Consider the following 54,308-nt stretch of genomic DNA (forward strand, 5'->3'; position numbering starts at 1 on the left):
GCCTGAGCGCGACATTTCCGTACCGAAGATCCCGACCATGGCAATCCCGACAACGGCAGAGGCAGGCGACGGTGCCGTCGCCGCGGCACCGCCCGCGGTGGCGGCACCGTCGTGTTAACACCCGGCCGCTTGGTGAACGCCCGGCGCCCGGCAGGACTAGAGTCGGGCAGATCGAGGGCCGCCCAGGGGCAGCCGCCGACCCAGCCGGCCAGGGAGCCAATCGTGCTGATCAACCACGACACCCGGTGCTCGCTCGACGCCGTCGTCGATCTGGTGAACACCGCGCCCGAGGGCGCGGAGGGGGACGGCCTCGCGGATGTCGCCGCACTCCGCCGGTTCGTCGAGCGCAATGTGATCAGCGACATCGGCACGCTCGGGGAGCGTGACCTCATCGCCGTCCGGGCCGTACGGGCCCGGTTCGCCGAGGTCTTCGCCACGGCCGGGAGCGAAAGCGCCACCCGCCGCACCGCGGAACTGCTCAACACGATGATCGCCGCGGCCGGCACCACCCCCCGGCTCACCGACCACGACGGCTACGACTGGCATGTGCACTACTTCGCACCCGGTGCCTCGCTCGCCGACCACCTCACCGCCGACTGCGGCATGGCACTGGCGTTCCTGGTGGTGGGCGGCGAGCAGGAGCGGCTGCGCCGCTGTGAGGCCCCGGACTGCCGCCACGCCTTCGTGGACCTGTCCCGCAATCGCTCCCGGCGCTACTGCGACAGCCGCACCTGCGGCAACCGGCTGCATGTCGCCGCCTACCGCGCCCGGCGCCGCGAGGCCGCGAGCTGACCGCCCACGCCCGGGAGGCCGGGGCCGGGCGGTCGGGGAGCGGACGGGTCGCCGCCTCACCACCGGTAGAGGTCGTGAACGGCGGTGCCGACGAGCAGAGTGCCGATGAACGCCAGGAACAGCATCAGCGGGGGCTGCGAGAGGGCGAAGAGACAGCCACGGGTCTCGTCGCTCGGCGGAACTGGGGGTCCTTCGATGGGGGATTGCTCCCCGGGCGGTGATTGCAACATCTCGCGGAGATCATGACCTAGCCATGGCACCGCCTGCGACCAGTGATCGTTATTTGATCGGTCGCTTGTCAGATCCCGTGCTTTTTGAGTATCGCCTCGATGTCCGAGAAGTCATCTGTGCCAGAGCTCGTTCCGCCCTTGACCTTCGGCTTTCCGGCCCCCTTGGCACCGGTGGCCCCCCGGCCGGGCCCCAGGGCGGGCTCCGAGGCCCCCGCGGACACCCCGGCCCGTTCGGCCGCGGCCGCCGCGCGCCGCTCCTTACGGGTGCCGCCGGAGCGGCGCTCGACCGCCCGGCTGATCATGAACAGCGCCCAGGAGACGCCGAGCACACCGAAGCCCAGCCAGACGCTCGGCTTGAAGACCAGGTCGGCCACCCAGTCCAGGACGCCGGTCATCGCCAGGCCGAGCGGGATCAGGGCGTAGGCGGCGATCCGGGTCGCGGCCAGGAACCGCTTGCGGTAGGCGGTCAGCCCGGCGATGCCCAGACCGGCCGCGGAGAGCGCGGCACATACGGTGTCGGTCAGCATCGTTCCTCCCGCGACTGGGTTTCCGGTATGTCCATCGTGCACCCCGTAAGGCGAACCGGGCCATGGCCAGGGCCCGGGATCAGGGACATCTCCGGGTACGGACCAGGGTCCAGGGGCTGGAAGACTGGCCCCATGAGCCACACCGACCCCGCCCCTCGCCCCGTGCTCGACGTCTGGTGCGAATTGCAGTGCCCCGACTGCCGTACCGCACTGGGCGATCTGCGCGCGCTGCGCGACCGGTTCCAGGACACCCTGGAGATCCGGCTGCGCCACTTCCCGCTGGAGCGCCACCAGCACGCCCACGCGGCGGCCCAGGCGGCCGAGGAGGCCATCGCACAGGGGCGCGGCTGGCCGTTCGTCGAGGCTGTCCTGGAGCGCACCGAGGAGCTCGGGAAGCGCGGTGAGCCGCTGCTGGTGGAGGTGGCCCGGGAACTGGGGCTGGACGCCGAGGAGATGGACACCGCGCTGGTGGACGGGCGGCACATCCTGATCGTGGACGCGGACCAGGCCGAGGGCAAAGCGATCGGGGTCACCGGCACCCCCACGTATGTGATCGGCGGCGAACGGCTCGACGGCGGCAAGAGCCAGGAGGGGCTGCGGGAGCGCGTCGAGGAGATCGCCGCCCGCCTCATCGCCGAGCGCCCGTAAGGCCGCCGGGAAACCGGAAAAGCCGGCGCCCGTAAGAACGCCGGGAAGTACGAGCGGTCCCAAGGGCCTCCGGAAGGGCCTCGGGCCGGGACCCGCCGGGCCCTCAGAGCAGCGGCTTGTAGAACTCGTACTGGGTCGGCTCGTAGCCCAGCGACTCGTACAGCCGCAGCGCCGGGGTGTTGCCGCCGAAGACCCGCAGGCCCAGGCTGTGCGCCCCGTGCGCAAGGCTCTCGCGCTCGGCGGCCAGCATCAGGGTGCGGCCGTGTCCATGGCCGCGGTGCTCCGCGGCGACCTCGACGGCGAAGACGTACGCCTCCCCGTCCTCGGCCGCCTCCGGCTCCCCCAGGCGCAGCGCGAGCCAGAGGGTGCCCAGGTCCGTACCGCCGTGGGCGAGGATGCGCAGCAGGGTCCCGGGGGTGTCCGGGCCCTGCGGCAGCAGCCTGGCGTAGTCGGTGTCCGCCTTGGTCTCGGCCTGCTCCCGGCTGAGTCCGCGCTCCAGCAGATCGGCGATGTACCCGGTCCGCTCCTTGGCGCGCCACGCCGGGTACTCGGCCGCCGCCATGGGACGGATCGCGCTGTCCCCGGGCAGCTCGGGCGGCTCGGTGAGCCGCTTGAGCATGTTGCGTCCGCGCTCGCGGTAGCCGAGCGCGGACGCGAGCCCGAGGGCGGTCGTGGCCCGCGCGGGGACGTTCACCACCAGCTGGGTGCAGCCCCAGCCGCGCAGCACCTCCTCGGCGGCGAGCGCGGCCACCGTGCCGCGGCCCCGGTGCCGCTCGGCCTCGTCGATGTGGAGCCGCTCGATGCACCCGGCCGCCCTGCCCAGGCGGGCGTCGGTGGCAAGGCGGACGGAGCCGACGGGACGGCTGTTGACGCACACCTCGTACGAGCGGGCACGCCCGCCGCCGTCGGTCCGCTGTTCGGGCACGGTGGGCCGCAAAGTGGTGGTCACGAAGGTGTTCTACCTGCCCGTCGGGCGATCGTCACCCGGTTTGTTCGTACGGATCCGCCGCGACCGGCTGGTACGGGGCCGCCGCTGGTACGGGTCCGCCGCCGCACGGGGTCCGCCGGGCGGATCCGCGGCGACCGGCCCGGTCAGGGGTCGATGTCGGCGGCCGCCCGCTCGATGAAGATCCGCAGGGCCTCGGCGGTGACCGGGCCGGGGGCGCCGCGCAGGGTGTGCTCGTCCACCCGGTGCACGGCCTGTACATCGCGGGTCGTGGAGGTCAGGAAGACCTCCTCGGCCCCGCGCAGCGCCTCCAGCGGCAGATCGGTCTCCTTGGCGCCCACCCACTCCAGCACCAGGGCGCGGGTGATCCCGGCGAGGCAGCCGGAGGAGAGCGGCGGGGTGTGCAGCTGGCCGTCGAGGACCACGAAGACATTGGTGCCGGTGCCCTCGCAGAGCGCGCCGACCGTGTTGCCGAAGAGGGCCTCGGTGGCACCGTGCTCATGGGCGCGGGCGAGCGCGATCACGTTCTCGCCGTACGAGGTGGTCTTCAGGCCGGTGAGCGCCCCACGCTCGTTGCGCGCCCAGGGGACGGTGATCACGGCCGTGGCGTCGGGCCGGCGGGCCGCCTCGACCAGCGCCACCACCAGGGTGGGCCCGGCCGTGCCCCGGTCGGAGCCGAGTGGCGAGATCCCTCCGGTGTAGGTGATCCTCAGCCGTCCGAACGGCACGGGGTGGGCCTTGAGGACCTCCTCGCAGCCCCGCCGCACCTCGTCCAGGTCCGGCTCGGGAAGCCCCAGGCCCCGGGCCGAGCGGGCCAGCCGCCGCAGATGGCGGGTGAGGGCGAAGGGCTGTCCCTCGGTGGCCTTGACGGTCTCGAAGACACCGTCGCCGACCGTGAGCCCATGGTCGAACACGGACACCATGGCGCTGTCCGCGTCGCGGAGGGATCCATCGAGCCAGATGGCCGGTTTCATCGTGTCGCCCTTCCCGTCGGCTGCTGTACACCCGACGCTACCGCGAGCAGCCGGGCGGCCTTCAGTTCCGTTTCGTCCCATTCGCGCTCCGGCTCCGAGCCCCAGGTGATGCCCGCTCCGGTGCCGAACCGCAGCACGGCCCCGGCCGGGCCGCGGTCGATCCAGAAGGTCCGTATCCCGACCGCCAGCTCACCGGTGCCGCGGTCGGCGTCGACCCAGCCGATACCGCCGCAGTACGGGCCGCGGGGTGCGGTCTCCAGCTCCCCGATGACGCGCAGCGCACTGGACTTGGGCGCACCGGTGACCGATCCGGGCGGGAAGGTGGCCGCGAACAGCTCCGCCCAGCCGGTGCCGGGGGCGAGTTCGCCCCGCACCGTGGAGACGAGGTGGACCAGACCGGGGTGCGGTTCGACGGCGCAGAGCGCCGGGACGGTCACCGAGCCGGTGGCGCAGACCCGGCCCAGGTCGTTGCGGACCAGGTCCACGATCATCACGTTCTCGGCGTGGTCCTTCTCCAGCAGGTCCCCGGGGACGCGGCCGGTGCCCTTGATGGGGCCGGACTCCACGGTGCGCCCGGAGCGCCGCAGGAACAGCTCGGGCGAGGCCGTGGCCACCTCCACCCCATGGGCGGGCAGCCTTACGGTGCCCGCGTACGGGGCCGGGTTGCCCAGGGCCAGCAGCGCGGTCAGCGCGTCCACATCTGCCGCGGCCGGATCGGGCAGCGGCGCGGACAGCACCCGGCAGAGGTTGGCCTGGTAGACCTCGCCGGTCGCGATGCGCCGCCGGATGTCGCGCACGCCCGCGGTGTAGGCGGCCCGGTCCAGTGACGAGGTCCACTCCCCGGCCGAGGGGCCGCGCCAGCCGCCGGGCACGGGAGGCGGTACGGGCTCGGTCCGTACATCCCCGAAGCGGGCACAGGTCAGCCGGCCCTCGAAGTCGGCGACAACGGCCCAGAAACCCTGGGTGTCCAGGGCCGACGGGTCGCTGGTCACCTCGCGCAGATCGGTGGCGAGCAGGTCGCCGAAGCGGGCGAGCGGGGGCAGGTCGGGCACGTTCGCGAGTCTATGGTGGCCAGGTCAGGGCGGCCTCGGCAGGGAGCGCGGCGGGCGAGCAGCGCAGCACGCTGCGGAAACGGAATTTGAGCTGGCCCCGGAATCCGCTAGAGTTCAACACGTCGCCGGGACGCGGAAGCGCCCCGGAGAAACGACACCTGCGGACGTGGCTCAGTTGGTAGAGCATCACCTTGCCAAGGTGAGGGTCGCGAGTTCGAATCTCGTCGTCCGCTCGGTGTGGGGGTTTCGATCCCCACGGCTGGTGGAGTGGCCGAGAGGCGAGGCAACGGCCTGCAAAGCCGTCTACACGGGTTCAAATCCCGTCTCCACCTCGGACGATTAGCTCAGCGGGAGAGCGCTTCCCTGACACGGAAGAGGTCACTGGTTCAATCCCAGTATCGTCCACTCGGGTCTGCCCCTTCCGGGATCGGATCCACCCCGCGCGATTAGCTCAGCGGGAGAGCGCTTCCCTGACACGGAAGAGGTCACTGGTTCAATCCCAGTATCGCGCACGCGGTCCCGCGGACGATTAGCTCAGCGGGAGAGCGCTTCCCTGACACGGAAGAGGTCACTGGTTCAATCCCAGTATCGTCCACACCGATCGCCGGAGGGCCGGAGCGAAAAGCTCCGGCCCTCCGGCGTTTCCCACGTTTCCCGGGGCGGCGTCGCGCGGGTCGCTCAGGGCGCCGCGCGGGTCGCTCGGGGAGTCGCTCAGGACGAGAAGAGCATGTGCCCGAAGCCCCGCTTGTGGTGTCCGTGGTGACCGCCGTAGTGCCCGTGCTGCGGGGCGCCCCACGCGGGTGCGGCCGGGTACGCCTGTGGGGCGCCGGGCGGGGCGGGCGGCGCCGCTTGCGTCCACTGCGACTCAAGGCGAGTCAGCGCCTCCAGCTCCCCGTAGTCCAGAAAGATCCCCCGGCAGCCGCTGCACTGCTCTATCTGCACGCCGTTGCGGTTGTACGTGTGCATCGGCGCATGGCACTTGGGACACTGCATGGTCCGCTCAACTCCTCATGCTTCGGGCAAGCACGCCGGAACGTCCGTCCGTGCGTGTGGACTTCACCCTACGGCCTCCATGAAGCGGGCGATGCGGACCGACGCCTCCACCATCGCCTCCTCCGCCTCGTCCAACGCACGCCCGGCGGCCGCAGCCTTGGCGAGCGCGAGCGCGGCCGTCTGGACGGTGAGGGCGCGGGCCGGCACATCCAGCCGCGGCCAGGGGTCGCGCCGCCCCGCGGCGGAACCGCCCGCGGCCCGGTACGCCCCCAGGAACCGCTCCCAGTCCTCGGGGGCGAGCAGCCCGGCCGCGTACCAGGCGGCGGGCCGCGCGAGGTCCCAGGCCGGGTCGCCGAGGCCGAGGTCGTCGATGTCGATCAGCCGCCAGTCGGTGGCGCGGGGGCGGATGAGCTGGCCGAGGTGGAGATCGCCGTGACACAGGCCCTGGGCTTCGGGCCGCTCGCCGCGGTCCGCGCGGTCCGTATGGTGCGCGCGATCCGTATGGTTCGCGCCGTCCGCGCGGTCCACGCCCCGCGCCCAGCCGGGCAGACCGGCCCAGGCCCGCAGTACGGCCCTGGTGGCCGTGGTGTCGGGGAGCGCCGCCGCCCGCAGCCGGGCGATGGCGCGGGCCACCTTGGCCGGGCCGCCCATCGCCGGGAGCGGGCCCGGCAGTTCGCCGACCGGCACCGCGTGCAGCCGGGCCAGCAGGCTCCCCGCCTCGGCCCATGGGGCGGCGTCCGGCGCGTCGGGCGCCACGGGTTCGCCGTACGGCCAGAGGGTGACCATCCGGCCGTCGGGCAGCGGGGCCATGCCATCGACCGGCGGCAGCAGTATCCCCGCGCACCGGGGGTGCGCCGCGACGCCGAGCCGGACGGCCAGCTCGGCCGGGTCCGTACCGGGCGGATGCGCCTTGGCGACGACGTGGCCGCACCGGACGACGGTGGCGTCGGGGCGGTCGGCCAGCACGGTCACCTCGGCGGTGGCGTCACGCCTGGCTCGGCGGACGGCGGTGGCGAGCTGCGTCGCGGTTCGGCTCACGGCTCCCCCCTGTCATCGGCTGCCCCGGGATCGTAGCCGCTGCCGGGCGGGGCGCCGGGGGTCCGGGCCCCCTGGCGCCGGGCGGTCACCCGAGTGCGGGGCCGCGGCCGTCTTCAACGGCGCCGAAGTCCCTGCGCGTTCACCGCAACGCGCCGATCCGGAAACACGTCGGCCCTCACCGGAGTGAGGGCCGAACGAGGGCCCCCGGAGCCGACCAGGGGTACCGTCTGAATGTGGAGTTCAGAACGGAGTTCTGTATGCCCGAAGAAACCGACATTGGCTCCAGCCTCCGCAAGGTCCGCAAGCGCCGCGGGTTGACGCAGCGGGGACTGGCCGACATATCAGGTGTATCGCTCTCGCTGATCCGGAAGCTGGAGCAGGGCGAGATCGCCGACACGCGTATGGAGACCGCCCACCGGCTCGCCTCCGCGCTACGCGTCCCCACCAGCTGCCTCCTGGAGCGCGACGACGAGGAGCCCGCCGCCGAGGCCGCCGAGCCCTGGCGCCCGCTGGAGCGAGCCGTGCAGGTCGCGACGGTCCGCACAGGCCAGGCCCCAACGGTCGAGGGCGTGCGCGCGATGCTCCCCGAGGTGCGCTCCGCCTACTTCGACAACCGGCTCGGTGAGTTGACCGTGCTCCTCGCCCCGCTCCTCGCGGACGCCGACGCGCTCGGTGACTCGGCCGAGGCCCGGGACGTCCGCTCCCACCTGCTCCAGATCGCCGGATCGGTGCTGACCCAGGTGCGTCAGTTCGACGCGGCGGAGACCGCACTGCGCCGCGCCCTCGACGCCGCGCCGGACCGGCTGCGCGCTGCCGGGATCATCACCACCTGGAGCTGGCTTCTCGTCCGGCAGGGCAAGTTGGCCGCGTCCCGGGAGTTGGCCACCAAGTGGGCGGACGACGCCGAGCCGAAGATGTCCAGAGCGACACCAGAGGAGCTCGCCGCCTTCGGCTGGCTGCTGACGCAGGCGAGCGCCGCGGCCCTGCGCGACAACCGGCTGGGAGAGGCGGACGACACGATGCGCCTCGCCCAGTCGGTCTCCGTACTGCTGGGGCGTGAGCTGCCCCGCGGCACTGAGCGCCTGGCGACATGGGGTCCGACCACTGTGCGGTACAAGGCATGCGAACGGCACATCGTGCTGGACCAGCCGGACAAGGTACTGCGCGCGGTGAAGCCGAAGCGATCCGGTCGTGCCGCGCCCGGAACGCAGGGCGGATTGACGGTGAGCACCGAGTACCACCGGCACCGGCTGGACGTCGCGAAGGCCCACACCATGATGCGGCAATACCCGGAGGCTGTGGACGTGCTGACCGGCGTGCACGTCGAAGCGCCGGAGTGGCTGGCCAGCCAGCGGTACGCGCGCGACATCCTCGGCGATGTGGTGGAGAGGCGGCGGACGTTGACGCCGGAGATGCGGACGCTGGCGGACGCGGTCGGCGTGCCGCTGTAACGCTCGCCTGGCACTTCCTTCGGCAGTCCGAAGGAAGTGCCATTGAGTGACCCAGGTCACCACACTTAGCGTCACGACACGGATACATACCGGCCACGAGGAGCCGTGTCGTGATCACAGACCCACAGTCGGCTTTGCCATGGGCACCACCGACCGAAGACATCGAGGCGTTACCGGTGGGCGAATGGTGGGACGCCGTCTCGGCGCCCACCCCTGTCGCCGACCGCGCGCTATCGCTGCTCGGCGACCGCTCCGGCGCCGTCATACAGGATCGCACCCACGGCAAGGCGTACTGGCTGATCGAAGTGGACACCGCCCAGAGCTGGTGCGTGCGTCAGGTCCACGTCCTCACCCGGCTGGTGGACGAAAAGACGCTCATCGGCATTCCTCCGGCGACATGGACTCGCGACCACGACACCTACTGGCGGGTGCCGTACCGCATCGACCGCTATCTCACCGACACCCGGCAGCTCCATGAGGCCCTGGCCCAGGCGTCCTGGGAGGTCCTCGGCCCGAAGCCGAACGGCCGTCAGCTCTGCCATCGGTGCCAGTTGCCCACGGACGAGCCGATCCCCGTGCCCGTCGAGCACACCGGCAGTGTCGCCGCGGCGACCCGCTACGTCTGCCCCATGCACGCCCGCAACTACCCCCACACCGACGACGCCGTGCTACGGGCCGCCGCCCGGCGCCGCGCCCTCGACCAGGGCAGGTCGCGATGACGGGCCCCGAGCACACCACCGAAGCAGCGCACACCACCGAAGACGCGCGCACCGCCGAAGAGCCCAAGGACCCGTTCGCCGACGAGGCGTGGCGTGCGGCCATCGAGCACGCCGCGGGCTGCCCGGCCTGCCGGACGCCCGGCGCCGGGTGCGAGACCGGGGAGCGGCTGTTGCGCACCTACGAGGAGGCCGCGCGGAAGGCCCGGTCGGAGGAGGGCGTATGAAGCGGGCCCGGCCCGGACCCCGTCGATACGCCGTCTACGCGCTCCGGGCCTCCCCTTCGCGCTGGTCGTATTCGGCGCGGGCGGCGGCGATCTTGTCCTGGTGGTCCTCGGTCCAGGCGACGAGCGCCTGGATGGTGTGGTGCAGCGTCGCTCCCATCGGGGTGAGCCGGTAGTCCACGCGCGGCGGGACGACCGGGTGCACCGTGCGGTGCACCAGCCCGTCGCGCTCCAGTTGGCGCAGTGTCACCGTCAGCATGCGCTGGCTGACCCCGTCGATCTCGCGCCGCAGTTCGGTGAAGCGCAGGGTACGGCGGTCGAGCAGGGCGATGACGAGCAGCGACCACTTGTCGGCCACGCGGTCGAGGATCTGCCGGACCTCGCAGCCTTCCCGGGTGTCCCACTGACGGGCCTGGTCGTCATCGGTTCCCGTGCAGTGACTGGGTGACTTCAAAGTGCCTTCTTCCACGGTCGTTCAGGGTGCCCCAGGATCGAGGCGGTAACAAGAGGGAACCGACCGGCGGTTCGGTAACCGCCGCCCGGGACGCCTTCGTTCTCCCTTGCCTCCCCCTGCCTTCCCTTCCTTCCCTTATCGCTTCGAGGAGCCGTCCTGTGTCCACGCCATCCATGTCACCACCGCCGGAGCCCGACGGAGCCCGCCTGAGCGGGCGCGCCTGGGGAGTGCTCTTCGTACTGTGTGGAGCGATCTTCCTGGAGGGCATCGATGTGGCCATGCTCAATGTGGCCCTGCCGTCGATCCGTGCCGACCTGGGCATGTCCACCGGTGAACTCCAGTGGGTGATGAGCGCGTACGTCGTGGGTTACGGCGGGTTCATGCTGCTGGGCGGACGAGCGGCGGACCTCTTCGGCCGCCGGCGGATGTTTCTGCTCTGGCTCACCGTGTTCCTGCTCTTCTCCGGTCTGGGCGGCTTCGCCGAGGATGGAAGCACGCTGATCATCGCCCGGTTTGTGACGGGGGTCGCCGCCGCGTTCATGACTCCGGCCGGGCTGTCCATCATCACGACCGGCTTCGCGGAGGGGCCACAGCGCGACAGGGCCCTCCTGGTCTACTCCGGAACCGCGGCCGGGGGCTTCTCCATTGGCCTGGTCGTCGGAGGGCTGCTGACCTCGGCCGACTGGCGCTGGGTGTTCTTCGCCCCGGTGGTCCTGTCGTTCCTCATCCTGGTGGCCGCCCTCGCCCTCATCCCCAAGTCCGAGCGGCCCGACCGCACCGGGCAGCGTGTCGATGTGCTGGGGGCGCTCACCGTGACCGGCGCGATCGTGCTCCTCGTCTTCGCCGTCGAACGCGCCGCCCACACCGGTGTGGGCCAGACGCTGGGCACCCTCGGCGCAGGCTTCGCGCTCCTCATCGTCTTCGTACTGACCGAACGCCGGGCTGCCGCCCCGCTCGTACGGCTGGGGATCTTCCGCAGCGGCCCCTTGGTGCGCGCCAACCTCGCCGCGCTGCTCTTCTCCGGCGGCTTCTTCGGCTTCCAGTTCATCGCCGTGCTGTATCTACAGGAGCTGCGCGACTGGTCCACGGTCCAGACCAGCCTCGCGCTGCTGGTGATCGGCATCGACGCCGCGCTCTCCCCCACCCTCACCCCCAGACTCGTCAACCGCTTCGGCAACGCCCGGGTCATCTTCGGCGGCCTGGTGCTGGCCGTGCTGTCGTACGCCCTGTTCCTGCCGGTCGGCGACGACTGGACGTACGCGGCGATGTTCCCCAGCCTCATCACCCTCGGCCTGGCGTTCTCCCTGGCCTACGGCCCGCTCACCATCGTCGCCACCGAGGGGATCGACGAGGAGGAGCAGGGACTCGCGGGCGGTCTCCTCTACACCTCCTTCCAATTCGGCGCCGCCCTCGGCCTGTCCACCGTCACCGCCGTCAACGTCGCGGCCACCGCTGAGGGCGGATCCCCCAAGGCCCTGCTCGACGGCTACCACGCCGCCCTGCTCGTCCCACTCATCGCGGCCGCCCTCGCCGCGCTCATCAGCGCGTTCGGCCTCCGGGATCGCCTCGGTGCGACTGCTGACGATGCCCAGCGGCCCGCGCCGGGCGCCGCTGAAGGCGCCGAGACGGCGGAGGCGGCACGGTGAAGCCCCGCGGAGAAGAAGGTGGCGCCATGACGCTGACGGAGCGCTCCTTCTCCGCTGTGGAGAGCGAGTTCTTCCAGTACATCAGCGACATCGCATACGCGACCATGATCACCGTCGATAAGAAGGGCCGCCCCCGGGCGCGCATACTGCTCCCCATCTGGGAGGTCGTCGACGGCCGCCCCGTCGGCTGGCTCGCCGCCTACAAGACACCGGTGAAGTCGGCACACCTGGCGAACAATCCGCACACCACCTACTCCTACTGGAACCCACGGCAGAACGCCGTGTTCATCGACAGCGTCTCCAGGTGGGTCGAGGACGAGCCCACCAAACGCCACGCGTGGGAGCTCTACCGCAAGGGCAGCCCACCCGGGGTCGGCTACGACCCCCGCGGCTACTGGCGCGGCGGACCGACGGACCCGGAATACCACGTGTTGCGCATCGAACCGTGGCGGGTGCAGGTGCTGCGCGGAAGGGATTTGCGCAGCCGGATCTGGACCGCCGAAGACGGGGCATAGGGCCCCTCAGCGCCCTCGGCCACGGCCGGGGGCGCACCCCGTGTTTCGACTCTGTGTTTCGACTCTGTCCGACGGATCATGTACAGGCCGAGGTGACGGCGATCCTCGCCGAGATCGAAGCAGGCGCACCCGACCCCGTCGGGGGAATCCCGCTCAGCCGGCGATCCAATCTTTCGCCTGGCCATCCCACTGGTACATCGGCCGGCGCGTGCCCCTCACAGAGCATTCGGAGACGGCCGAGCTCGCCGACGATGACCTGCCACGCCGAGCCGGGCTCGTCGGATATGGCGGCGCCGACACGCCGAGAGCTACCGCGGAGCTGCGCGCCGACCGCTGACCGGTCGGCGCGGGCCCGGTCTACCGGTTCGCGGCTTCGCGAGAGGCGATCCGGTTCGTGCGACCGACCGCGCGGCCCACGGCGTTGCGCACCGCGAGGCCCGGCCGGGTGCGGGGCACCATGAGCCTGGAGAGCAGACCGACGCGTCGCTGCCGCGGGCCTACCTCACGGCGGAGCCGCGACTCGTAGGCGGCGAAGGCGCGGGCGTGATCACCGGGATGGGCGGCGAGCTCTTCCGCGAGGGCGTACGCGCCCGCCATCGCCATGCTGGACCCGTCGCCCAGCAGGGCTGTCGCCGCCGCCGCGTCCCCGAGCAGTACGACCCGTCCACGGGACCACGAGGGCATCCGGACGGTGGTCAGGGGGTCGAAGAACGGAGCCGGGTGGTCGAGGAACGCCGCCACGAGTTCCGGTGCCCGCCACCGCACATCGGCGTAGGCGTCGGCCACGGTCTGCTTGTGAAGGGCGATGTTCTTGCGGTCGTGGGGCGCCGGCTGTGCGGCCCGGAAGGTGAAGATCGCGAGCGGAGTGGTCCGCGAGGGGTGGAGGACCAGCATCCGGTTCGGCGCGGTCAGCATCGTCATCTCACTCGGGTCCTCGATGGCGTCGGGTTCCAGCGGGACGGTCGCGCCGTACAGGCCCAGGTCGCTCACGAACTGCCGCTCGGGTCCGAATACCAGGCGCCGTACGGTGGAGTGCATCCCGTCGGCACCGACTATCAAGTCGAAGCGCCGTGGCGCGGATCGCCGGAAGGTGACGTCCACCCCGCCTTCGTCCTGGTCGAGAGCGGTGACCGTGTCGTCGAACAAGAACTCGGCCTCGGTCTGCGCCGAGCGGTGGAGCACCTCGGACAGGTCGGCTCGGGTCACCTCGACCGTCGGAGCCTTGTCCGAGGTGAGCGGGAGTTGCAGGATCCGCCTGCCGCCGGGGTCGAGCAGGGTCAGTGACCGATTGCGGGTGGCGAGCCCGCGGAGCTGCGGAAGGATGCCCATGCGGTCGGCGACCGGGATCGCGGGCCCTTTCACGACGATCGCGCTACCACCGGAGCGCAGCTGCCGGGCGTGTTCGACGACCGTCGGCCGGTATCCATTCCGGGAGAGCCAGTATGCGAGTGCGGGCCCTGCGATTCCGGCACCGACTATCAGCACCTCGGGCTTCTTCATGACGATGACCTCGTGGAGTGTCGATGACCAGGTCCCCGGCGAGTGCCGGGCCGGGTCTCAGGGGGATGGCGGCACCGGGCAGCGCAACCGGGCCAAGGTACGATCAATTTCGTACCTCAGTGGAGCACATCCTTGAGGTACGATGCAAGTCGTACCTGAAGGGAGTACCGCGTGGCCGGGATGAACCTGGTCGGCCCCGAGGCCGATGCGCTCGATCTGGGGGCGGTATTTCGCGCCCTCGCCGATGAGCACCGTCGTTCGGTGATGACGGAGTTGGCCGCCGACCGCAGCGACAGCGAGCGGGGCTGCAACTCGTTCAATCTTCCGATCTCGAAGCAGACCCAGACCCACCACTTCCGGGTCCTGCGCGAGGCAGGTCTCATTGACGAGATCGACTACGGCAACCGCAAGGGCATCCGGCTACGACGCGCGGACATCGAGAAGAGATTCCCCGGGCTGCTCAAGCTCCTGGGCGCAGAGTCCCCGGGCGGTACTGCTCCTCGCTGAACACAGCTGAGCACACCGGAAGGAGTCCGAGTCGGCCCTGAGCCGCGAGCTCGACCGGACCCAGCTCGCGCCCGGCTCGCAGGTGTGGGCACCACCACCGCCTACCGGTACATCGCCGAGAGCGTCGTACGACAGGCCGTGCAGACAGCCGGATACGACGCGCAGGCGTTCGGCCTCGACGGCGACGGACAGCCCGTCACCGCGGCCGAGGGCGATCTCATCCTCGCCGAGACCCGAGCAGTGGCGCCCGATCCTGTCGGGACGTTCCCGTTCAGCTCGGCTGCCTAGGAGTCCAGCACTTCCCTTCGGGCTCCCACCGGTAGTGGGTGAACTCTCCGTCGACGCCGCCCCATCCTTCCCAACCACCCCGCCCGTAATTGATCAGGAAGGACCCCAGCTCCGGGTGTGGCGGGTCGGCATTGCAGAGGTCAGATAGCTGCTGTAGAGCCTCTGCGGGCACGTCAGGCGTGAACGAGACCCGCCACCCTCGGTCTGTCCGAAGTTCGATTTCGGCCGCAAGGCTGCCTGCTTGGAGATTTTGGCGTCGCAAGAAGCGGCGCACGGCGGCGCGTGTGCCGTCGTCGATAGTGCCAAGCAACCGATTACCGAAATGCTGAGTGACGGTTTGAAGGAACGTCGTCGCCGCAATCACCACGCTCGCCTGCGCGATTACGTGAGTGAGGCTGTGGGCAAGCCAGGGCCCATCCTCGGGGTCTACGCGGAGCTGGAGCTCGCTCCATTCCTCGTTGTCTTCTGCCTGGTCCGTCACTGGAGCCCCTCCCACCCCTCCGAGCATGGCGCTGCTCGTGTCACGCAATCTTAGATTCGGGGTGTCTGATGGCGATTCACCCCGGCATGGTTGAGCCCCTCGCCGAGCGCACCCGCGATCTGTACGCCGCGGCCGAGCTGCGCCTGTTGGGCATCATCGCTCGGCAGCTCGCCGACGGACTCGACGCCCCGGGGTGGGCCGAGCGCAAGCTCACCTCCGTGGCTGCCCTGCGCCGTAGCGCACAGGGCGTCGTCGACGAGCTCGGCAAGGCCGTATACCTCGACGTGTTCGACGCGATCGCCGAGGCGTACAACACCAGGCACCGCGCCGCGGTCGCCGAGCTCGGCTCACTGCCCGACCGCGCACGGCAGCTGGTTAACGAAATCACCCCGAACGCACATGCCGTTGACCTCGATCATCCCGATGACGCGGAGCTGTTGTGTGGGGAGATCCTGCTGCACACCGACTGGACTCCCGACAACGTCTTGATCGTGGACAACACCGCGCGCGTCGTTGACTGGGCATGGCCCACCTGCGGCGCGGCATGCATCGATGCCGCCTGCTGGGCCGTCTGGCTCATCTCCTCGGCGAGCTCGGGAAGCTACTGACTAAGTCAGACGTTCGGGTCCGGGCCGTCTTCCCGCTCCCCGGTGCCCGCTGTCTCGATCGACCGCCGCTCACCATCACCTCGGGAAACCTCGGCAGCACGCGCCTGAACAACAACCGTTGCCAAGGCGATGATTGCGCCTACCAGGGTGACTAGCGCCGTAACCAGCTCAATCACGTCTCTTACCTTTCCGGGACCGCCCCGGAAGGTCTGCGGACACTGACCCAAGACGGGTAGGAAGGCACACAGAACTTCCGGAACGTGACCGCGTCATCGTTCCTCTGTGAGCGCTTCACCCCAAGCAGGACTGATCTATAGGCCCCGCACCTATCTTGGGCCCCGTGCTCTTTCATGGCGTCGTCTCGGCTAACGCCCCAACAAGAAAGATTCGGCGTCCTCTCTCGCGCCTGCACGGTGAGCTGTCGGGTTCGGGCTGGTTGAGCCGCCCGGCGCACCGAAGACGTCAACGACGCGCACCGGTCAATCACAAGGCGAACCGGACAACTGTCGTGTGGACCATAGGGCTTCACCATGCGAGGAGGTGACCGAGCGTGGCACGCCCCATCGACGACAACGACCGCGAGCAGGTGCGCGAGCTGCACGCGCAGCGCAAAAGCCGGAACGAGATCGCCCGTGCGATCAAGCGGTCGCCGTCGACCGTGTCGAAGATCGCCGCAGCGTTCAAGCCACCCCTCACGTTCGACCCGCGCCGCCGAGGTCGCCGTCGCCACCGAGGTACGCCGTGCCGACCTCGCCGCCCGGCGGACCGCTCTCGCCCTCGCACTGCAAGGCGACGCCGAGCAGCTGCGCGCCCAGCTCTGGGCGCCCTGTATCTACGGCGAGTTCGCAGGCAAAGAAGGCATGTGGCAACAGGTCGACCTCGACAGGCCACGATTCGCCGATCAGCGGCAGATCATCACCGTCAAGGCCACCGCGATTCAGCAGTCACTCAAACTCGCCCCCGCCGAGGGTGGCGAGGGCGTCGAGCAGGTCAAGAGCATGCTTGGCGCCCTCGGCGAGGCAGTGACGCACGCGGTCAACGATGACGACGCTGACGACGGGGGCGCCGACGGGGGTGAGCCGGTGCTCAACCTCGACCGTCTACCCCTGTCGCGCAAGCAGCTACGCAGCATCGGACAGGCCACCCGCCGTATCAACCTGTGGCACGGCAGCGTCCGGAGCGGGAAGACCATCGCGAGCCTGCTCGCGTTCGTGATCGCCGTCGCCGGGGCCGGGCCGTCCGGCCTGATCATCATCTGTGGCCGGTCGCTCCAGACCATCGAACGGAATTGTCTAGAACCCCTGCAAGATACAGCACTGTTCGGGCCCCTCGCCCGGCATGTCGTGCACACCCGCGGGGCGACCACGGCGACGATCCTCGGCCGCACCGTCCACCTGATCGGCGCCGCCGACGCGCGCGCCGAGGGCCGGCTACGTGGCCTTACCGCGCAGCTCGCGTACGTGGACGAGGCGACGCTACTCCCGGAAGGGTTCTGGACACAGCTACTCGCCCGTCTGTCCGTCCCCGGCGCCCGGCTGTACGCGACCACGAACCCCGACTCGCCCCGGCACTGGCTCAAGGGCGGGTACATCGACCGCGCCGCCGAACTGAATCTCAGGGCGTGGCACTTCAAGCTGTCCGGCAATCCGTCGTTGTCGCCCGAGTACGTCGCCGACCTCGCCGCCGAGTACGTCGGCCTGTGGCGCGCCGGATGATCGACGGCGCGTGGGTCGTCGCCGAGGGCGCCATCTATGACGTGTGGGACGAGGGGCGGCACGTCGTCGCCCACCTGCCGGACATGCGCCGGTACTGGCTCGGGTGAGACTACGGCACCACGAACCCGTTCTCGGCGATCCTGCTCGGCGAAGGCGCCGACGACCGGCTGTACGTCGCCGCCGAGTGGCGCCACGACTCCCGCGCAACGCACCGCAGCATGACCGACGCGCAGTACAGCGCCGCCGTCCGGAAGTGGCTCGCCGACCTCGACATCACGCCCGAGTGGACGTTCGTCGATCCGAGCGCGGCCAGATTCTCAACCCAGCTGTGGCTAGACGGACACCCCGGCCTCGCGCGCGCCTCGAACGAGGTCGCCGACGGCATCCGTAGCGTGTCGAGCCTGCTCGCCGCCGCCCGCCTGCTCGTACACGAGTCGTGCGAGGGACTGCTCGCCGAACTGCCCGGATACAGCTGGGATCCGAAAGCCACCGAGCGCGGCGAGGACGCCCCCTTGAAGGTGGATGACCACTCAGCCGACGCACTGCGATATGTCGTGCACTCAACGGCTCACGAATGGCGCCACCTGCTATCAGGGACGGGAAGCAGGCTCAGGTAGCTTCTCCAACACAAGGCGAGCTTCGCGTGCGAAATCCTCTGATGCTGTGAAGAGTTGGTTTTGCAGGTCTGAGGCATCATCCCAATACTCGCCCTCGGACAAAGAGATATCCCCGGTCGCGATACCTTCGACCCGGTAATAGACCTCCCGGATTAGTTCATACATATCCCCTGCAGTCGGCCTCACAGAATTCGGACCGACTAACTCAATCGCGTACCATTGCTGTGCAAAATCCTGCCGGAGAGCGTCAAGCTGACGCGCTGTCTCGCGGTACGCCTCGCGGCTAGCGGGCAAAACAAAGGTGCCGTCGGGCCGCTCAAATGTTTCAAGGGCCCGTTGAACCTGGTGATATACCACGAGGGTAGCGAGGTACGTCTCTCGGCGCTCCTGACGCAGCGTTCGCGCATGTTCCAAATACCCATTGTCGCCGACCTGTTGACGGCTTGCCTTGTAGGCCAACCAGCCCGCCCCGACCGTCCCTGCCATGGCGACCAGAGCCCCGATGGCAGCAGCTATCACCTGACTCATGCTCTCATCGTGCCTGCTCACAGCACGTTGCGAGCTTCCTTTGAACAAGGAGGTGATCGATGTCTCTGCCTGACAACGGCGCCGCGTGACCACCTCTGGCGTGGGCCCCCTACTACGCCCAGATGCGCATCGACGATGTGTGGTATAGCGGCGACCGGAAGCGCCTCGCCCTCATCTACACCAACCACCCGCGCCCCACCGAGCGGCACCCGCCTGTGGGGACGGCGATCTTTCGAGCACCGTCTCGAGCGGCGCGACCACCGCCTACACGTCCCCCTCGCTGGCGACATCGCAAGCACCAGCGCCGACCTGCTGTTCGCCGACATGTCAACGATCACCGTCGAGGACCAGGCGACACAGGAACGCCTCGACCAGTTGCTCGACGAGGGCCGCGTTCAACAGGTATTCCTCGGCGCCGCCGAGCAGGCTGCCGCCCTGTCCGGCTGCTTTCTGCGCGTGGCGTGGGACCGCGACCTAGCGCCGCGGCCCCTGCTCACCGTCATGCAGCCCGACGGCGCCGTACCCGAGTTCCGGTTCGGCCTGCTTCTGGCGCGCGCTGGACGGTTCGACGCAGTCCACCGTGTGGCGGCACTTCGAGCGGCACGAGTCCGGTCGCATCGTGCACGCCCTGTACCAGGGCAGCGGCAAGAACGTCGGCCGCCGGGTGCCGCTCACCGAGCATCCCGACACGGCCGATCTGGTCGACAGCCTCGGCACCGACGGCGACAGCATCACGACCGGCATTCAGCAGCTCACCGCCGCGTACGTGCCCAACATGCTGCCCAACCGGCTGCACCGCGGTTCGCCGGTCGGACGCTCGGACTACGCCGCCCCTGTCTACGACATGTTCGACTCCCTCGACGAAACGTGGACCAGTTGGATGCGCGATATCAGGCTCGCCCGCGCGCGCCTGATCGTGCCGGACGGGTACCTACGGAACGAGGGAGCCGGGCGCGGCGCGTCGTTCGACGACGACGGCGAGGTCTGGCACTCGCTCAAGATGCCACCCAACGTGGGTGTTGGCATCACCCTGAACCAGTTCGTTATCCGGGTCGAGGAGCACGCCCGCACGGCCGAGGTGACCATGCGGCAGGCCGCCCAGGCCGCCGGCTACTCGCCCCAGTCGTTCGGCCTCGACGGCGAGGGACAGCCGGTCACCGCGACCGAGGTCGACAGCCGCGACGCCCGGAGCATGATCACCCGCCACAAGAAGGCCGGGTACTGGCGTCACCCCGTGGCCGACATGCTGCACGTCATGTTGCTGCTCGACGCCCAGCTGTTCGGGAGCAGGATCACGCCCGACCGACCGCGCGTGGAGTTCGGCGACGGCGTCGCGGAGTCGGCCGAGCAGACGGCGACCACGCTCGACCTACTCAACCGCGCGGGGGCCGTCTCGACGGCTACCAAGGTCAAAATCCTGCACCCGGATTGGGACGACACCGACGTAAAGGCCGAGGTGTCCGCGATCCTCGCCGAGACCGGCGCCGCCGCATCCGATCCGGTCGGGACGTTCCCACTCAGCTGATCCGCGCCTACTCCCACCGAGATGAGGACGGGTTCCAGAAGAGTTCCACGGGTTGGCCGCGAAGGGACCCACTCAATCGCCAAGCGTTCTCACGCCACGCGAGCAGCGAGTACGGCACCGCATCCACAATCGGCGAACTGGCAGAGTGCAAATCGAGGAGTTGCGCGAGCGCTTCGGGGCGTATGTCGGTCCCGATAGTCAAGCTCCAGCCTTGGCTAGTCGTGAAACGTATGGGTTCGCTTAGCTCATCCCTACCATCGGCAAGTTCCAGGTGTTGCCTCGCGGAGACCAGACGCAGGAAGCGCATAACCGCGAACCGCGTCGTTTCTTTGATCTCAGCGTTGATCCGATGCCCAAAGTGCTGAGCGACCGCCTGCATGAAGGATTCCGCAGACTGTGTCTCGGCGAACGTCACGGGACGTTCGCCGAGCATGAACGCAATTTCATCGGCGGGTAGGTCAGGGTCCGGTGCCCTCAACTCCTCAGGATTAAATATGTATTGCCCCTCGACGTTGTCCAGCTGGACAGAGAACCGGTAGATGGGACGTCCGCCCTCCCGGCCCCACGAACGGTCAACGATGCGCCCTTCGCGGTACCGTGCTGGCCGTTCCTTGGTGTTGCACACTGCGACGCGCATCCCCGGGCGCCACTCTTCACCACGTCTCTTCTCCATGCATTCAATTCCAACACAGATGCAGGCGGAGGTTTGGAGTGTCCATTCATCCGGGCATGGTCGAGGACCTCGCAGTTGGCACCCGCGACCTCTACGCAGAGGCTGAGGAACGCCTGTTGGGCATCATCGCGCGGCAGCTCGCCGTCGGCCTCGACGCCCCAGGGTGGGCCGAGCGTAAGCTCGCCGCCGTCCAGCAGGTACGCCGCGCCTCACAGGCCGTTGTCGACGAACTCGGCAAGGCCATGACGCTCGAGGTGTTCGACATGGTCGCCGAGGCGCACAAAGAGGGACACCGCGCCGCAGTCGCCGAACTGGGCGCCTTATCCGACGGCGCCCGCGCCCTGGTCGACGAGGTGACCCCGAACGCTCAGGCCGTCGACCGCCTCGCACAGGAAACGGTCGACGTGGTCACCTCGACGCACCGCTCGATTCTGCGGGCCGTCGTCGACCGGTTCCGGGCGATCGTCGCCGAGGTCACCGCAACGCCCCTGCTCGGCACCGGCACCCGCCGACAGGCCACCCAAGACGCCATGCGCCGGTTCGCCGACGAGGGCATACGCGCGTTCGTCGACCGCGCCGGGCACCGATGGCAGCTCACCTCTTACGCGGAAATGGCCGTACGCACCAGCGTGGGCCGCGCCGCGACCGAGGCGCACATGCGCACCCTGTCGACGGCCGGTATCGACCTGGTCATCGTGTCCAACGCCCCGCGCGAGTGCCCACTCTGCCGGCCGTGGGAGGGCCGCGTACTCACCATCGGCGGGCCCGACGGCGAGCGTGAGGCCGAGGTCGAGCACGCCATCGACGACGGCCGGGTGATCCCCGTACGGGTCGCCGGATCGCTCGACGAAGCGCGCCGGGCAGGACTGCAACACCCGAACTGTCGGCACAGCGTGTCGGCGTACACGCCTGCTCTCACCACCGTGGAGCAGGCCAGGAGCGACCCCGCCGGATATCAAGCTGGCCAGCGACAGCGCGAGATCGAACGGCACATCCGGAAGTACAAGCGCCGTGAGGCCGCCGTCGTCACTCCCGAGGCGCAGCGCGCCGCACGGCTCAAGGTCAGGCAGTGGCAGGGCGCCATGCGCGACCACCTCGCCGCACACCCGGGCGGCACCGCGAGCAGCCGGGCGCCTCGAACCTCCCCGAGAAGCGGACAGAGGCCACGCCCGAGCAGGTCGAGGCCGCACGCGTGTGGTCCGGCGACGAGCAGACCGTACGCGAGATGAGCGACGACCAGCTCGCCGCCGCCAAGGGTTCCCGCCTGCTCGACGACCGCGCCTGCGCCCGGATCGAGGCCGAGGCCGACCGCCGCGACCTCGACGACCTGCTCGCCCGGTACTTCCCGGCGGGAACCTCGCCGCGGACCTCACGGACGTGGGCGACGACGCCCTCGTCTGGTGCATGAAGTACGCCAACAGCGAGGAACTACTCAGGATCGCCGCCGAGATGGATCGCCGCGACGCGGTCGAGCTACCGCCGCCCGCAGCGACCGGCAACGCGGTTGACGACCTGCTCGCCGACCGCGACGCCCTCGCCGAAGCGATGGGCCCCGCCCCGGACCCGGAGACGTGGGGTGCCCTCGCCGACGACCAGTCGTTCACCGAGGAGTTGGCCGCCGCCGTTGCGACGGACACCGCCCGGGGCGTGGCCGAGGAGACCGCCCGCCGGGTCACCCGCGCCGAGGCCCGCGCCCTGTACGAGGAGTACGTCTACCGGCAGTTCCTCGCCGCCGACGACGCCTGTAACGGTTACCTGCTCAACCCCAAGGCCAAGGCCGCCGGGGTGAACCCGGCCGAATTGTTCAGTGGTCCGGCTCGAATCGCCTACGCACGTGCGAGCGATGAGCTGAAAGAGTGGTGGGCCGAGTATGGCCGGTTGACACAGGCTGAGTTCATCGAGCAGGTGACCGGCCGCGAACAGCGTTGGGCAGCGGGCGCGCGCAAGAACGAGAGCGACCACCAGAACAAGAGGTGAGGGCATGGGAACGCGCGAGGACATCGTCAAGGCCATTCAACAGGGAGCCGAGGCCAGGAGCCGCAGCGACGACGCGAGGGCGTGCCCGTACCCCGGTGACTGCCTGCTGCGTACGGCGTGGATCAGGGGTTACGTCCGCGAGCGTCCCGCGACGGCCGCCGCCGAGTAACCGACCGACAGCACCCCCCGAGGGGCCCGCCACCAGCGGGCCCCCTTTCGCATGTCCCGACGCCCGCCCGGAGCGGGCCCGATCGCATCAGGAGTGCACCCATGAGTACCCCGGCCCCGTCCTCGACCGCGCCGAACGGACAACAGCAGGGCGACCCTGGCAACCAGCCGAGCGGGCAGACCCCCGCCGCGCCCGCACCCGAGACGCCGCCCACGCCCGCCGCACCGCAGCAGCCGACCGCGCCGACCGCCCCCGCGACCGCGCCGGAAGCGGCCCCCCGCCGGCCCCGCCACGCCCGTACCGCCCGCCCCGACCCCCGCCGAGCAGTAGCCCGCCCCGGTACAGGCCGTCGAAGGCGACATCAGCCGTCTGCCGCAGTGGGCGCAGCGCGCCATCACCGAGAGCCAGGCAGCGGCCCGTACCGCCGCCGTGCCGAACGCCGTGTACCAGGCCGCGCCCGCGGCGGGAGCCGATCCTCTCACCCTGCTTGACTCCCTGTCGTTCCGCACCGCCGTCGAGGCCATCGACCCGGCCGACACCGCCGCACTGACGGCCGCCATCACCGCCGCCGTCACGGCGAACCCCCGCCTCGGTTCCGCCCCGGTGCCGGGCCCGGCCCGCGGCGGCGCCGAGTTCAACGGGCCCCCGGCGGGTGACCGCAAGCCCGCCTCCCTCGCCGACGCCATCGCCGCCAAGTTCAGCGGCTGACACCAGACAGGAGCACCGCCCCCATGCCCGTCACTCTCGACGAAGCCAAGAACAACGCCACGGACGATGTCGACGTGCAGGTCATCGACGAGTTCCGCAAGGAATCCGTACTGCTCGACTCCCTCGTCTTCAACGACGTGGTCAACCCCGCCGGCGACGGCGACACCCTCACCTACACGTACCGCCGACTGATCACCCAGCCCACGGCCGCGTTCCGCAAGCTCAACACCGAGTACGCGCCGAGCGAGGTCAAGACCCAGCGGTACAGCGTCGACCTCGCCGTACTGGGTGGGTCGTTCCAGGTCGACCGGGTGATCGCCCGTATCGGTCCGGCCGCGTCCAACGCGGTCACTCTGAACATGCAGCAGAAGATCAAGGCCGCCCGGACCACGTTCCAGGTGATCTCTGGCCTGTCGTCCTGGCCCGGATCGTTCACCCCGTCCGCCATCGAGACGGACCCCATCAAGTACTGGGCCGCGTTCGCGTAGCACCGCGCCGCCCCTCCCCCCGTCCGCCCCCGGCACCGCGCCGCGGGGCGTTTTGCATGTCTGGAGACAGCACCCATGACCGTTAAGGGCATCGACGTTTCGTCCTACCAGTCGACCACCTACAGCACCGCCGGACTCGACTTCGTGTTCGTCAAGGCCACCGAGGGCACGTCCTACGTCAACCCCAGGATGACCGCGCAGGCAGCGCGCCCGCGCCGCCGGGCTGGTCGTCGGGTTCTATCACTTCCTACGCCCGGGCGACATAAAGAAGCAGGCCGCGTACTTCGTCCAGAAGGCCGCCAGCCTCGAGGGCGACCCGCTGTTCGCCGACTGGGAAGACGCGGGCGTGTCCTGCGCACAGAAGGACGAGTTCATGGCGGAGGTCAAGCGCCTGCGCGGGAAGACGCACCGCGTCGGCCTCTACTGCAATCAGTACTACTGGCTCCACCGCGACAACACGTCGAACGTGGGCGACGCCCTGTGGATCGCCGATTACGTCACGGTCGGAAAGCCGCGCATCACGGCCGCGTGGACGTTCCACCAGTACACCGACCGGCCCGTTGATACGAACGTCGGCAAGTTCGCAGACCGCGCCACCCTGCGCGCGTGGGCGAACAAGAGCGCCGACAAGGACGACGAGCCGAAGACATACACCCCGCCCAAGTTCCCCACGGGGCTCGCGCCGAACAAGAGCCAGCCGTCGGCCGTGCCACTTCAGCGCGCGCTGAAGACGGCAGGGTTCATGCCCAAGAGAGTCAAGGAGCCGACCAACTACGGGCCGCAGACTCAGGCCGCGGTCGCCAAGTTCCACACCGCGCACCCGCAGTACCGCGCCAAGGGCAAGACCAACGACCCGGCGATCGGCCCGAAGGGCTGGGCCGCCCTGTTCCGCCTCGCCTACGACAAGTAGGCCCTCGCCCGCCCCGCCATCACCGCGCCCCGGGGCGGGCCACCACCTCACCGCCGCACGATGGGAGACACCCCCTATGAGCGACAAGACCAAGCGCGCCATCCGCACCGCGATACAGACCCTGCTCGCCATCGCCGCCGTACTGCCCGCCCTCGCCGCCGTGATCGCCGATAACGACGCCCTCGCCGTCGCCGCCCCTTGGCTGGTCGCCGCCGCCGGATCAGCAGCCGCCGCCGCGGGCATCGTCGCCCACATCATGGCCACGCCCGCCGTCGAGCAGCTGCTCGACCGACTCGGCATCGGCCTCCCCGACACCGGGGGCGGCACCGAGTGACCGAGCCCTCGCCCAACGATCAGGCTGCGGTCGCCATCGAGCTCGAGCACATCCGGCGAACCATCGAGGTCGGGTTTACCCGCACCGACGGCGCCCTCGCCCTGCTCGTCCAACGCCACGACCAGAGCGACGAGACGCAGAAGGAGCACGCCCGACGCCTCGACGCCCTCGAGCGCGCCCGGTGGCCGCTCCCGTCCGTGGCCGCGCTGGTCGCTCTGTGCGGCCTGCTGCTGTCCCTGTGGCAGCTCACAGCCGATGACATGGCAACGCCCCCGTACGGCCGCTCACGGCCGTGCGGGGGCGCCTTTGTCATTACTGGCGCACTTCTTGCTCTGTAGCACTCCACACCCGTCGCGCACGCTGGGTACCGTTCTGAGGTATACGCCCGACGGATGGAGCACGGATGCATCGCCGCCCGCCTGAACCCCGCCGGCGCCACGCCGCAAAGGGGGCTCACTGATGTTGGAAGAAGCCGAGGAGATCGGCCGTCGCGCACGGCGTGCACGGCTCCGTCTCGGGATGCCCCAGGCCGACCTCGCCGCCGCCCTGGGGAAGTCTCAGGGGTGGGTGTCGAAGATGGAACGCGGCCTTATCGAACTTGATCGGGTCGGCCTGCTCAACCTGCTCGCCGCCGAGCTGCATGTGCACCCGAATGACCTGATCGGCCGTCCGTACAACAGCTCGCCCGACGAGAATCAATGGCAGGTCGCCGCGTCATCCGTCCTGCGCGAGCTGCGCCGGTATGACCTCGCCCCCATTTTCGACGGCCCCCCGCGGCCGGCTGGTCAGCTCTGGCAGGAGACCACCCGACTGCACCGCCTACGCGACGCAGCAGCGAACGTGGCGATCATGCAGGTACTTCCCGACCTGTTCCGGGAGGCTCGCGCCCTCGTCGAGGTATCGACCGGACATCAGCGCGAGGAAGCCTTCGCGATCTACGCCGTGTGCTGCAAGTTCGCGCACACCGCCGCACACGCCCTCGGCCACCCCGAATTGGTTGCCATGGCCTGTGAACGGGCCGCATGGTCAGCGCGGTTGTCTGGTGATTCCGTCATGCCAGCCGTGGCCGACTGGATGCGGGTATGGGATATGTGGGCAACCGCAGATTGGGCGGATGCCGTCGCCCTCTCGGACAAGGCGCTTCGAAGCGTGCAGCAGGGTTACGACCAGGGCGAACCGCTGGCCATTCGTGCATGGGGCTCGTTGCAACTGCGCGCGGCGGTTTCGGCAGCACGGGGCGGACTCCGGGCGGAGGCCGAGGACCGCATCGCGCACGCCAGGGACGCCGCAGATCGGTTGGGCGAATACTCCGGTCCGCCGGTGTACGACCGGCATTCGCTCACGTTCTCGCCGGGCAACGTCCAGATTCACGCCATCAGCGTTGCGCTTGAGATGCGCGAGCAGCGAAGGGCTCTGGCCATAAACCGCAAAACCAGTTCGGAACTTGTGGCCGGGCTCCCCAACTCACGCCAGGGGCACCACCACATGGACCTTGCCCGCGCGTGGCTTTGGGATGGAAACCGGGACAAGGCGTTGAAGGAACTGGAGAAGGCCGAACGCATCGCGCCCCAGCTCATCCGCAACCACCCCATTGCGCGGTCAACCCTGCGTAGCCTCGTCTACGCCGAACGAGCGACCACCCGTGAGAAGCTGCGCCGCATGTCAGACCGCTTTCACCTTGATGGATGAGGGTGATATTCCTGCGGTTCATATTCGGCTACTGCCCTGCTCCTAGCTTCGGGGCATGGCCGAACAGACTTCGAAGCAACTTCCCGCGCAGGGCGCCGAGTTAAGCGCAGGCGCCCCGTTTCGCCCCCGGCTCGGCGACCTCGCCTCAGACCTCGCGGAAAACGGGCGGATCGGCGTCGTCGTCCGTGTACCGGGCGCAAGCTCGGCGACCTACCACCTGCGCCCACCGGGAGGCGGCCGGGAATGGTCGGCCCCGTCCAGCGGTGACGCCTTGCGCCCCGTGCCCGTGCCGGTCACGCACGTCAGTCCCCTGAAACGGGACGTCATCTATGACCACCGGGCGCAGCAGGCCGCCCTACCGGTCATGGTCCACCACGAAGACGGCGGGATGTCCGAGTCGGTGCTGATTCTGATGCCCGAACAGGTCGAGCTGTACCGAATCCAGCTCGACCACATCATCGAGAAGCGGCACCAGGCCCGAGAGGGTAAGCCGTGAGCACGGCTGTGCTGACGCTCGCTCCGCTTGGCTCGGCACACACTTCCGCGCGGCTCCCCCTCGCCTTCCACTGTGCAGCGACCGCCCACGACCTAAGCGGCACCCGCAAGGTCATACTCGCCACCTACCGAGCGCCCACGCCTCGACTGGCCGCCCGATGGATGCAAGCCGAAGCGCTGCACCTAGCCCGCCTGCTCGACCCCCACCCTGGCGAGCCCTACCTCGGGAGGGCTCCCGTCCTCCCCACCGGGCCCACGTGTCCCCGCCCTCACGCCTACCTGTACGCATGGGCTCAGGAACCCAGCCAGTACGAGCAGGCTCTGTCGACACTCGCAACCGCCGAGCCGTACCGCATCAGCGTCACCGACTACGACGCCCGGTACAACCTGCTCGCCGCTCCCCTGCTGATGCCGCCCAGGCCCCCGCAGTCCCCCGCCCCCGCCGGGTGCCAACCCACCCCGGCGAGGGCGGGCCGGCGCCGCCGGAAACCGGCGAGGCACGCCGCCCGCTGACCGCCGCCCCCGCGTATTTACCGGTTCCCCCGCGGCGCGGGGGCGGTGCACCACCCCAGGCGACCGCAGGGTCAGGGTCGCACCCATCTACTCATGGAGGCACTCGCGTGAGCACAGCTACCGTGATCGGTATCCAGTCCGTTGAGCTGGAGATCACCGGAACTTGCCAACTCCGGTGTACCCACTGCTGCACCAGCAGCAGCCCGCAGGCACCCTCCGGGCACATGACCCGCGACGACTGGTCGCACGTCATCGCGGACGTGGCCGAGCTGGGCATCCCCATGGTCCAGTTCATCGGCGGCGAGCCGACCCTCTCACCACACCTGCCGCAGTTCATCGACAAAGCCCTCGACGCTGGCCTCGGTGTCGAGGTGTATTCGAACCTCACCCACGTACGGCCGTCTCTCTGGGACTCGTTCAGTCGTAAGGGCGTCTGCCTCGCCACGTCCTACTACAGCGACGACCGGGCCCAGCACGAGGAGATCACCCGCACGCGGGGAAGCCTCGACCGCACCAGGGCCAACATCGTCGAAGCGGTCCGCCGCGGTATCCCCATGCGCGCCGGCATCGTCGAAGTGATCGAGGGGCAGCGCGTCGAGCAGGCCAAAGCGGAGCTCCACCGGCTCGGCATCAAGGAAATCCAGGTCGACCGCATGCGCAAGGTCGGCCGCGCGGCCGAGCCGGACACGAGCATGCCGACCGCCGCCGAGTTGTGCGGACACTGCTTCCGGCACCGCGTATCCGTCTCCCCCGACGGGGCCGTGTCCGGCTGCATCCTCAGTCGCTTCATGGTCGCCGGCAACGTCCGCGAACAGCGTCTCGCCGAGATCCTGCACAGCGACCGATGGGGCGAGATGATTGCAGCCGTGCCCGAGCCGCGCGCCGACGCCTGTACCCCGGCCGATTCGAACGACTGCGACCCCGCCCGAACGCCCGCCTGCAACCCGAAGCACTTCGCACCCGCCCCGCCGCCCTCCCTTGGAGTCCACGCGTGAACTGGTCCACCCGCGCCGTCTCTCTAGCCGGCGCCGCGACACACCGGCACTCCCGATGGACGCCGGCCGTCGCCGCTACGCCACGGCACCTGCTCGTCCCCCGATGGTGGGAGCGCGGTTCGGACGGCTGGGAGCTGCACGACGGTCCCTCAGACCCGAATCGCTGGCTCGACGCGGCGTACCGCGACACCTCGCTCGTGACCCGTGTCGGCCCCTTACACGCCGACTACGCCACGGAGGCCGACCGGCCGCACGGCCGGCCGACGTCCTCGGCCACCCTGCCGAGCCTGGTCGTGGGCATGTTCCAGCATGCCCGCATCGATGACGGCGACCGGCTGCTCGATGTGGGCACGGGAAGCGGGTACGGGGCCGCCCTCGCTGCCCGCCGACTGAGCGACGAACAGGTGACAAGCGTCGATGTCGACCTCTACCTGACCGAGATCGCCCGCAAGCGGATGAGCGAGGCTGGGGTCGCTCCCACGCTCGACACCATCGACGCGACCGGCGACCTGCCGTACGAGCCCGCGAGCTTTGACCGGATCGTCGCCACCGTGTCCGTACGCACGATTCCCGCAAGCTGGCTCCGGGTACTCCGCCCCGGCGGTCGGCTGGTGACCACGATCGCCGGTACCTCCCTCCTCGTCACAGCCGAGAAGGACGAGGACGGGGGCGCGACCGGGCGCGTCGAGTGGGACCGGGCAGGGTTCATGCACGCTCACCACGGTGACGACTACCCGCCCGGGGTGGCCATTCGCCTCGCCAAGGCCGCGGAACTGGACGGAGATGACGTCACCCGCGGACCGTATCCCGTCGTCGACGTGGCGAACGCGTGGGACCTCGCGTCCATGCTCGACGTCGAGGCGCCCGGTATCGAGCACGAGTACCGGGAGGACGGCGAGCAGCGTGTCGCGCTCATGGCACATGCCGACGGATCGTGGGCTCGGGCGACGGCGACCGGGAACGAGCGGCCCACCGTGCACCAGGGCGGTCCCCGCCGGCTGTGGGACGCCCTCGATAAGGTCCGCGACTACTGGCTCAGCAACGGCGAGCTACCGGTGCGAGGGGCCCGCGTCGACATCATGCCCGACGGTCGTACGTTCCTCGGCCGCGGAAAGTGGTCTGCCGCGCTGAGCTGATCCCAGCGGGAAGGGCGGCCCTGGTACGGCTTCCGCCAGAGGGCGCTCATGGCGGTCGAAATCGGTTCTGAAAGGCGCGATGCCCGGACAGCTCCCCAGCTGTCCGGGCATTCGTGCCGTCCGCCGCACCCCCGTCCCCACGGGGTTTAATGGCCGGAAGTCCCCGGCCCGGGCCGCTCTCCCGGACCCGGAGCGCTTAGCGCCCCAGCATTCCCGCCACGGACGACGCCTGTGTGACGACGGCATCCCAGCCGCCGAAGGTGATGGTCAGGAGGATGGCCATCGGCAGCACCATCGCCGCCGCGACCAGAGGATGGCGGGTGCCGGTCTGCGGACCGCCGAACGCGTCGAGCGCCGCGTCCACGGACCCGCGACGACGTGTCCGGATGGTCGTGCGTCCAGCCGTGTCCGCCATCGTCCCTCCTCCGTCACATCTGGGGGCGGCGAGCGTCTGACCTCGGGGGACGAGTGCTGCGCCCGCCGCTTGACGACTACATTAGGCGCGCACCCCGGTGCTCGGCGTCATGCCTTCGTATCGATTGCCGGGCCTCCCGGAGGATGACCCCGGGAGGCGTGGACTACTCCCCTGGGTGGAGATGCGCCCTCATGCCTTGGGGTCTTCCCGGAGGGGTCCGGGGAAGAGATCCTTCCGGAGCCCCTCCGGAGCCCATGGAGTGTGCCCCTCCGAACGTGTGTCAGCCCTGCTCACTCGCCCTCCCCCTGCTCGCCGCGGGGCACCGGCTGCTCCACCAGTGCCAGAACCCGATTGGCCATGAAGCGGGCCGTCCGCACGACGGCCCCATTACGGGTGACTTCGCTCACTTCCACGACCCCCCGCCGGACCGCGGTCTCGACCCTCCGGCCCGCTCTGCTGGCCACCACTTCATACGTCCGCGTCGTGTCCCCCGCGTCCACGACTATCTCCACACGATCACCCTTCACGGTCTCAATCCCCCTTTGGAGACGGCCTTTTGAGATCACGCAGCGCGGACCGGAGCGACGGATTGCCACGATTCCGGCCCACTTCTCCAGGATCTCAGGCACCACTGACAATCCATCGCCCGACGCATGCGCGGCCTCTCAGCGCGCGGCGCCGTCAATCCGTAAGCTGTGCACGTCAGACGGAGGGCAACGGGCAACAGCGGCGATCCGACGGCTGATCGGCGGCAAACGGCAAGCAGACGGCAGCGGATGGGGCTCCCCACCAGGGGTCAGGGCCTGTCCGGAGCGGTGATCTGGATCAGGGAGCGGGGCGTGGTGCGTGCGATCGCAAGGCGCCGGAAGGCCCTCGTAGCGGAGCTACCAGGGCATTTCGACAACGCCGCGAGCGGGGGCACCTCCCAGCGGCAGCTGGGGAAGCGTGCCACGCCCCGCGAGCCCAGATCACCGCTCCGGACCGGCCCTGAGGTAAGGGGCCTCCCCACCGGAGGTAGGGGACGGACATGGCGATGATGCGGCTCCGGCGCGAGGACCCGCGTGTCGTCGGCTCCTTCCGCCTGCACCGGCGGCTCGGCGCGGGCGGCATGGGGGTGGTCTACCTCGGCTCCGACCGGCGCGGGCAGCGGGTGGCCCTGAAGGTGATCCGGCCCGATCTCGCCGAGGACCGGGAGTTCCGGTCGCGGTTCGCCCGGGAGGTCTCCGCGGCGCGGCGGATCCGCGGCGGCTGTACGGCCCGGCTGGTGGCCGCCGATCTGGAGGCCGACCGCCCCTGGTTCGCCACCCAGTACGTACCGGGCCCCTCCCTCCACGACAAGGTGAACGAGGAGGGCCCGCTGCCCGCCGCCCAGGTCGCCTCGATCGGGTCGGCGCTGGCGGAGGGGCTGTTGGCGGTCCATGAGGCGGGGGTCGTCCACCGCGACCTCAAGCCCTCCAACATCCTGCTCTCCCCCAAGGGCCCGCGCATCATCGACTTCGGCATCGCCTGGGCGACCGGGGCCAGCACCCTCACCCACGTCGGCACGGCGGTCGGCTCGCCCGGCTTCCTCGCGCCCGAGCAGGTGCGGGGCGCGGCGGTCACCCCGGCGACCGACGTCTTCGCGCTGGGCGCCACGCTCGCGTACGCCTCGACGGCGGACTCGCCGTTCGGGCACGGGAGTTCCGAGGTGATGCTCTACCGGGTGGTGCACGAGGAGCCGCAGTTGCTGGGCGTCCCCGACGCCCTGGCGCCGCTGCTCCACGCCTGTCTGGCGAAGGACCCGGAGGACCGGCCGAGCACTCTGCAACTGTCGCTGCGGCTCAAGGAGATCGCGGCGCGCGAGGCGCACGGCCACGGGACCGGCGGCGGGGGCTACGGCGGCGGCCATCCCCCGGCGCGGCGCCCCGAGGCGTACGCCGACCAGAACACGGAGCGGCGCCCCGGCACGACGCCCGCCCCGCGCGGCGGGTCCCCGTCCTCGCGGCCGGGAGCCGGTACGGGCGGGACCGGGGGGCGCCCCTCGGGGCGGAACACCCCCGCGCGTCCGGCGCAGCGCCGGAGCCCGCGGCCGCCCGTGCGGACGGACCGCCAGGGCCGCCCGGCCCATCCCGTCCGCACCTCGCCGAACGGACGCCGTCCCGGCGGGCCGAACCCCCGGCTGCTGCGGCAGCGGCTGACCGTGTTCGTCGTGGTGACGCTGCTGGTGGCGCTGGGGATCGCGGCGGCACAGGGCTGCCAGGGTCCGGCGAACGGGCTGGGCGCGCCGCCCATGCCGACGGGGTCGGCGGGGTCGGCGGGGTCACCGGGGTCGGTCTCGTCGACGGCGCCGCATTCGGCAGCGCCGCATTCGGTGGCGGCCGAGCCTGACGGCCGCTAGTTGCGGAGTGTCCCGCGGGGCTTGGCGCCTGCGGCGGGCCACGCGGCGGGGCCGCATATCGGTGCTTCCCCCTCCCCGCCCCTTCCCGAAACTGGGGCTCCGCCCCAGACCCCGCTCCTCAAGCGCCGGAGGGGCTGGAAGGCGGTGCTCCGCCCCTGGCTGTCAGAGTCCCGGTCTGCCCGAGGTGACCGCGTAAAAGGCGACCGCCGCCGCCGCGCCCACGTTGAGGGAGTCCACGCCGTGGGCCATGGGGATCCGGACCCACTCGTCCGCGGCCATCAGCGCCTGGGTGGAGAGCCCGTCGCCCTCCGCGCCCAGCATCAGCGCGACCCGTTCCAGGCGGTGCGGGGCCGCGTCGTCGATGGTGGTGGCCTTCTCGTCGGGGGTCAGGGCGAGGATCTTGAAACCGGCGTCCCGGACCGCCTCCAGCCCGCGCGGCCAGCTCTCCAGACGGGCGTACGGCACGGAGAAGACGGCGCCCATGGAGACCTTGACCGAGCGCCGGTAGAGGGGGTCGGCACAGTCCGGGGAGAGGAGCACGGCGTCCATGCCGAGGGCCGCCGCGCTGCGGAAGATGGCACCCGTGTTGGTGTGGTCGTTGACGGACTCCATGATGGCGACGCGCCGCGCGTCCCGCAGGACCGACTCCGCGTCCGGCAGCGGCTTGCGCTGCATAGAGGCGAGGGCGCCGCGGTGGACGTGGTAGCCCGTGACGCGTTCGGCCAGTTCGGGGCTGACGGCGTAGACGGGGGCGGGCACGTCCTCGATGACGTCCCGCATCACATCGACCCACTTGGACGAGAGCAGCATCGAGCGCATCTCGTAACCGGCCACACGGGCGCGCCGGATCACCTTCTCCCCCTCGGCGATGAACAGGCCCTCGGCCGGCTCCCGCTTGCGTCGTAGCTCCACATCGGTCAGACCCGTGTAGTCGCTCAGCCGCGGGTCGTCCGGATCATCGACGGTGATGAGATCAGCCACTTAAGTGATACTGCCTTGTCCTGGATGCGGTGCCAATGAGCCCGACGCGAATAAGTTACCGACGGTTACGTCATCCGTGGTCACGGGCGGAGAGGGCGACGACATCGCCGATCACCACGACCGCCGGGGGCCGTACGCCCTCGGCCGCGACCTTCTCCGCGACGGTGGCGAGGGTCGCGTCCACCCGCCGCTGTGTCGGGGTGGTGCCCTCCTGGACCACGGCGACCGGGGTGTCGGCGGCCCGGCCGTGCGCGACGAGGGCCGCGGCGATGGCGCCGATCTTCTCGACGGCCATGAGCAGCACCAGCGTGCCGCGCAGCCTGGCCAGCGCCGCCCAGTCCACCAGGGAGCTGGGGTCGTCGGGGGCGACATGGCCGCTGACCACCGTGAACTCATGCGCGACGCCCCGGTGGGTCACCGGGATCCCGGCCGCGCCCGGGACGCTGATGGAGCTGGAGATGCCGGGGACCACGGTGCACGGGATCCCGGCCGCGGCGAGCGCCTCCGCCTCCTCCATGCCGCGCCCGAAGACGAAGGGGTCGCCGCCCTTGAGGCGGACCACCGACTTGCCCGCCTTGGCGTGCTCGATCAACGCGTTGTTGATCGCCTCCTGCGCCATGAAGCGGCCGTACGGGATCTTCGCCGCGTCGATCACCTCGACATGCGGCGGCAGTTCATCGAGCAGATCGCGCGGGCCGAGGCGGTCGGCCACCACCACGTCCGCCTCGGCGAGGAGGCGGCGGCCGCGCACGGTGATCAGGTCCGGATCGCCCGGCCCGCCGCCCACCAGCGCCACATGGGGGCCGCGGGTGCGGTGGCGGGGCGCGGCGAGCGTGCCGTCGCGCAGCCCCTCCACCACGGCGTCCCGGACCGCGGCGGAGCGGCGCGGATCCTGCCCGGTGAGCACGGCCACGGTGACGCCCTCGCTGCGTCCGGTGGCCGGGGTCCAGGCGGAGGCGGCCTCGGCGTCGTCGCTGCGGACGCACCAGACGCGGCGCGCCTCGGCCTCGGCGGACGCGGCGGCGTTGGCCTCCGGGTCGTCCGTGGTGATCAGCACGTACCAGGCGCCCTCGAAATCGCCCTCCCGGTACCGGCGGCGCTCCCAGCGCACCTCCCCCGCCTCGGCCATGGCCTCGACGGAGGCCGTGGCGGACGGCGAGATCAGCAGGATGTCCGCACCGGCCGCTATCAGCGCGGGCAGCCGGCGCTGGGCCACCTGGCCCGCTCCGAGGACGACGACCCGCCGCCCGGAAAGGCGCAGTCCGACCGGGTACGCAAAGTTTTCGGACATGGCGGTGCGGCTCTCCTCGTGCGAATGCGCGGCCGCTGCGGCGCTGGAGCGGCTGATCGACTGTGGGACTGGCCCCCGCCGCCACCTTACGCGGCGGGGGCACGCATCAGTTCTTCTCCGTGACCCCTGCGGAGTCGAACGTGGCCACCTCGTGCATCGCCCGTGCGGCGCTCTGCACCACCGGCAGGGCGAGCAGCGCCCCGGTGCCCTCGCCGAGCCGTAGATCCAGGTCGACCAGGGGGCGCAGACCCAGCTTGTTCAGGGCCGCCACATGGCCCGGCTCGGCGCTGCGGTGGCCCGCGATGCAGGCCGCCAGCACCTCGGGGGCGATGGCCCGGGCGACCAGCGCGGCGGCGCCCGCGCTCACCCCGTCCAGGATCACGGGCGTACGCAGCGAGGCGCCGCCCAGCAGCAGCCCGGCGATCGCGGCGTGCTCCAGGCCGCCGAACGCCGACAGCACACCGATGGGATCGGCCGGATCGGGCTGGTGCAGCTCGAGACCGCGCCGTACGACATCGATCTTGCGGGCGTGCATCTCGTCGTTGATACCGGTGCCGCGCCCGGTCACCTCGGCCGGGTCGGCGCCGGTGTAGATGGAGACCAGGGCGGCCGACACGGTGGTGTTGGCGATCCCCATCTCCCCGGTGAGCAGCGCCTTGTTACCGGCGGCCACCAGATCGCGGGCGGTCTCGATACCCACCTCGATGCCGCGCAGCACCTCCTCGCGGGTGAGCGCGGGGCCGACGGTGAAGTCCCCGGTGCCCGCCCGCACCTTGCGCGGCAGCAGCCCGGGGGTGCTGGGCAGATCGCTCGCCACCCCCACGTCCACGACGCACACCTCGGCGCCCACCTGGCTCGCGAAGGCGTTGCAGACCGCGCCGCCGCCCAGGAAGTTGGCCACCATCTGGGCGGTGACCTCCTGCGGCCAGGCGGTGACGCCCTGGGCGTGCACCCCGTGGTCGCCCGCGAAGACCGCGACGGCCGCGGGCTCCGGGATCGGCGGCGGGCACTGCCGGGACAGCCCGCTCAGCTGGGCGGAAATGATCTCCAGCATGCCGAGCGCACCGGACGGCTTGGTCATCCGCTTCTGCCGCTCCCACGCCTCGCCGAGCGCCTTGGCGTCCAGCGGGCGGATGCCCCGCAGGGTCTCCTGGAGCAGATTGTGCGGGTCCCCGCCGGGCAGGGTGCGGCGGCCGTACGTCTCCTCGTGGACGACCCAGGACAGCGGGCGGCGCTTGGACCACCCGGCCTTCATCAGCTCCGGCTCCTCCGGGAACTCGTCGACGTATCCGACGCACAGATACGCCACGACCTCCAGGTGCTCGGGCAGCCCGAGCTCACGCACCATCTCGCGCTCGTCGAAGAAGCTGACCCAGCCGACTCCGAGGCCCTCGGCGCGGGCGGCGAGCCAGAGGTTCTCCACCGCGAGCGCCGAGGAGTACGGCGCCATCTGCGGCTGGGTGTGGCGGCCGAGGGTGTGCCGGCCGCCGCGGGTGGGGTCGGCGGTGACGACGATGTTGACCGGGGTCTCGAGGATGGCCTCGATCTTCAGTTCCTTGAACTGCTTGGCCCGGCCCTTGGGGAGCGACTTGGCGTACGCGTCCCGCTGGCGCATGGCCAGGTCATGCATGGCACGTCGGGTCTCCGCCGAGCGGATCACGACGAAGTCCCACGGCTGGGAGTGGCCCACGCTGGGCGCGGTGTGCGCGGCTTCGAGGACGCGCAGCAGCACCTCGTGCGGGATGGGGTCGGACCGGAAGCCGTTACGGATGTCCCGGCGCTCGCGCATCACACGGTGGACTGCGGCGCGCTCAGCCTCGTCGTACCCGTCGGCGGGCGGGCCGAGGGGGATGGGGGCCGCCTCGGGCTCGGGCTCCGGGGCCGGCTCCGGCTCCGGCTCCGGTGCGGATTCGGGGGCCACTTCGGGGGTGGCGTCGGCGGCCGCGGGCTCGGGGGTTGTCTCGGGGTTGGCGTCGGCCGCTACGGGCTCGGGGGCCGACTGCGGGTCGGCGTCCGCTGCTTGGGGGCCGGTGGCCGTTTCGGGCTGGGGCACTGTTTCGGGCTCCGGCTCCGACTCGGGGGTGGCGGCCTCGGGCTCTGTGGCCGCGGGCTCGGGGGCTTCTTCCGGAGCCGTGGTCTCCGGTGCGGCGGATCCGGCCTCGGAGTCGGGGTCGGCCTCGGGGTCGGCGGCTTCCGGTGCGTTGGTCTCGGGGTCGGCGGCTTCCGGGGCGTTGGCCTCGGGCTCGGTGGGTGCGGGCTCGGTGGCTTCCGGAGCGTCTGCCTCCGGGGTATCGGCCTTCGGCTCCGCGGCTTCCTGCTCGGCGGCCTGGGGCTCGGACTCGGCGGGCTGGGGCTCGGTGGCTTCGCCTTCGGGCTGCTCCGCTTCGGGTGCGGTGGCCCCGGGTTCGGTGGGCTGAGGCCCGGTGGGCTCGGGCTCGGTGGGCTGGGCCGCCGCCTCTGCCTCGGGCTCCGCCGTGGGCTCGGTGGCTTCTGCCCCGGCCTCGGGCGCTGCCTCGGCCGCCGCTTCCGCCTCCGGTTCGGCGGGCGTCGCCGCGGCCTCGGCGGTCTCGGGTGCCTCGGCCTCGGGGGCCTCGTTCGCGGGGGCCTCGGCGTCCGGGGTGTCCGCCGCTTCGGCCTCGGGGGTCTGCTCCTCCGGCGGCTGCTCCTGGGCCTCGGGGATCTCCGCCTCGACGGCGGTCGGCTCGGGCTCCGGCTCGGCGGCCACCTGCTCAGGCGCCTCGGCGGGTGCCTCCTGTGTCACTGCCTCGGCCTCCGGTGCGGCCTCCGCTTCCGGTGCGGCCTCCGCTTCGGGCGCGGCCTCGGCCAGCGGCTCGGCGGGGGCCTCCTGCTGAGGCGCTTCCTGCTGGAGGGCCTCCTGCTGGGGCGCCTCCGTAGCGGCCTGCTCCTCGGCGGCGGACTCCTCGGGCTGAGGGGTCCCGTCGGCCACTATCGAGTGACCCGGGTCCACGGCGGTCTGCTCCACCGTTTCGGCGGACTGCTCCGGGAGTTGCTGAACGGCCTCCTGGGCTGGGGCCTCGGCGACGGGCGCTTGCGGCTCCTCGGCCGTGACCGGCTCATGGGCCAGCTGCGCCGGAATCTCCGGTGCGGGCTCCGCGACGGGCGCGGGGGCGGGGACGGGCTGGGGCTCGAGCTGCTCGACGACGGGCTCGTCCTGGGCCTGGGCCGGGATGTCGACCACCTGCTCCTCGGCCACGGCCGCCTGCGGGGCGGGCTCCATGACGGGCGCCCCGGCCTGGGCCGGGATGGTCGCGCCCGGCTGGTGCGGGTCCGCGACCGCCGGGTCCACATACACCTGGTCCATCGCGACCGGCTGCGCCTCGGGCGCCACCGCCTCGGGCTGGGCGAACTGCTGGGACGCGGGCTCCCCTTCGGGCGCCTCCGCGACCTGCGGCTCCTCGGCCGGACCGGCCGTCTCCACGGGCGCGGGTGCGGGCGCCGCAATGGGCGCCGCCTGCTGCATCGGCGGCGTGGAGTCCCAGGCGTCCCCCGGCGGCGGGGCGTCGACAATCTGCGAGAGGTCGGCGAGCTGGGGCCCGGGGAGCCGATTCGGGTCCTCGGGCCGCGGGGTGAAGTACTGCGGCCCGGCGGCGTACTGAGGCGCGGTGGAGTAGTCGGCCATCAGCGGCTGCTCAGCCATGACCGCCTGCTCCGGCATGGTCATCTGCTCAGCCATGATCGCCTGCTCGGGAGCCACGAACTGGTCAGGCGCGACGAACTGCTGCTCGGACAGCACGAACCGCTCATGCCCGGCGAACTGCTGCCCGGTCATCCCGCCCTGCTCAGGCACCGGGACACCCTGCTCAGGCACCGGGACACCCTGCTCGGGCGCCACCACACCCTGCTGGAGCCCCATCTCGTACTCGGGCTGAGGCTCGGGCTGGTGCGGCATCTGCGGCTGCGGCTCAGGCGCGACCTGCTCAGGCGCGACCTGCTCGGGCGCGACCTGCTCGGGCGCGACCTGCTCGGGCTCGGCCTGCGGCTGGGGCTCCGGCTGGCGTACGGGCGCGGCGTGCCGGCCCCCGGCCGGGCCGCGGTCGGCGAGCGAACGCACCACGCCGTTGGAGGTGTCGGGCACCGGCGGGCCCATGTGGAGCGGCCGCCGGGAGGGGGTGGCGGGGGCGCTGGGCGTCGCGTACGCGGCCGGGGCCGGCTGCCGTACGGGCTGTTCCGCCACGGGCTGTGGTTCGGGCATCTGGGTCTCGGCGTACGCGGCGGCGCCCGGGTCGAGCACACCGGCCTCGTACGCCCCGGTCTGGTACTGGGCCTGCTGTTCGCTCCAGGCGCCTTGGGCGCCGGGCATCAGCAGCAGATCGTCCTCATCGCCGACGTGTTCGGGCCCGTCGAGAAAGGTGTAGGCGGCTCCGGAGGGGACACCGGGCTGCGGCTGCTCGATGTAACCGGCGTCGGCAGGCGGGGCGTGGACATCCGCCGGGTGCGGGTGTCCGAGTCGTCCGCCTGCGTTCTCCGGCAGTCCCTCTCCCGGGACCTGGCCGGTGTCGGTCATGCGTACCCCTCGCCCATCGTCAGTGCTCCTTCCAACCGCCTACCACCGAGAGCAAGCCCCCTGAGCAAGAACGAGCGTGCGCCGTGCGCGGCACGTAGACACGCCCGAGGCTTGCCTACCGCGGCCCCACCAAGGGAGGGGCACATTCCGGCCTTTGGCCAATAAAGCACCGAACGCCGGGCAGCGGTAAAGGCAGTACAACGATCCGCCAGCCTACCTCGCGCACTGCCCGGGGCAGGTCATCGGGGCGAAGCTCGGGGCGAACGTCACAGGGACAAAATCACTGGTGCGGGCGGTGGCCGCAGAGCATGAAGGCGACCGCGCGCTCCCGTTCGGTCCAGCCCCGCGTGTCCAACTCGACGGACTGTGACAGCACGCATTCGACGGCGTAACCGCCGTCCTCCAGCGCCGCGCCGATGGCCTCCGCCTCGTCCCGGGTCGCGGCGTGGGTGACGATGCGCTCGGGGCGCCGGGCGGCGCACGCGGCGACGACGGGCGCGCCCCCACCGCCGATCCGCACCACATCCGGCTCCGGCAGGTCCTCCAGCACCTCGGGGGCGACGCCCTGGACGACCTGGATCTGCACGGCGAAGCGGCGGGCCAGGGTGGCGGTGCGCTCGCAGGCGTCCGGGTCGCGGTCGACGGCGATGACGGCGGCGCCGAACCCGGCGGTCTCGACGGCCGCCGCGCCGCTGCCCGATCCGATGTCCCAGACCAGGTCGCCCAGGCGGGGGCCGATGCGGGCGAGTTGGACGGCGCGCAGCTGCGTGGACTCGCTCTCGCCCAGCACGGTCCCGTACGCGGGGCCGGGCAGCGCCCAGCCGCGGACGGCGCCCGGGTAGCCGGGGTCGCGTCCGGCGATCCAGCCGCCGCCCTGGAGCGCGCCGCGGCCGGCACCGGCCGGTGCGCCGCCGCGGACGGGGGCGACGGCGGAGCCGCCGATGACGATGACCACGTTGGGGTCGCGCCAGGCGTGGTCGGCGGCCTTGTCGGAGGTCAGGACGGTGACCTGCTCGCGTTCCGTGCCCAGGGCCTCGCAGATGACGAAGGTGCGGTGCACCGGGCCGAGAAGCAGGGCGAGTTCGGCGGGCCCGGCGCCGGGCGAGGTGAGGACGGCGACCTTGGTGTGGGCGCGGCAGACGTTGACCGCGCGGCGCAGATCGCGGCTGTGGGCCACGACGACCTGGGCGTCGTCCCAGGGCATCCCGGCCCGTGCGAAGGCCGCGGCGACGGAGGAGACGGCGGGGACGACCTCGACCTCGAGCCCGTGCTCGGGGGCGCGCAGGGCGCGGACGACGCCGAAGAAGCCGGGGTCGCCGTCGGCCAGGACCACGGCGGAGCCACGGTGCTGGGCGATCCTGCGGGCCGCGAGGTCCACGCTGCCGAGCCGGATCCGCTCGGCGCCGGGCGGGACTTCGGGCAGCGCCAGGTGGTGGGCGGCGCCGGCCACGAGGGTGGCCGCGCCGAGGGCGGAGCGGGCCGCGTCCGTGAGCGGGGTGCCGTCCCAACCGATCACCGTGACGCGGTCGGCCATCGTCCTTGTTCTCCCGTATGTGTGGTGGGTTATGTGTGGTGGGTCGGGTGCGTCGCGGTGGGTGCGGATGCGTCGCGGTGGGGTGCCCATGAGGTTCACGGACGGGTCGCGGCCGGTGCGCCACGCATACCCGGGGCGTGGTCTCGGCTGCGGCCGAGGTGCGGGTGCCCGGCGCGGACAGAGAGTACCCCGGCTGGTCCGGACCGCCGGAGTGGGGGCGGGCGCGGGGGTGGTGCGCCGAGGGCGTGGACGGCGCGAGGGCGCCGGATCTCCGCCCCGGCCGGGGCGCGGTGGGGCGTCAGCCCCAGTCGGAGTAGCTGGGGTAGACGCCGAACCCCTCGGGTCCGGAGATCCGGTCGGGGGCGCCGTCGAGGTCCTCGGGGAGCAGGCTCCAGACGATGAGGTCGGTGCGCATATCGGTCCAGCCGCCGTCCTCCGTCTGGCTGCGGGCTATCCAGGAGTTGCGCAATACGCCCTCGCTGATGCAGCCGACCTTCTGGGCGACCTGCTGGGCGGCGGTGTTTCCGGCGGCGGTGCGCAACTCCAGGCGCTCGAACTTCTGGTCCTGGAACAGCCAGCGGGCCACGGCCAGCACCGCCTCGGAGGCATAGCCCTCACCGCGCGCCCAGTGGGCGACGATATAGCTGGCCTCGGTGGCCAGCAGCCGCCAGTCGGTATTGCTCAGATGCACGAATCCGACCAGCCGCTGGGTGAGGAATTCGGCGACCGCGAAGACGATTCCCCGTCCGGTGGTCCGTTCCGCCGGGGCGAGCCGCAGCGCCTGGTCGCGGGCGTCGCCGAGGCTGTACGGATAGGGCGCCCGGACCCAGGCGATGACGTTCTCGTCGTTCATCATGTCGGCGAGCGCGGGTATGTCCGCTTCCTCGAACGGGCGCAGCACCAGCCGTTCCGTACTGATGGAGATGTCCGGGAAGGTGGATGTCATGCGCCGCTCCGTAACCGGGGGTCGTTTCAGGGCCGTGGAAAGGCCCAGCATGCAGCATCACGCAGGTGAAATGCAGCACGGGGGGTGAATCGGAAGGCCCCGCATCCGGTTGTGGTCCGGATACGGGGCCCCGGGGATCCGCCCGCGGGCCGCGACGTTGGCGTGATCGTTGCGGTGGTGGCGGGGTGCCGCGGGTCAGAAGGACGGCAGTACGGAACCCTGGTACTGGTCCTCGATGAACTTCTTCACCTGGGGGGAGGTGAGGAGCTTGGCCAGCTTCTTCACGCGCGGGTCGTCCTCGTTGCCCTTCTTCACGGCCAGGAAGTTGGCGTACGGATTGTTCTTGGGCGATTCGAGGAGGATGGCGTCCTTGGCGGGCTTGAGGTCCGCCTCGATGGCGTAGTTGCCGTTGATGACCGCGGCGTCCACGTCGTCGAGCGACCGCGGCAGCTGGGCGGCCTCCAACTCCTTGAACTTCAGGCCCTTGGGGTTGGTGACGATGTCCTTGGGGGTCGCCTCGTTGCCGACACCGCTCTTGAGCTCGATGAGCCCATTGGCGTCCAGCAGCTTCAGCGCGCGGGCCTCGTTGACCGTATCGCTGGGGACGGCCACGGTGGCGCCCTTCTCGAGGTCACCGGCCTTCTTCACCTTGTGCGAGTAGAGGCCGAGCGGCTCGAGGTGCACGGTGACGACGGGCACGATGTCGGTGCCCTTCTTCTTGTTGAAGTCGTCGAGGAACGGCTGGTTCTGGAAGTAGTTGGCACCGACCGAGCCGTCCTGGGTGGAGAGGTTCGGCGTGTTGTAGTCGGTGAACTCCTTGACCTCCAGCTCGAGGCCGGCCTTCTTGGCCAGGTGGTCCTTGACGTAGTTGAGTATCTCCGCGTGCGGGACGGGGCTCGCGGCGACGATCAGCGGGCCGTTCTTGTCGTCCGACGAATCCGAGGAGCCGCAGGCGGCGACACCGAGGGCGAGGGCGCCGGCGGCGAGGACGGCGGTGACGGTCTTGGTGGTGTTACGCACGAAAAGTGCCTTTCTTCAAGGGCGCACGAATCCGCCGCGGGTGCGGACGCGGATGTCGGACGGGGCGGTACGGGGTGGTGGTTCGGGGGGCAGGGGTCGGGGGCTCAGAGCACCTTGGTCGGCTCCGCGGACTCGAGTTCGGCGGGCGCGGTCCGCGGCTCCGGGGCCGGAGCGGGCTTCCCGGCCCGGGGCGCGCCGCCGCGCAGCAGCCTCAGCCGCGGGGCGACCGAGGAGCGGCCGCGGTGCGACAGGCCGCGGGCGGCGAGGTCGCCCGCGAACTGGATGACGGAGATGACCAGCGCGAGGATCGCGACGGTGATCCACATCAGCTCGGTCTCGAACCGCATATAGCCGTAGCGGACCGCCAGGTCACCCAGGCCACCGGCGCCGACCGTGCCGGCCATCGCGGAGTAGCCGATGAGCGCGACGACCGTGGTGGTCGCGCTGGAGATCAGCGCGGGCAGCGACTCGGGCAGCAGCACCTTGCGGACGACGGTCCAGGTGGAGCCGCCCATCGACTGCACGGCCTCCACCAGCCCGCCGTCCACCTCGCGCACCGAGGTCTCCACGAGCCGGGCGTAGAAGGGGATGGCGCCGATGGCCAGGGGCACGATCGCGGCCTCGGGGCCGATGGTGGTGCCCACGATGGCGCGGGTGAAGGAGATCAGGGCCACCATCAGGATGATGAACGGCATGGAGCGGGCGATGTTGACGATCTGCCCGAGGACCTTGTTCACCACGACGTTCTGGAGCACTCCGCCGCGGTCGGTGAGGACCAGCAGCACACCGAGCGGCAGTCCGCCGACGACGGCGATCAGCGCCGACCAGCCGACCATGTAGAGGGTGTCCCAACATGCCTGCTCCAGCAGGGGCTCCATCTCGGACCAGGTCACTTGGCGCCCTCCTTGAGCAGCGGGGTCGGGTTCGCGCGCGGGCCGTCGGCGATGGCCGCCACATCGACCTGGAGGCCCTGCTCCCGCAGGAAGCCGATCGGGACGACGTTCTCCTCGAACCGGCCGGGCAGTTCGATCCGCATCCGGCCGACCTGGTGGCCGCCGACGGTGTCCATCGCGGCGCCCAGGATCGAGATGTCGATGTTGTACGTACGGGACAGCTGGGAGATGACCGGCTTGGTGGCCGCCTCGCCCTGGAAGGTGACGTCCACGACCGTGCGGTCCTCGCCCGAGGGCACCCCGCCGACCGGGAAGAGCTCCTGAGCCAGTTCGGAGCCGGGGGTGGCCAGCAGCTCGGTGACCTTGCCGGACTCCACGATCCGCCCGTCGCGCATCAGCGCGGCCGAGTCGCAGATCCTCTTGACGACGTCCATCTCGTGCGTGATGAGCAGCACGGTCAGGCCCAGTTGCTCATTGAGGTCGCGCAGCAGCTGGAGGATCGAGCGGGTGGTCTCGGGGTCCAGCGCGGAGGTCGCCTCGTCCGAGAGCAGCACCTTGGGGTCGCCGGCGAGCGCGCGGGCGATGCCGACGCGCTGCTTCTGGCCGCCGGAGAGTTGCGCGGGGTACGCCTTCGCCTTGTCGCCGAGGCCCACCAGCTCCAGCAGCTCCAGGGCCTTGCGGGTGCGCTCCTTGCCGGAGACACCGAGGATCTCCAGGGGCAGTTCGACGTTGTCCCGTACGGTGCGCGAGGAGAGCAGGTTGAAGTGCTGGAACACCATGCCGATGCGGCTGCGGGCCCGGCGCAGCGCGGAGCCGGCCCCCTGCCCACGCCCGGCGAGCGCGGTGAGGTCCTGGCCGGCCACGGTGACCGTGCCGGAGGTGGGGCGCTCCAGGAGGTTGACGCAGCGGATGAGGGTGGACTTCCCGGCGCCGCTCTGGCCGACGACGCCGTACACCTCACCCTCGCGGACATGCAGATCGACGCCGTCGAGGGCGGTGACCTCGCGGCCTCGTGAGCGGTAGACCTTGGTCAGGTCCGTGGTGGTGATCACAGGGTTTCCGTCACTGTTGAGTGCACGGCGGGTTGTGCCGCCGGGCACGGCTCGTTCATTGCGGAACGCGGCAGGGCGGACCCGAGGGCATGCGCGGTGTGTGGGCGCGTTTCGGGTTCCGGTGACGCGGGGCGGCGCGGTCCGGCGCGCTGGCGCACGGATCCGCCTCAGCGGGTCTCGCTTCGGGGCGCGAGGCTCGTGCGGGGGCCCTCAGCAGTCACACATTCGACACCGACAACGAGCACCGGGCGCGGGAATCGCCTCGGTCGCAAGGATGCGGCAGCTCGTCGTGGTCATGGGCGCAAGTAAAGCAGACACCAGTGCGGGCCCATCAAGAGCGTCCGTATAGCGGACGCCCTTGACCGGTCCGTGGACAGTGGCGAGGTGTACGGCAACCGGTTCAGACCCGGCAGGTGATCTCCACTCCCCCGTCGGAGACCTGTACGGACACGGCCGAGAGGTCCTCGACCACGATGTCGGCGACCAGCTCCTCGCGGCTCGTCGTTGTGGCCAATGCCACGGTCCGCATCCCGGCCGCGCGGCCCGACGCGAGCCCGGCCGGGGCGTCCTCGAAGACCACACAGCGCGCCGGGTCGACTCCGAGCCGCTCGGCGGCCAGCAGGAACGGCTCGGGGTCGGGCTTGCCGCGGGTGATGTCATCGGCGCTGATCAGCGTCCCGGGGCGTATCCCGACCTCGGCGAGGCGGGCCTCGGCCAGCGGGCCGTTGGCGGAGGTGACCACGGCCCAGCGCGCGGCGGGCAGCGCCGCCAGCAGCTCGGCGGTGCCCGGGAGCAGCTTCACCCCGCCCGGTACGTCCTCCAGCTCCAGCTCGTCGATGCGCGCCCGGGCCCGCGGGGCGCGGTCGGCGGGCAGCAGATCGGCGATGATGTCGTCGGCCGGGCGGCCGTGCAGCTCGACCCGTGCGAAGTCCTCCGGCGCGATCCCGAACTCCCCGGCCCAGCGGGTCCAGCAGCGCCGGACCGAGTCCAGGGACGAGACGAGGGTTCCGTCGTTGTCGAACAACAGCGCGTCAGCGGAGATCTTCATGAGCCGCAGCGTACGTGGGGGCGGCGGACGCCCGTGGGCGCGGGGCCGAGCGAGGCGCTGTCGGCGGGGCCGATTACCCTCGTTCCATGCTTGTCACTCCCTGTGTGCGCCGCCGTCGGGTGCGCCGCCGCACCGCGCGGAGGTCGTGTTGATCGACGCGCTGACGGTCGCGCTCGGTGCGACCGCGCTGCTCCTCGCCGCATGGTGCGGCTTCGCCGCCTACCGGGACCAGCCGACCAAGGACTGGCACTTCATCGGCATGGCCCTGGTGGCCCTGCTGGCGGTCGTGCAGCTGGTCATAGGGGTGGTGCGGCTGGCGGGCGGTGCCGACCCCGAGCAGGGTGTGGCCATCTTCGTGGCGTATCTCATCGGCTCGGCGCTCGCGGTGCCGATAGCGGGGTTCATGTCGCTCGCGGAGCGGACCCGCTGGGGGTCGGCGACGGTCTCCGCGGCGGCCGTGGTGCTGGCCGTGCTCGAAGTGCGGCTGTACGACATCTGGGGAGGCGTCGGTGGCTGAATCACAGGAGGCGTCGGTGGCCGGGGACCCGGCGGCCGGGAAGCCGGGATCGGCCGCGGCCGGGAAGCCGGAGTCCGCCGCGCGCACCGGGCTCGGCCAGGGCCCCGGGCGGCTGCTGGTGATGGTCTACGGGGTCTTCACCGTGGCCGCCGCGTCCCGCTCGATCTACCAGCTGATCGCCCAGTACCAGGAGGCCCCGCTCGCGTACATCCTCTCGGCGGTCTCCGCCGCGGTGTACGCGTTCATCACGGTCTCGCTGGTGCGCGGCGGCGAGGGCGCGCGCAAGGCGGCGTTCGTCTGCTGTGCGGCGGAGCTGGTGGGAGTGCTGACCGTGGGCACCTGGACCCTGGCCGACCCCTCGGCCTTCCCCGACCAGACGGTGTGGTCCGACTACGGGATGGGCTATCTGTTCATCCCGATCTTCCTGCCGGTCACCGGCCTGATGTGGCTCCGCAAGGCCCGCCGGGGCTGAGAGCTGTGTCATGTCCCCGGCCGGGCGTGCGACGCCTGGCACGCACGCTGATCCGACCGGGGATATGACACAGGCTCTGACCGACGGCGGGCCCGGGCCCGGGTGCGTGTCAGACGCCCCGGCGGGCCCGGGCCCCCGGGCCCGTCAGGCGCTGGCGGCGTACGCGGTGACGGAGGCGTCCTTCTCCAGCGTCACCAGGCTCAGCCGGCGGTTGACCTCCTCGGTGCCCACCTGGGCGTAGCCGTAGCGGCGGTACAGCCGCAGATTGCCCTCGCTGCGGTGGCCGGTGAACAGGCGGTACCGCTTGGCGGCCCGGTCCTCGGTCAGCCGCCCCTCGATCGCGGCGAGCAGCCGTCCGCCCAGGCCATGGCGCTGCATCCGGGGATGGACGATCAGCTTGCCGATGGCGGCGGTCCCCTTCTCGTCGACGATCCCGCGGACCGAGCCGACGACCTCCTCGCCGAGCCGGGCGACGAGCACGCAGCCCTCGCTCAGTTCGGCGCGCAGGTCGTCGAGCGACTGCGTCAGCGGTTCGATCGAATAGTCGCCGTAGAGCTCCGCCTCGCCCTGGTAGCACAGATACTGCAACTTCAGGATCTGCTCGGCGTCGTCCGCGGTCGCCGCGGAGATGGTCACGCTCATGCCCATGTGCGCATGCCTCCCCTTTGTCGTCAGTCCACCGGTCGCGGTGAGGGTAGGAGTGCGACCGGGGGTTCATGGCCTGGGTGGAGGCGCCGCGTGGTCGGCGTCCGCCTCCGAGGCGCCGGTTGTCTATCGCTCCTTTCCCCACGGTTCAGGAGCCGCAACCTCCGCCGTGAGCATTCTGCGCAGGCAACCCAGACATCGGGAACGTACCGGGCCCAGACTCCCCTGTGACATTCCCAACTGACCGGCGATCTCGCGGTACGTCGGGTCGGAGCGGGAGAGCATCGCCGTGAGCAGCGCGGGGCAGCGACCGGGCAGCCGGCGCACCGCCGCGCGCAGCGTCCGGCGGGTCTCCGCGGCCAGTACGGCGTGTTCGGCCGGACGGGGCTCGGGCCCGCTGGGCGGGCCGCCGGCCACCGGGTCGTACGGCACCTCGCGGCGCGCCCGGCGCCTTGCCCCGCGCACCTCGGCCCGTACGGCCCAGCGCAGCCAGCGGGCGGGGTGGGGCGGCGGTCCGGTGTCACGGGTGCGTTCCAGCAGCCGTAACCAGACGGCCTGTTCGAGTTCGGCGGGCTCCACGCCGACGCCGTGTGCCTCGGCCGCCGCCTCGGCGGCCAGCAGCGGGCCGAGCTGCTTCACAAAGTCCATGCCGGGCGGGACGTGCCCCGGTCGTGGGGCGGTTGCCCGGTGACCGAGGTCTCACCCGACCGGGGCAACGGAGGGGCCGCGCCTTGACGCGTGGCCCCTCCGTCCCTCGCCTACGCGCGGATCACTTGCGGAAGTCCGCCGCCGCGAGCAGCGCGGTGTCCGCGTTGTCGGAAAAGATTCCGTCGATTCCGGTCGCGAAGTATGCCTTGAACGCTCCGAAAGCGTCACCGTAGGCATTGGGGTCGGTGCCGCGCCGGAAGTCGGCCGGGAGGAAGGTGTTCTCGTTGCGCATGGTGTACGGGTGCAGGATCAGCCCCGCCGCGTGCGCGTCCTTCACCACACTGGTCGGCGTGCCCAGCTTGCCGTCCGCCGTGCGCGGGATGATGACCGACAGATCGGGGCCGATGCCCTGGGCATAGCTCGCGATCCACTTGAGCCCCTCGGGCTTGACCAGGTCCCCGACCGTGCGCGGGTCGTTCGCCTCGACGAAGTCCCAGGGCCGGCTGTCGACGGTGGACAGCAGCACGACCCCCGGGGTGTCGACCAGCTTGCGCAGCCGCTGGATGCTGCTCGGCTCGAAGGACTGGAGGAACAGCGCCGCGTCCTTCTTGTGGCGGCCGTACCGGCGCAGCAGCTTGGCCAGCGGCTCCTCGAGGCCGAGGCCCAGCTTGCGGAAGTAGGTGGGGTGCTTGGTCTCCACGTACAGCCAGACGCGGCGGCCCCGCCTGCGGCCCTCGCGGTCGGCCCACTGGAGCACCTCTTCGAAGGTGGGCACCTCCCAGCGGCCGTCGTAGAGGGTGTTGCGCTGGCGGTTGCCCGGGATGCGCTCCTTGGCGCGCAGCGTCTTCAGCTCGGCGAGTGTGAAGTCCTCGGTGAACCAGCCGGTCAGCTTGGTGCCGTCGACCGTCTTGGTGGTCTTGCGGTCGGCGAACTCCGGGTGCGCGGAGACGTCCGTGGTGGCCGTGATGTCGTTCTCGTGGCGGCAGACCAGATGGCCGTCCTTGGTGGGGACCAGGTCCTGCTCGATGATGTCCGCGCCCATGTCCAGGGCGAGCTGGTACGAGCCGAATGTGTGCTCGGGCCGGTAACCGCTGGCGCCGCGGTGGCCGATGACGGTGGGAACCGGCAGCTCATGGCCCCGGCCGGACGCCCCCGCGGCGGTCGCCGCACCCGGCGCCGTCTGCGTGCCCGCGGCCGTCGCCGTGCCCGCGCCGCTCAGCGCCATCGCTCCCGCACCGAGGGCCGCGGCCCCCAGCAGGGTGCGCCGTCCGGGCTGTTGCTCCCGCTCCATCAGCACTCCTTGATGTGGTGTTCGACACCTGTCAATTCCGGTCAGAAGACTGGCTGATGGTAGGCGGGACCGGCTTTCCTACGGGAGACGTCGGGCGAAACGCGTGGGGAACGCGGGTCAACACTGCGTATCAGGTGGGTGAACCTGGTGTGCGCCGGGGTGCGACCGGCGAGTATCGTCCTCATCGGCGCTCCGGTGCGGTACGAGGTTGACGGACCGTACGACGGTGCGTCCCAGACCTTGACCCCGACCGGAGGGCCCGTGTCCCGATTCGCGTTTCTGAAGGCAACACTCGGTCCGCTGATGCGCCTGATGTTCCGCCCACGGGTCGAGGGGGCCGAGGGCATCCCGGGCTCGGGTCCGGTGATCCTCGCCGGGAACCACCTCACCTTCATCGACTCGATGATCCTGCCGCTGGTCTGTGACCGTCAGGTCTTCTTCATCGGCAAGGACGAGTACGTCACGGGCAAGGGCTTCAAGGGCCGGCTGATGGCCTGGTTCTTCACCGGTGTCGGCATGATCCCGGTGGACCGGGACGGCGGACGCGGCGGCGTCGCGGCGCTGATGACGGGCCGCCGGGTGCTGGAGGAGGGCAAGGTCTTCGGCATCTACCCCGAGGGCACCCGCTCCCCCGACGGCCGTCTCTACCGCGGCCGCACCGGTATCGCCCGGCTCGCGCTGATGACCGGCGCGCCCGTGGTGCCGTTCGCGATGATCGGGACCGACCGGATCCAGCCGGGCGGCAAGGGGCTGCCGCGGCCGGGCCGGGTGGGGGTCCGCTTCGGCGAACCGCTGGAGTTCACCCGCTACGAGGGCATGGACCGCGACCGCTATGTGCTGCGGGCCGTCACCGACGAGGTGATGAGCGAGGTCATGCGGCTGTCGGGGCAGGAGTACGTGGACATCTACGCCACGAAGGCGAAGTCGGCCGCGTGACGGCTGACGCCTGATGATCCGGGCGAACCGCGGCGGTCCGGTGTCCGGACCGCCGCGGTTCCGTGTCGGGGCGCGACAGTTCCGTGTCGGGGCGCTGCGGGCCCTTGTCGTGTTGTGCTCGTTCCGCGGCGATTTCGTTCCGGCGAACCGCCGGGACTATGTCGCATGAACGAGCGGCTGGGTGCCATATGTTCGGATATAGCCCCCACCTCGCCTTGCGGTGAGTTGACGCTTCGTCCAACGCCATGCGTCGGCAACGTGGCGGAAGATCCGATTCCGCTACCCGCTGGTCACCATCGGGCCCGGCCACTATGGTGCGGCGGGTGACCACGATGACCGTGCCCTCCCCCGACTTCGTGACACTGCGCGGGCGCCGGTTCGCCCTGACCGACTTCGGCGGACCGGGCGAACCGGTGCTGGCCCTGCACGGCCACTTCGGCCGGGGCAGGATGTACGCGCCCCTGGCCGCCGCCCTCGCCCCCGAACGGCGGGTGATCGCCCTCGATCAGCGGGGGCACGGGCTGACCGGTGGCGGTGGCCCCTTCACCCTGGACGAGTATGTGGCCGACGCCGCCGCGCTGCTGCGGGAGCTGCGGCTGGGCCCGGTCCCGGTCGTCGCCCACTCCACCGGTGCGGTCGGCGGATACGCCCTGGCCGCCCGCCATCCGGATCTGGTGAGCGCGCTCGTGGTGGAGGACATCGGCGCGGTGACGGACCGTCCGGTGGTCAGCCATCCGGTGCTCGATGTCTCCGGATGGCCGACCTGGGCCGTGGACCGGGAGAAGCTGCGCGCCGCCATCGAGTCCCGGGGCATCGCGGACGCCTCGTACTTCCTCGACAGCGCCGAGCCGGACCCCCAAACGGGCGGCTGGCGGCTGCTGTTCGAGCCCAGCCACATGATGGCGTCCCAGCAGGCCATGTGCGGTGACTTCTGGGACGACTGGCTGGGCTCGTCCTGTCCCGCGCTGCTGATGCGCGGCGAGCACAGCTCGCTGCTGCCGCCGGGCCACGCCCATGAGATGGCCACCCGCCGCCCCAACACCAGGCTCCGCGAATTCGCCGGATGCGGTCACTGGATACACGACGACGCGCCCCGGCCGTACGCCCGCGCGGTCCGTACGTTCCTGGGCGCGCTGTAGCGGGTGTCCGGCGGGGCTTGGCGCCCGCGGCGGGCCGCGCGACGGCGCCGCAGACGTCGACGGCGTCTCGGGCCCTTCCAGCGGAGCGCTTGGCCGGGCGCGCGGGTCCCGGCCAGGAAGCGTCAGGCCCAGGGCAGCTCCGAGCGGTGGTGCCAGTAGGTCTGCGGGGTCTCGGCCAGCCGCTCCAGCCGGGCCAGCCGCGGCTCGTCCAGGCGGAGATCCGCGGCGGCCAGGTTGGACCGCAGCTGGGCCGTCGTGGCGGCGCCGGAGAGGACAACGGTCACCCAGGGGCGGTGCAGGACCGCGGCCAGCGCGACGGCGTCCGGGGTGGCGCCCAGCTCCTCGGCCACCTGGCGCAGGGCTTCCGGAAGCTCCTCGGCCGCCTCGGTGAGCCGGCCGTTGGCCACGGCTTCCTTCACGATGACCGCCAGGCCCGCCGCATGGGCCTCGGCCAGCGCCGCCCCGGCCGAGGGCTCCAGCAGGTTGTAGGTGGACTGGACGGTACGGAACAGCGGTCGGCCGTCGACCTCCACGGCCAGCGCGGCGCGGATCGCGTCGGCCTGGTGCGGCCCGCTGGTGGAGATGCCGACCGTCACGCCCTCCGCGGCGAGCGCCGCCAGCCGCGTATGCAGATCGCGGTCGGTGAGGGCGGGGCTGTCGGGGGTCACCGAGTGGATCTGGTAGAGGTCCAGCCGGTCGCCGAGCAGTGCGTCGGTCAGCGCGCGCTGACGCTCGAAGGTCGCGACGCCATGGTCCTTGACCTCATGCGTCTCGGCGTCCGTACGCCAGTCGGCGACATACGTATAGCCCCACTTGGAGCCGACCACCACGTCCCGCGCGGCGTCCGGGCGGTCGCGCAGCCAGCCGGCGAGGAACTCCTCGGCCCGGCCGTAGGAGCGCGCCGCGTCCAGATAGCGCACCCCGGCGGCGTACGCGGCGTCCAGCAGCTCTTGGCTGCGCCGCCGCATCAGCCCGACCGGGCGCTCGGCCGGGAGGTCCCGGTCCCGGCCGAGGTTGATATAGGCGGGGCGGCCGACCGCGGCCAGGCCGAGGCCGATCCGGGCCGCCCCCGACCCGGGGGTCGCGATCTCCGTGAGCCGTTCGACACCCATGCTCCGTGTCCCCACCTCTCCCTTTCGGTCTGTCGCCGTGAGCCTCGGTCTGTCGCCGAGCTCCGCTCTGTGGCCGTGAGCTTCGATCTGCGGCTATCGGCTTCGGTCCGCCGCTATCGGCTTCGCTCGCTCGCCGTCAGCGCTTGGCGCCCGCCCACTCGTACTGCGCGGCCAGGTCCTCCTTGACCTCCACGAGCTGGGCCCGCACCGCCACCGGGGCGGTGCCGCCGCGGCCGCCGCGCGCGGCCAGCGCGCCCGGCACGTTGAGGACGCCGCGCACCTCGGGCGTCAGATGCGGCGAGATCTTGGCGAACTGCTCATCGGTGAGCTGATCGAGCTCGATGCCCGTCCGCTCGCACTCCTTGACGCATTCCCCCGCGACCTCGTGCGCCACCCGGAACGGCACCCCCTGCCGCACCAGCCATTCGGCGATGTCGGTGGCCAGCGAGAACCCGGCCGGGGCCAGCTCCTCCATGCGCTCGCGGTTGACGGTCAGCGTGGCCATCATCCCGGTGAAGGCCGGGAGCAGCACCTCCAGCTGATCGCAGGAGTCGAAGACCGGCTCCTTGTCCTCCTGGAGGTCCCGGTTGTACGCGAGCGGCAGGGCCTTGAGGGTGGCCAGCAGCCCGGTGAGGTTGCCGATCAGCCGGCCGGACTTGCCGCGCGCGAGCTCCGCGATGTCCGGGTTCTTCTTCTGCGGCATGATCGAAGAGCCGGTGGAGAAGGCGTCGTGAAGGGTCACGAAGGAGAACTCCTTCGTGTTCCAGATGATGATCTCCTCCGCGACGCGCGACAGATCGACGCCGATCATCGCGGTGATGAACGCGAACTCGGCGACGAAGTCACGGGAGGCGGTGCCGTCGAGCGAGTTGGCGGACGAGCCCCGCTCGAAGCCGAGGTCGGCCGCGACCGCCCGCGGGTCGAGTCCCAGCGAGGACCCGGCCAGCGCGCCCGAGCCGTACGGCGAGACGGCGGTGCGCTCGTCCCACTGCCGCAGCCGCTCCGCGTCCCGCGACAGCGCCTGGACATGGGCGAGGACATGGTGCGCGAAGAGCACCGGCTGGGCGTGCTGGAGGTGCGTACGGCCGGGCATGGCCACGTCGGGGTGCGCCTCGGCGAGCCCCACCAGGGCCTGCTGGAGGTCGGCGATCAGCCCGCCGATGATCCGGGCGTGGTCGCGCAGATACATCCGGAAGAGGGTGGCGATCTGGTCGTTGCGGGACCGTCCGGCCCGCAGCTTGCCGCCGAGGTCAGGGCCCAGCCGCTCCAGCAGACCGCGCTCCAGGGCGGTGTGGACGTCCTCGTCGGCGATGGTGCCGGTGAAGTCACCGGAGGCGACATCGGCCTCCAGCCGGTCCAGGCCCGCCAGCATCCGCTCCAGCTCATCGGCGGTGAGCAGCCCCG

59 protein-coding genes, 5 tRNA genes and 1 pseudogene (1 of these 65 running past the window's edge) are annotated in these 54,308 nt (G+C 71.1%); 36 read left to right on the forward strand and 29 right to left on the reverse strand.

The genetic code is table 11. The features are described 5' to 3' along the window. Positions 1–222 precede the first annotated feature (222 nt). Entirely contained in the window at positions 223–792 is a 570-nt protein-coding gene (locus AB0E24_RS28345; protein WP_069869744.1) for a CGNR zinc finger domain-containing protein, read from the forward strand. A 56-nt stretch (positions 793–848) separates the two neighbouring features. Here AB0E24_RS28345 and AB0E24_RS28350 read toward each other — a convergent pair whose 3' ends face one another. Then, positions 849–1,022: a hypothetical protein gene (locus tag AB0E24_RS28350; RefSeq protein WP_167459957.1), complete on the reverse strand. Its 174-nt coding sequence runs from the start codon at positions 1,020–1,022 to the stop codon at positions 849–851. A 68-nt stretch (positions 1,023–1,090) separates the two neighbouring features. Beyond that, positions 1,091–1,549, reverse strand: a complete 459-nt coding sequence (locus AB0E24_RS28355; protein WP_079259634.1) for a hypothetical protein — start codon at positions 1,547–1,549, stop codon at positions 1,091–1,093. Between the two features lie 132 nt (positions 1,550–1,681). On the opposite strand from AB0E24_RS28355, the gene AB0E24_RS28360 reads away from it, so the two are divergent. Next, entirely contained in the window at positions 1,682–2,197 is a 516-nt protein-coding gene (locus AB0E24_RS28360) for a DsbA family protein (protein WP_079259633.1), read from the forward strand. Between the two features lie 103 nt (positions 2,198–2,300). Here AB0E24_RS28360 and AB0E24_RS28365 read toward each other — a convergent pair whose 3' ends face one another. The 3 genes from AB0E24_RS28365 to AB0E24_RS28375 all read right to left on the reverse strand — a co-directional run bounded on the left by AB0E24_RS28365 (position 2,301) and on the right by AB0E24_RS28375 (position 5,169). Then, positions 2,301–3,146 carry a GNAT family N-acetyltransferase gene (locus tag AB0E24_RS28365; RefSeq protein WP_359381154.1) on the reverse strand — a complete coding sequence of 282 codons (846 nt, stop codon included), beginning with the start codon at positions 3,144–3,146 and terminating at the stop codon, positions 2,301–2,303. 143 nt (positions 3,147–3,289) lie between these two features. Next, positions 3,290–4,117 carry an aminotransferase class IV gene (locus tag AB0E24_RS28370; protein WP_232636748.1) on the reverse strand — a complete coding sequence of 276 codons (828 nt, stop codon included), beginning with the start codon at positions 4,115–4,117 and terminating at the stop codon, positions 3,290–3,292. Beyond that, positions 4,114–5,169, reverse strand: coding sequence for a chorismate-binding protein (locus AB0E24_RS28375; protein ID WP_359381158.1), 1,056 nt, complete (start codon positions 5,167–5,169; stop codon positions 4,114–4,116). The genes AB0E24_RS28370 and AB0E24_RS28375 overlap by 4 nt, the downstream gene beginning before the upstream one ends. 160 nt (positions 5,170–5,329) lie before the next feature. On the opposite strand from AB0E24_RS28375, the gene AB0E24_RS28380 reads away from it, so the two are divergent. From AB0E24_RS28380 to AB0E24_RS28400, 5 genes are all read left to right on the forward strand, one after another. Further along, a tRNA-Gly gene (locus tag AB0E24_RS28380) sits at positions 5,330–5,402 on the forward strand. Positions 5,403–5,430: 28 nt separating this feature from the next. After that, positions 5,431–5,501 (forward strand) — tRNA-Cys (locus AB0E24_RS28385). Between the two features lies 1 nt (position 5,502). Then, positions 5,503–5,574: transfer RNA gene (locus tag AB0E24_RS28390), tRNA-Val, on the forward strand. Positions 5,575–5,609: 35 nt separating this feature from the next. Then, positions 5,610–5,681 (forward strand) — tRNA-Val (locus tag AB0E24_RS28395). 11 nt (positions 5,682–5,692) lie between these two features. After that, positions 5,693–5,764 (forward strand) — tRNA-Val (locus tag AB0E24_RS28400). 116 nt (positions 5,765–5,880) lie between these two features. On the opposite strand, the gene AB0E24_RS28405 is transcribed toward AB0E24_RS28400, so the two are convergent. Next, positions 5,881–6,162, reverse strand: coding sequence for a TFIIB-type zinc ribbon-containing protein (locus tag AB0E24_RS28405; protein ID WP_069869738.1), 282 nt, complete (start codon positions 6,160–6,162; stop codon positions 5,881–5,883). Positions 6,163–6,225: 63 nt separating this feature from the next. Beyond that, complete coding sequence (locus AB0E24_RS28410) at positions 6,226–7,200, reverse strand: phosphotransferase (protein WP_359381161.1); 975 nt, start codon at positions 7,198–7,200, stop codon at positions 6,226–6,228. Positions 7,201–7,457: 257 nt separating this feature from the next. On the opposite strand from AB0E24_RS28410, the gene AB0E24_RS28415 reads away from it, so the two are divergent. The 3 genes from AB0E24_RS28415 (at position 7,458) to AB0E24_RS28425 (ending at position 9,594) form a co-directional block, all read left to right on the forward strand. Continuing rightward, positions 7,458–8,651: a helix-turn-helix domain-containing protein gene (locus AB0E24_RS28415; RefSeq protein WP_359381164.1), complete on the forward strand. Its 1,194-nt coding sequence runs from the start codon at positions 7,458–7,460 to the stop codon at positions 8,649–8,651. Between the two features lie 110 nt (positions 8,652–8,761). Then, the gene (locus AB0E24_RS28420) at positions 8,762–9,370 is read left to right on the forward strand and encodes a hypothetical protein (protein WP_309145612.1); all 609 of its coding nucleotides are present in this window, start codon (positions 8,762–8,764) and stop codon (positions 9,368–9,370) included. Further along, positions 9,367–9,594 (forward strand): hypothetical protein, encoded by a 228-nt coding sequence (locus tag AB0E24_RS28425; RefSeq protein WP_359381167.1) that lies wholly within the window; start codon positions 9,367–9,369, stop codon positions 9,592–9,594. Before AB0E24_RS28420 ends, AB0E24_RS28425 begins: the two co-directional genes overlap by 4 nt. A gap of 34 nt (positions 9,595–9,628) precedes the next feature. Here the strand turns inward: AB0E24_RS28425 and AB0E24_RS28430 are convergent, their stop codons facing one another. Further along, positions 9,629–10,045 (reverse strand): winged helix-turn-helix transcriptional regulator, encoded by a 417-nt coding sequence (locus tag AB0E24_RS28430; protein ID WP_202543241.1) that lies wholly within the window; start codon positions 10,043–10,045, stop codon positions 9,629–9,631. Between the two features lie 173 nt (positions 10,046–10,218). On the opposite strand from AB0E24_RS28430, the gene AB0E24_RS28435 reads away from it, so the two are divergent. Beyond that, entirely contained in the window at positions 10,219–11,691 is a 1,473-nt protein-coding gene (locus AB0E24_RS28435) for an MFS transporter (RefSeq protein WP_359381354.1), read from the forward strand. Positions 11,692–11,717: 26 nt separating this feature from the next. Continuing rightward, complete coding sequence (locus tag AB0E24_RS28440; protein ID WP_079259626.1) at positions 11,718–12,206, forward strand: pyridoxamine 5'-phosphate oxidase family protein; 489 nt, start codon at positions 11,718–11,720, stop codon at positions 12,204–12,206. A 357-nt stretch (positions 12,207–12,563) separates the two neighbouring features. On the opposite strand, the gene AB0E24_RS28445 is transcribed toward AB0E24_RS28440, so the two are convergent. Continuing rightward, positions 12,564–13,706, reverse strand: a complete 1,143-nt coding sequence (locus AB0E24_RS28445) for an FAD-dependent monooxygenase (RefSeq protein WP_359381171.1) — start codon at positions 13,704–13,706, stop codon at positions 12,564–12,566. Between the two features lie 171 nt (positions 13,707–13,877). On the opposite strand from AB0E24_RS28445, the gene AB0E24_RS28450 reads away from it, so the two are divergent. Beyond that, complete coding sequence (locus AB0E24_RS28450; protein ID WP_251770312.1) at positions 13,878–14,213, forward strand: ArsR/SmtB family transcription factor; 336 nt, start codon at positions 13,878–13,880, stop codon at positions 14,211–14,213. An 84-nt stretch (positions 14,214–14,297) separates the two neighbouring features. After that, entirely contained in the window at positions 14,298–14,501 is a 204-nt protein-coding gene (locus AB0E24_RS28455; protein ID WP_093701906.1) for an S-adenosylmethionine synthetase N-terminal domain-containing protein, read from the forward strand. On the opposite strand, the gene AB0E24_RS28460 is transcribed toward AB0E24_RS28455, so the two are convergent. Further along, on the reverse strand, positions 14,485–14,982 hold the full coding sequence (locus tag AB0E24_RS28460) for a hypothetical protein (protein ID WP_093701907.1): 498 nt from the start codon (positions 14,980–14,982) through the stop codon (positions 14,485–14,487). The genes AB0E24_RS28455 and AB0E24_RS28460 overlap by 17 nt on opposite strands. A gap of 68 nt (positions 14,983–15,050) precedes the next feature. On the opposite strand from AB0E24_RS28460, the gene AB0E24_RS28465 reads away from it, so the two are divergent. Next, on the forward strand, positions 15,051–15,590 hold the full coding sequence (locus tag AB0E24_RS28465; protein ID WP_359381177.1) for a phage minor capsid protein: 540 nt from the start codon (positions 15,051–15,053) through the stop codon (positions 15,588–15,590). A gap of 5 nt (positions 15,591–15,595) precedes the next feature. On the opposite strand, the gene AB0E24_RS28470 is transcribed toward AB0E24_RS28465, so the two are convergent. Beyond that, entirely contained in the window at positions 15,596–15,766 is a 171-nt protein-coding gene (locus AB0E24_RS28470; RefSeq protein ID WP_359381180.1) for a hypothetical protein, read from the reverse strand. A gap of 456 nt (positions 15,767–16,222) precedes the next feature. Between AB0E24_RS28470 and AB0E24_RS46030 the strand changes: the two genes are divergently transcribed. Together AB0E24_RS46030 and AB0E24_RS46035 are read left to right on the forward strand one after the other, a co-directional pair. Next, a complete protein-coding gene (locus tag AB0E24_RS46030; RefSeq protein WP_435865332.1) occupies positions 16,223–17,305 on the forward strand; it encodes a terminase large subunit domain-containing protein in 1,083 nt (360 codons plus the stop codon). 218 nt (positions 17,306–17,523) lie between these two features. Then, complete coding sequence (locus AB0E24_RS46035) at positions 17,524–17,922, forward strand: terminase large subunit domain-containing protein (RefSeq protein WP_435865333.1); 399 nt, start codon at positions 17,524–17,526, stop codon at positions 17,920–17,922. Here AB0E24_RS46035 and AB0E24_RS28485 read toward each other — a convergent pair. Further along, on the reverse strand, positions 17,896–18,450 hold the full coding sequence (locus AB0E24_RS28485) for a hypothetical protein (RefSeq protein WP_359381183.1): 555 nt from the start codon (positions 18,448–18,450) through the stop codon (positions 17,896–17,898). The two genes, AB0E24_RS46035 and AB0E24_RS28485, sit on opposite strands and share 27 nt — an antisense overlap. Before the next feature lie 664 nt (positions 18,451–19,114). On the opposite strand from AB0E24_RS28485, the gene AB0E24_RS28490 reads away from it, so the two are divergent. Next, positions 19,115–19,975 (forward strand): hypothetical protein, encoded by an 861-nt coding sequence (locus tag AB0E24_RS28490; RefSeq protein ID WP_359381186.1) that lies wholly within the window; start codon positions 19,115–19,117, stop codon positions 19,973–19,975. 7 nt (positions 19,976–19,982) lie between these two features. On the opposite strand, the gene AB0E24_RS28495 is transcribed toward AB0E24_RS28490, so the two are convergent. Beyond that, complete coding sequence (locus AB0E24_RS28495) at positions 19,983–20,648, reverse strand: hypothetical protein (RefSeq protein WP_359381188.1); 666 nt, start codon at positions 20,646–20,648, stop codon at positions 19,983–19,985. 38 nt (positions 20,649–20,686) lie between these two features. Here AB0E24_RS28495 and AB0E24_RS28500 point away from each other — a divergent pair, with 38 nt between their 5' ends. From AB0E24_RS28500 to AB0E24_RS28560, 13 genes and pseudogenes are all read left to right on the forward strand, one after another. Continuing rightward, complete coding sequence (locus AB0E24_RS28500) at positions 20,687–21,877, forward strand: phage minor capsid protein (protein WP_359381191.1); 1,191 nt, start codon at positions 20,687–20,689, stop codon at positions 21,875–21,877. Then, positions 21,874–22,056, forward strand: coding sequence for a hypothetical protein (locus AB0E24_RS28505; protein WP_359381193.1), 183 nt, complete (start codon positions 21,874–21,876; stop codon positions 22,054–22,056). The genes AB0E24_RS28500 and AB0E24_RS28505 overlap by 4 nt, the downstream gene beginning before the upstream one ends. Then, a complete protein-coding gene (locus tag AB0E24_RS28510; RefSeq protein ID WP_359381196.1) occupies positions 22,026–22,625 on the forward strand; it encodes a hypothetical protein in 600 nt (199 codons plus the stop codon). Before AB0E24_RS28505 ends, AB0E24_RS28510 begins: the two co-directional genes overlap by 31 nt. A 4-nt stretch (positions 22,626–22,629) precedes the next feature. Then, the gene (locus AB0E24_RS28515; RefSeq protein ID WP_359381199.1) at positions 22,630–22,794 is read left to right on the forward strand and encodes an Rmf/CrpP fold protein; all 165 of its coding nucleotides are present in this window, start codon (positions 22,630–22,632) and stop codon (positions 22,792–22,794) included. Between the two features lie 429 nt (positions 22,795–23,223). Further along, complete coding sequence (locus AB0E24_RS28520) at positions 23,224–23,502, forward strand: hypothetical protein (protein WP_359381202.1); 279 nt, start codon at positions 23,224–23,226, stop codon at positions 23,500–23,502. 23 nt (positions 23,503–23,525) lie between these two features. Continuing rightward, a complete protein-coding gene (locus tag AB0E24_RS28525) occupies positions 23,526–23,990 on the forward strand; it encodes a major capsid protein (protein WP_359381205.1) in 465 nt (154 codons plus the stop codon). 75 nt (positions 23,991–24,065) lie between these two features. Beyond that, positions 24,066–24,606: pseudogene (locus AB0E24_RS28530) on the forward strand (glycoside hydrolase family 25 protein); the annotation flags it as partial. Positions 24,607–24,976: 370 nt separating this feature from the next. After that, on the forward strand, positions 24,977–25,234 hold the full coding sequence (locus AB0E24_RS28535; RefSeq protein WP_359381208.1) for a hypothetical protein: 258 nt from the start codon (positions 24,977–24,979) through the stop codon (positions 25,232–25,234). Next, complete coding sequence (locus AB0E24_RS28540; protein ID WP_435865334.1) at positions 25,231–25,572, forward strand: hypothetical protein; 342 nt, start codon at positions 25,231–25,233, stop codon at positions 25,570–25,572. Before AB0E24_RS28535 ends, AB0E24_RS28540 begins: the two co-directional genes overlap by 4 nt. A 121-nt stretch (positions 25,573–25,693) precedes the next feature. After that, positions 25,694–26,923, forward strand: coding sequence for a helix-turn-helix domain-containing protein (locus AB0E24_RS28545; protein WP_359381211.1), 1,230 nt, complete (start codon positions 25,694–25,696; stop codon positions 26,921–26,923). A 55-nt stretch (positions 26,924–26,978) separates the two neighbouring features. Then, on the forward strand, positions 26,979–27,419 hold the full coding sequence (locus tag AB0E24_RS28550; protein ID WP_359381213.1) for a hypothetical protein: 441 nt from the start codon (positions 26,979–26,981) through the stop codon (positions 27,417–27,419). A gap of 634 nt (positions 27,420–28,053) precedes the next feature. Then, positions 28,054–28,926: a radical SAM/SPASM domain-containing protein gene (locus AB0E24_RS28555; RefSeq protein ID WP_359381360.1), complete on the forward strand. Its 873-nt coding sequence runs from the start codon at positions 28,054–28,056 to the stop codon at positions 28,924–28,926. Beyond that, positions 28,923–30,062 carry a methyltransferase domain-containing protein gene (locus AB0E24_RS28560; protein ID WP_359381216.1) on the forward strand — a complete coding sequence of 380 codons (1,140 nt, stop codon included), beginning with the start codon at positions 28,923–28,925 and terminating at the stop codon, positions 30,060–30,062. The genes AB0E24_RS28555 and AB0E24_RS28560 overlap by 4 nt, the downstream gene beginning before the upstream one ends. 196 nt (positions 30,063–30,258) lie before the next feature. Here the strand turns inward: AB0E24_RS28560 and AB0E24_RS28565 are convergent, their stop codons facing one another. Then, entirely contained in the window at positions 30,259–30,477 is a 219-nt protein-coding gene (locus AB0E24_RS28565; protein ID WP_069869730.1) for a hypothetical protein, read from the reverse strand. Positions 30,478–30,767: 290 nt separating this feature from the next. Continuing rightward, positions 30,768–31,004: a DUF8836 family protein gene (locus AB0E24_RS28570; RefSeq protein WP_069869871.1), complete on the reverse strand. Its 237-nt coding sequence runs from the start codon at positions 31,002–31,004 to the stop codon at positions 30,768–30,770. 500 nt (positions 31,005–31,504) lie between these two features. On the opposite strand from AB0E24_RS28570, the gene AB0E24_RS28575 reads away from it, so the two are divergent. Further along, a complete protein-coding gene (locus AB0E24_RS28575; protein ID WP_359381219.1) occupies positions 31,505–32,854 on the forward strand; it encodes a serine/threonine-protein kinase in 1,350 nt (449 codons plus the stop codon). Between the two features lie 162 nt (positions 32,855–33,016). Here the strand turns inward: AB0E24_RS28575 and AB0E24_RS28580 are convergent, their stop codons facing one another. From AB0E24_RS28580 to AB0E24_RS28620, 9 genes are all read right to left on the reverse strand, one after another. Next, on the reverse strand, positions 33,017–33,835 hold the full coding sequence (locus AB0E24_RS28580) for a TrmH family RNA methyltransferase (RefSeq protein ID WP_069869728.1): 819 nt from the start codon (positions 33,833–33,835) through the stop codon (positions 33,017–33,019). Positions 33,836–33,905: 70 nt separating this feature from the next. After that, the gene (cobA, locus tag AB0E24_RS28585) at positions 33,906–35,126 is read right to left on the reverse strand and encodes a uroporphyrinogen-III C-methyltransferase (RefSeq protein WP_347234455.1); all 1,221 of its coding nucleotides are present in this window, start codon (positions 35,124–35,126) and stop codon (positions 33,906–33,908) included. 106 nt (positions 35,127–35,232) lie between these two features. Beyond that, a complete protein-coding gene (gene cobT / locus AB0E24_RS28590) occupies positions 35,233–39,651 on the reverse strand; it encodes a nicotinate-nucleotide--dimethylbenzimidazole phosphoribosyltransferase (protein ID WP_359381224.1) in 4,419 nt (1,472 codons plus the stop codon). Between the two features lie 280 nt (positions 39,652–39,931). Further along, positions 39,932–41,185, reverse strand: coding sequence for a precorrin-6y C5,15-methyltransferase (decarboxylating) subunit CbiE (gene cbiE, locus AB0E24_RS28595; RefSeq protein ID WP_359381227.1), 1,254 nt, complete (start codon positions 41,183–41,185; stop codon positions 39,932–39,934). Between the two features lie 298 nt (positions 41,186–41,483). After that, the gene (locus AB0E24_RS28600; protein WP_099015510.1) at positions 41,484–42,131 is read right to left on the reverse strand and encodes a GNAT family N-acetyltransferase; all 648 of its coding nucleotides are present in this window, start codon (positions 42,129–42,131) and stop codon (positions 41,484–41,486) included. A 195-nt stretch (positions 42,132–42,326) separates the two neighbouring features. Further along, positions 42,327–43,151: a MetQ/NlpA family ABC transporter substrate-binding protein gene (locus tag AB0E24_RS28605; RefSeq protein ID WP_093707278.1), complete on the reverse strand. Its 825-nt coding sequence runs from the start codon at positions 43,149–43,151 to the stop codon at positions 42,327–42,329. A 104-nt stretch (positions 43,152–43,255) separates the two neighbouring features. Next, complete coding sequence (locus AB0E24_RS28610) at positions 43,256–44,044, reverse strand: methionine ABC transporter permease (protein ID WP_069869723.1); 789 nt, start codon at positions 44,042–44,044, stop codon at positions 43,256–43,258. Continuing rightward, a complete protein-coding gene (locus tag AB0E24_RS28615; RefSeq protein WP_099015509.1) occupies positions 44,041–45,096 on the reverse strand; it encodes a methionine ABC transporter ATP-binding protein in 1,056 nt (351 codons plus the stop codon). Before AB0E24_RS28615 ends, AB0E24_RS28610 begins: the two co-directional genes overlap by 4 nt. A 400-nt stretch (positions 45,097–45,496) precedes the next feature. Next, the gene (locus tag AB0E24_RS28620) at positions 45,497–46,144 is read right to left on the reverse strand and encodes an HAD-IA family hydrolase (protein ID WP_359381234.1); all 648 of its coding nucleotides are present in this window, start codon (positions 46,142–46,144) and stop codon (positions 45,497–45,499) included. Between the two features lie 148 nt (positions 46,145–46,292). On the opposite strand from AB0E24_RS28620, the gene AB0E24_RS28625 reads away from it, so the two are divergent. After that, positions 46,293–46,661 carry a hypothetical protein gene (locus AB0E24_RS28625; protein WP_093707085.1) on the forward strand — a complete coding sequence of 123 codons (369 nt, stop codon included), beginning with the start codon at positions 46,293–46,295 and terminating at the stop codon, positions 46,659–46,661. 16 nt (positions 46,662–46,677) lie between these two features. Then, on the forward strand, positions 46,678–47,133 hold the full coding sequence (locus AB0E24_RS28630; protein WP_069869719.1) for a hypothetical protein: 456 nt from the start codon (positions 46,678–46,680) through the stop codon (positions 47,131–47,133). 144 nt (positions 47,134–47,277) lie between these two features. Here the strand turns inward: AB0E24_RS28630 and AB0E24_RS28635 are convergent, their stop codons facing one another. The 3 genes from AB0E24_RS28635 to AB0E24_RS28645 form a co-directional block, all read right to left on the reverse strand. Continuing rightward, positions 47,278–47,781 carry a GNAT family N-acetyltransferase gene (locus AB0E24_RS28635; RefSeq protein ID WP_069869718.1) on the reverse strand — a complete coding sequence of 168 codons (504 nt, stop codon included), beginning with the start codon at positions 47,779–47,781 and terminating at the stop codon, positions 47,278–47,280. A gap of 123 nt (positions 47,782–47,904) precedes the next feature. Beyond that, on the reverse strand, positions 47,905–48,426 hold the full coding sequence (locus AB0E24_RS28640) for a sigma-70 family RNA polymerase sigma factor (protein WP_079259614.1): 522 nt from the start codon (positions 48,424–48,426) through the stop codon (positions 47,905–47,907). Between the two features lie 121 nt (positions 48,427–48,547). Beyond that, the gene (locus AB0E24_RS28645) at positions 48,548–49,717 is read right to left on the reverse strand and encodes a glycerophosphodiester phosphodiesterase (protein WP_200764606.1); all 1,170 of its coding nucleotides are present in this window, start codon (positions 49,715–49,717) and stop codon (positions 48,548–48,550) included. Positions 49,718–49,978: 261 nt separating this feature from the next. Here AB0E24_RS28645 and AB0E24_RS28650 point away from each other — a divergent pair, with 261 nt between their 5' ends. Continuing rightward, positions 49,979–50,653 (forward strand): lysophospholipid acyltransferase family protein, encoded by a 675-nt coding sequence (locus tag AB0E24_RS28650; RefSeq protein WP_069869868.1) that lies wholly within the window; start codon positions 49,979–49,981, stop codon positions 50,651–50,653. 332 nt (positions 50,654–50,985) lie between these two features. Further along, positions 50,986–51,792 (forward strand): alpha/beta fold hydrolase, encoded by an 807-nt coding sequence (locus AB0E24_RS28655; protein WP_069869867.1) that lies wholly within the window; start codon positions 50,986–50,988, stop codon positions 51,790–51,792. Positions 51,793–51,914: 122 nt separating this feature from the next. On the opposite strand, the gene AB0E24_RS28660 is transcribed toward AB0E24_RS28655, so the two are convergent. Then, positions 51,915–52,904 carry an aldo/keto reductase gene (locus AB0E24_RS28660; RefSeq protein ID WP_359381239.1) on the reverse strand — a complete coding sequence of 330 codons (990 nt, stop codon included), beginning with the start codon at positions 52,902–52,904 and terminating at the stop codon, positions 51,915–51,917. A 136-nt stretch (positions 52,905–53,040) separates the two neighbouring features. Then, positions 53,041–54,308: the 3' portion of an argininosuccinate lyase gene (gene argH, locus AB0E24_RS28665; RefSeq protein WP_359381241.1), read on the reverse strand. The gene runs 178 nt beyond the window's last position; only the last 1,268 of its 1,446 coding nucleotides appear in the window; its start codon lies beyond the right edge, outside the window — the gene reads right to left on this strand; the stop codon is at positions 53,041–53,043.

The sequence above is a fragment of the Streptomyces malaysiensis subsp. malaysiensis genome (assembly GCF_040653035.1).
Lineage (GTDB): Bacteria > Actinomycetota > Actinomycetes > Streptomycetales > Streptomycetaceae > Streptomyces > Streptomyces malaysiensis.

What these genes read in the sequence shown, in the direction of transcription:
- AB0E24_RS28370 (WP_232636748.1), bottom strand. Translation starts at nt 4,117, where the DNA reads ATGAAACCGGCCATCTGGCTCGATGGATCCCTCCGCGACGCGGACAGC.
- AB0E24_RS28425 (WP_359381167.1), top strand. Translation starts at nt 9,367, where the DNA reads ATGACGGGCCCCGAGCACACCACCGAAGCAGCGCACACCACCGAAGAC.
- AB0E24_RS46035 (WP_435865333.1), top strand. Translation starts at nt 17,524, where the DNA reads ATGACCGACGCGCAGTACAGCGCCGCCGTCCGGAAGTGGCTCGCCGAC.
- AB0E24_RS28495 (WP_359381188.1), bottom strand. Translation starts at nt 20,648, where the DNA reads ATGGAGAAGAGACGTGGTGAAGAGTGGCGCCCGGGGATGCGCGTCGCA.
- AB0E24_RS28545 (WP_359381211.1), top strand. Translation starts at nt 25,694, where the DNA reads ATGTTGGAAGAAGCCGAGGAGATCGGCCGTCGCGCACGGCGTGCACGG.
- AB0E24_RS28405 (WP_069869738.1), bottom strand. Translation starts at nt 6,162, where the DNA reads ATGCAGTGTCCCAAGTGCCATGCGCCGATGCACACGTACAACCGCAAC.
- AB0E24_RS28515 (WP_359381199.1), top strand. Translation starts at nt 22,630, where the DNA reads ATGGGAACGCGCGAGGACATCGTCAAGGCCATTCAACAGGGAGCCGAG.
- AB0E24_RS28620 (WP_359381234.1), bottom strand. Translation starts at nt 46,144, where the DNA reads ATGAAGATCTCCGCTGACGCGCTGTTGTTCGACAACGACGGAACCCTC.
- AB0E24_RS28655 (WP_069869867.1), top strand. Translation starts at nt 50,986, where the DNA reads ATGACCGTGCCCTCCCCCGACTTCGTGACACTGCGCGGGCGCCGGTTC.
- AB0E24_RS28485 (WP_359381183.1), bottom strand. Translation starts at nt 18,450, where the DNA reads ATGAGTCAGGTGATAGCTGCTGCCATCGGGGCTCTGGTCGCCATGGCA.
- AB0E24_RS28465 (WP_359381177.1), top strand. Translation starts at nt 15,051, where the DNA reads ATGGCGATTCACCCCGGCATGGTTGAGCCCCTCGCCGAGCGCACCCGC.
- AB0E24_RS28575 (WP_359381219.1), top strand. Translation starts at nt 31,505, where the DNA reads ATGGCGATGATGCGGCTCCGGCGCGAGGACCCGCGTGTCGTCGGCTCC.
- cbiE (WP_359381227.1), bottom strand. Translation starts at nt 41,185, where the DNA reads ATGGCCGACCGCGTCACGGTGATCGGTTGGGACGGCACCCCGCTCACG.
- AB0E24_RS28440 (WP_079259626.1), top strand. Translation starts at nt 11,718, where the DNA reads ATGACGCTGACGGAGCGCTCCTTCTCCGCTGTGGAGAGCGAGTTCTTC.
- AB0E24_RS28415 (WP_359381164.1), top strand. Translation starts at nt 7,458, where the DNA reads ATGCCCGAAGAAACCGACATTGGCTCCAGCCTCCGCAAGGTCCGCAAG.
- AB0E24_RS28525 (WP_359381205.1), top strand. Translation starts at nt 23,526, where the DNA reads ATGCCCGTCACTCTCGACGAAGCCAAGAACAACGCCACGGACGATGTC.
- AB0E24_RS28360 (WP_079259633.1), top strand. Translation starts at nt 1,682, where the DNA reads ATGAGCCACACCGACCCCGCCCCTCGCCCCGTGCTCGACGTCTGGTGC.
- AB0E24_RS28355 (WP_079259634.1), bottom strand. Translation starts at nt 1,549, where the DNA reads ATGCTGACCGACACCGTATGTGCCGCGCTCTCCGCGGCCGGTCTGGGC.
- AB0E24_RS28660 (WP_359381239.1), bottom strand. Translation starts at nt 52,904, where the DNA reads ATGGGTGTCGAACGGCTCACGGAGATCGCGACCCCCGGGTCGGGGGCG.
- AB0E24_RS28640 (WP_079259614.1), bottom strand. Translation starts at nt 48,426, where the DNA reads ATGGACTTTGTGAAGCAGCTCGGCCCGCTGCTGGCCGCCGAGGCGGCG.
- AB0E24_RS28350 (WP_167459957.1), bottom strand. Translation starts at nt 1,022, where the DNA reads ATGTTGCAATCACCGCCCGGGGAGCAATCCCCCATCGAAGGACCCCCA.
- AB0E24_RS28600 (WP_099015510.1), bottom strand. Translation starts at nt 42,131, where the DNA reads ATGACATCCACCTTCCCGGACATCTCCATCAGTACGGAACGGCTGGTG.
- AB0E24_RS28535 (WP_359381208.1), top strand. Translation starts at nt 24,977, where the DNA reads ATGAGCGACAAGACCAAGCGCGCCATCCGCACCGCGATACAGACCCTG.
- AB0E24_RS28565 (WP_069869730.1), bottom strand. Translation starts at nt 30,477, where the DNA reads ATGGCGGACACGGCTGGACGCACGACCATCCGGACACGTCGTCGCGGG.
- AB0E24_RS28505 (WP_359381193.1), top strand. Translation starts at nt 21,874, where the DNA reads ATGAGCGACGACCAGCTCGCCGCCGCCAAGGGTTCCCGCCTGCTCGAC.
- AB0E24_RS28435 (WP_359381354.1), top strand. Translation starts at nt 10,219, where the DNA reads ATGTCACCACCGCCGGAGCCCGACGGAGCCCGCCTGAGCGGGCGCGCC.
- cobT (WP_359381224.1), bottom strand. Translation starts at nt 39,651, where the DNA reads ATGACCGACACCGGCCAGGTCCCGGGAGAGGGACTGCCGGAGAACGCA.
- AB0E24_RS28550 (WP_359381213.1), top strand. Translation starts at nt 26,979, where the DNA reads ATGGCCGAACAGACTTCGAAGCAACTTCCCGCGCAGGGCGCCGAGTTA.
- cobA (WP_347234455.1), bottom strand. Translation starts at nt 35,126, where the DNA reads ATGTCCGAAAACTTTGCGTACCCGGTCGGACTGCGCCTTTCCGGGCGG.
- AB0E24_RS28635 (WP_069869718.1), bottom strand. Translation starts at nt 47,781, where the DNA reads ATGGGCATGAGCGTGACCATCTCCGCGGCGACCGCGGACGACGCCGAG.
- AB0E24_RS28645 (WP_200764606.1), bottom strand. Translation starts at nt 49,717, where the DNA reads ATGGAGCGGGAGCAACAGCCCGGACGGCGCACCCTGCTGGGGGCCGCG.
- AB0E24_RS28445 (WP_359381171.1), bottom strand. Translation starts at nt 13,706, where the DNA reads ATGAAGAAGCCCGAGGTGCTGATAGTCGGTGCCGGAATCGCAGGGCCC.